59 protein-coding genes and 2 pseudogenes are annotated in these 57,671 nt (G+C 45.7%); 23 read left to right on the top strand and 38 right to left on the bottom strand.

Translation table 11 applies throughout. From position 1 onward, the window contains the following. Positions 1–19 precede the first annotated feature (19 nt). Positions 20–403, bottom strand: coding sequence for a nuclear transport factor 2 family protein (locus tag BMY78_RS03310; RefSeq protein WP_090894648.1), 384 nt, complete (start codon positions 401–403; stop codon positions 20–22). 123 nt (positions 404–526) lie between these two features. Continuing rightward, positions 527–1,082 (bottom strand): annotated as a pseudogene (locus BMY78_RS03305) (N-acetyltransferase family protein). A 646-nt stretch (positions 1,083–1,728) separates the two neighbouring features. Here BMY78_RS03305 and BMY78_RS03300 point away from each other — a divergent pair. Beyond that, positions 1,729–2,433, top strand: coding sequence for a CAP domain-containing protein (locus tag BMY78_RS03300; protein ID WP_090894645.1), 705 nt, complete (start codon positions 1,729–1,731; stop codon positions 2,431–2,433). A gap of 330 nt (positions 2,434–2,763) precedes the next feature. Here BMY78_RS03300 and BMY78_RS33150 read toward each other — a convergent pair whose 3' ends face one another. Continuing rightward, a complete protein-coding gene (locus tag BMY78_RS33150) occupies positions 2,764–2,979 on the bottom strand; it encodes a hypothetical protein (RefSeq protein ID WP_256221934.1) in 216 nt (71 codons plus the stop codon). Positions 2,980–3,245: 266 nt separating this feature from the next. Further along, a complete protein-coding gene (locus tag BMY78_RS03290) occupies positions 3,246–3,641 on the bottom strand; it encodes an RES family NAD+ phosphorylase (RefSeq protein WP_090894643.1) in 396 nt (131 codons plus the stop codon). Positions 3,642–3,878: 237 nt separating this feature from the next. Between BMY78_RS03290 and BMY78_RS03285 the strand changes: the two genes are divergently transcribed. Together BMY78_RS03285 and BMY78_RS03280 are read left to right on the top strand one after the other, a co-directional pair. Further along, entirely contained in the window at positions 3,879–4,139 is a 261-nt protein-coding gene (locus tag BMY78_RS03285) for a hypothetical protein (protein WP_090894641.1), read from the top strand. Further along, positions 4,136–4,522, top strand: a complete 387-nt coding sequence (locus tag BMY78_RS03280) for an aspartyl protease family protein (RefSeq protein ID WP_090894639.1) — start codon at positions 4,136–4,138, stop codon at positions 4,520–4,522. Before BMY78_RS03285 ends, BMY78_RS03280 begins: the two co-directional genes overlap by 4 nt. 157 nt (positions 4,523–4,679) lie before the next feature. Here BMY78_RS03280 and BMY78_RS03275 read toward each other — a convergent pair whose 3' ends face one another. The 16 genes from BMY78_RS03275 to BMY78_RS03205 form a co-directional block, all read right to left on the bottom strand. After that, a complete protein-coding gene (locus tag BMY78_RS03275) occupies positions 4,680–5,225 on the bottom strand; it encodes a 2'-5' RNA ligase family protein (RefSeq protein ID WP_177185638.1) in 546 nt (181 codons plus the stop codon). Between the two features lie 271 nt (positions 5,226–5,496). After that, complete coding sequence (locus tag BMY78_RS03270) at positions 5,497–5,961, bottom strand: hypothetical protein (protein WP_090894635.1); 465 nt, start codon at positions 5,959–5,961, stop codon at positions 5,497–5,499. A gap of 175 nt (positions 5,962–6,136) precedes the next feature. Continuing rightward, the gene (locus tag BMY78_RS03265) at positions 6,137–6,943 is read right to left on the bottom strand and encodes a restriction endonuclease (RefSeq protein ID WP_090894633.1); all 807 of its coding nucleotides are present in this window, start codon (positions 6,941–6,943) and stop codon (positions 6,137–6,139) included. Positions 6,944–7,254: 311 nt separating this feature from the next. Continuing rightward, positions 7,255–7,881, bottom strand: a complete 627-nt coding sequence (locus BMY78_RS03260; RefSeq protein ID WP_090894631.1) for a hypothetical protein — start codon at positions 7,879–7,881, stop codon at positions 7,255–7,257. A gap of 282 nt (positions 7,882–8,163) precedes the next feature. Continuing rightward, positions 8,164–9,129, bottom strand: coding sequence for an FRG domain-containing protein (locus BMY78_RS03255; protein ID WP_143067003.1), 966 nt, complete (start codon positions 9,127–9,129; stop codon positions 8,164–8,166). 151 nt (positions 9,130–9,280) lie between these two features. Further along, on the bottom strand, positions 9,281–9,784 hold the full coding sequence (locus tag BMY78_RS03250; RefSeq protein WP_090894626.1) for an NUDIX domain-containing protein: 504 nt from the start codon (positions 9,782–9,784) through the stop codon (positions 9,281–9,283). A gap of 255 nt (positions 9,785–10,039) precedes the next feature. Next, positions 10,040–10,825 (bottom strand): DUF5919 domain-containing protein, encoded by a 786-nt coding sequence (locus tag BMY78_RS03245; RefSeq protein WP_090894623.1) that lies wholly within the window; start codon positions 10,823–10,825, stop codon positions 10,040–10,042. 9 nt (positions 10,826–10,834) lie between these two features. Beyond that, complete coding sequence (locus tag BMY78_RS03240; protein ID WP_090894620.1) at positions 10,835–11,305, bottom strand: NUDIX domain-containing protein; 471 nt, start codon at positions 11,303–11,305, stop codon at positions 10,835–10,837. A gap of 285 nt (positions 11,306–11,590) precedes the next feature. Further along, a complete protein-coding gene (locus BMY78_RS03235) occupies positions 11,591–12,016 on the bottom strand; it encodes an NUDIX hydrolase (RefSeq protein WP_090894616.1) in 426 nt (141 codons plus the stop codon). Positions 12,017–12,216: 200 nt separating this feature from the next. After that, a complete protein-coding gene (locus tag BMY78_RS03230; RefSeq protein WP_256221933.1) occupies positions 12,217–13,032 on the bottom strand; it encodes a tyrosine-type recombinase/integrase in 816 nt (271 codons plus the stop codon). Between the two features lie 108 nt (positions 13,033–13,140). Continuing rightward, complete coding sequence (locus BMY78_RS03225) at positions 13,141–13,335, bottom strand: hypothetical protein (protein ID WP_090894611.1); 195 nt, start codon at positions 13,333–13,335, stop codon at positions 13,141–13,143. A gap of 66 nt (positions 13,336–13,401) precedes the next feature. After that, positions 13,402–13,566 (bottom strand): hypothetical protein, encoded by a 165-nt coding sequence (locus BMY78_RS32720; RefSeq protein WP_177185637.1) that lies wholly within the window; start codon positions 13,564–13,566, stop codon positions 13,402–13,404. An 86-nt stretch (positions 13,567–13,652) separates the two neighbouring features. Continuing rightward, complete coding sequence (locus tag BMY78_RS03220) at positions 13,653–15,689, bottom strand: B12-binding domain-containing radical SAM protein (protein WP_090894609.1); 2,037 nt, start codon at positions 15,687–15,689, stop codon at positions 13,653–13,655. A gap of 958 nt (positions 15,690–16,647) precedes the next feature. Continuing rightward, the gene (recQ, locus tag BMY78_RS03215) at positions 16,648–18,528 is read right to left on the bottom strand and encodes a DNA helicase RecQ (RefSeq protein ID WP_090894607.1); all 1,881 of its coding nucleotides are present in this window, start codon (positions 18,526–18,528) and stop codon (positions 16,648–16,650) included. A gap of 343 nt (positions 18,529–18,871) precedes the next feature. Beyond that, positions 18,872–19,141, bottom strand: coding sequence for an Rpn family recombination-promoting nuclease/putative transposase (locus BMY78_RS03210; RefSeq protein ID WP_090894605.1), 270 nt, complete (start codon positions 19,139–19,141; stop codon positions 18,872–18,874). 54 nt (positions 19,142–19,195) lie between these two features. Beyond that, on the bottom strand, positions 19,196–20,050 hold the full coding sequence (locus BMY78_RS03205; protein WP_090901965.1) for an Rpn family recombination-promoting nuclease/putative transposase: 855 nt from the start codon (positions 20,048–20,050) through the stop codon (positions 19,196–19,198). Positions 20,051–20,380: 330 nt separating this feature from the next. Between BMY78_RS03205 and BMY78_RS03200 the strand changes: the two genes are divergently transcribed. Continuing rightward, positions 20,381–20,905 (top strand): DUF5412 family protein, encoded by a 525-nt coding sequence (locus tag BMY78_RS03200; RefSeq protein ID WP_090894603.1) that lies wholly within the window; start codon positions 20,381–20,383, stop codon positions 20,903–20,905. Positions 20,906–21,003: 98 nt separating this feature from the next. Here BMY78_RS03200 and BMY78_RS03195 read toward each other — a convergent pair whose 3' ends face one another. The 5 genes from BMY78_RS03195 to BMY78_RS03175 are packed head-to-tail and all read right to left on the bottom strand — an operon-like array spanning position 21,004 to position 26,198. Next, positions 21,004–22,122 carry a glycosyltransferase family 2 protein gene (locus tag BMY78_RS03195; RefSeq protein WP_256221932.1) on the bottom strand — a complete coding sequence of 373 codons (1,119 nt, stop codon included), beginning with the start codon at positions 22,120–22,122 and terminating at the stop codon, positions 21,004–21,006. Between the two features lie 58 nt (positions 22,123–22,180). Continuing rightward, positions 22,181–22,927, bottom strand: a complete 747-nt coding sequence (locus BMY78_RS03190) for a class I SAM-dependent methyltransferase (RefSeq protein WP_090894598.1) — start codon at positions 22,925–22,927, stop codon at positions 22,181–22,183. Continuing rightward, positions 22,914–24,476, bottom strand: coding sequence for a nucleotide sugar dehydrogenase (locus BMY78_RS03185; protein ID WP_256222193.1), 1,563 nt, complete (start codon positions 24,474–24,476; stop codon positions 22,914–22,916). The genes BMY78_RS03190 and BMY78_RS03185 overlap by 14 nt, the downstream gene beginning before the upstream one ends. Positions 24,477–24,501: 25 nt before the next feature. Further along, complete coding sequence (locus BMY78_RS03180; RefSeq protein WP_090894596.1) at positions 24,502–25,491, bottom strand: polysaccharide biosynthesis protein; 990 nt, start codon at positions 25,489–25,491, stop codon at positions 24,502–24,504. A 17-nt stretch (positions 25,492–25,508) separates the two neighbouring features. Further along, on the bottom strand, positions 25,509–26,198 hold the full coding sequence (locus BMY78_RS03175; protein ID WP_090894594.1) for a glycosyltransferase: 690 nt from the start codon (positions 26,196–26,198) through the stop codon (positions 25,509–25,511). A 354-nt stretch (positions 26,199–26,552) separates the two neighbouring features. Here BMY78_RS03175 and BMY78_RS03170 point away from each other — a divergent pair, with 354 nt between their 5' ends. Then, the gene (locus BMY78_RS03170; protein ID WP_090894592.1) at positions 26,553–27,263 is read left to right on the top strand and encodes a GT-D fold domain-containing glycosyltransferase; all 711 of its coding nucleotides are present in this window, start codon (positions 26,553–26,555) and stop codon (positions 27,261–27,263) included. Between the two features lie 111 nt (positions 27,264–27,374). Here BMY78_RS03170 and BMY78_RS03165 read toward each other — a convergent pair whose 3' ends face one another. Continuing rightward, the gene (locus BMY78_RS03165) at positions 27,375–27,791 is read right to left on the bottom strand and encodes a hypothetical protein (protein ID WP_090894590.1); all 417 of its coding nucleotides are present in this window, start codon (positions 27,789–27,791) and stop codon (positions 27,375–27,377) included. Positions 27,792–27,980: 189 nt separating this feature from the next. Between BMY78_RS03165 and BMY78_RS03160 the strand changes: the two genes are divergently transcribed. From BMY78_RS03160 to BMY78_RS03110, 12 genes and pseudogenes are all read left to right on the top strand, one after another. Next, a complete protein-coding gene (locus BMY78_RS03160) occupies positions 27,981–29,114 on the top strand; it encodes an RluA family pseudouridine synthase (protein WP_090894588.1) in 1,134 nt (377 codons plus the stop codon). A 111-nt stretch (positions 29,115–29,225) separates the two neighbouring features. Beyond that, positions 29,226–29,807 (top strand): SLOG family protein, encoded by a 582-nt coding sequence (locus BMY78_RS03155; RefSeq protein ID WP_177185636.1) that lies wholly within the window; start codon positions 29,226–29,228, stop codon positions 29,805–29,807. A gap of 121 nt (positions 29,808–29,928) precedes the next feature. Beyond that, complete coding sequence (gene speD / locus BMY78_RS03150; RefSeq protein WP_090894585.1) at positions 29,929–30,744, top strand: adenosylmethionine decarboxylase; 816 nt, start codon at positions 29,929–29,931, stop codon at positions 30,742–30,744. A 180-nt stretch (positions 30,745–30,924) separates the two neighbouring features. Next, positions 30,925–31,335, top strand: a complete 411-nt coding sequence (gene flgB / locus BMY78_RS03145; RefSeq protein WP_090901961.1) for a flagellar basal body rod protein FlgB — start codon at positions 30,925–30,927, stop codon at positions 31,333–31,335. A gap of 229 nt (positions 31,336–31,564) precedes the next feature. Then, a pseudogene (locus BMY78_RS33145) lies at positions 31,565–32,056 on the top strand (GNAT family N-acetyltransferase); the annotation flags it as partial. A gap of 201 nt (positions 32,057–32,257) precedes the next feature. Continuing rightward, complete coding sequence (locus tag BMY78_RS03140) at positions 32,258–32,665, top strand: NUDIX domain-containing protein (protein ID WP_256222192.1); 408 nt, start codon at positions 32,258–32,260, stop codon at positions 32,663–32,665. Between the two features lie 233 nt (positions 32,666–32,898). Then, positions 32,899–33,414, top strand: a complete 516-nt coding sequence (locus BMY78_RS03135) for an RNA polymerase sigma factor (protein ID WP_090894583.1) — start codon at positions 32,899–32,901, stop codon at positions 33,412–33,414. Further along, positions 33,411–34,730 carry a DUF4179 domain-containing protein gene (locus tag BMY78_RS03130; RefSeq protein ID WP_090894581.1) on the top strand — a complete coding sequence of 440 codons (1,320 nt, stop codon included), beginning with the start codon at positions 33,411–33,413 and terminating at the stop codon, positions 34,728–34,730. The genes BMY78_RS03135 and BMY78_RS03130 overlap by 4 nt, the downstream gene beginning before the upstream one ends. 112 nt (positions 34,731–34,842) lie before the next feature. Continuing rightward, a complete protein-coding gene (locus BMY78_RS03125) occupies positions 34,843–35,886 on the top strand; it encodes a S66 family peptidase (protein ID WP_090894579.1) in 1,044 nt (347 codons plus the stop codon). A 64-nt stretch (positions 35,887–35,950) separates the two neighbouring features. Continuing rightward, a complete protein-coding gene (locus BMY78_RS03120) occupies positions 35,951–36,256 on the top strand; it encodes a hypothetical protein (protein ID WP_090894577.1) in 306 nt (101 codons plus the stop codon). Between the two features lie 366 nt (positions 36,257–36,622). After that, a complete protein-coding gene (locus BMY78_RS03115) occupies positions 36,623–37,318 on the top strand; it encodes a threonine/serine exporter family protein (RefSeq protein ID WP_231952780.1) in 696 nt (231 codons plus the stop codon). Between the two features lie 19 nt (positions 37,319–37,337). Then, positions 37,338–37,787 (top strand): threonine/serine exporter family protein, encoded by a 450-nt coding sequence (locus BMY78_RS03110; protein WP_090894573.1) that lies wholly within the window; start codon positions 37,338–37,340, stop codon positions 37,785–37,787. 210 nt (positions 37,788–37,997) lie between these two features. Here the strand turns inward: BMY78_RS03110 and BMY78_RS03105 are convergent, their stop codons facing one another. The 9 genes from BMY78_RS03105 to BMY78_RS03065 form a co-directional block, all read right to left on the bottom strand. Then, a complete protein-coding gene (locus BMY78_RS03105; RefSeq protein ID WP_090894571.1) occupies positions 37,998–39,860 on the bottom strand; it encodes a transglycosylase domain-containing protein in 1,863 nt (620 codons plus the stop codon). Further along, on the bottom strand, positions 39,854–40,648 hold the full coding sequence (locus tag BMY78_RS03100; protein ID WP_143067002.1) for a HAMP domain-containing protein: 795 nt from the start codon (positions 40,646–40,648) through the stop codon (positions 39,854–39,856). Before BMY78_RS03100 ends, BMY78_RS03105 begins: the two co-directional genes overlap by 7 nt. 170 nt (positions 40,649–40,818) lie before the next feature. After that, on the bottom strand, positions 40,819–41,955 hold the full coding sequence (locus BMY78_RS03095; protein ID WP_090894567.1) for a sensor histidine kinase: 1,137 nt from the start codon (positions 41,953–41,955) through the stop codon (positions 40,819–40,821). 54 nt (positions 41,956–42,009) lie between these two features. Continuing rightward, entirely contained in the window at positions 42,010–42,732 is a 723-nt protein-coding gene (locus BMY78_RS03090) for a response regulator transcription factor (protein WP_339850192.1), read from the bottom strand. A gap of 89 nt (positions 42,733–42,821) precedes the next feature. Continuing rightward, positions 42,822–43,643 carry a DUF2785 domain-containing protein gene (locus BMY78_RS03085; protein WP_090894565.1) on the bottom strand — a complete coding sequence of 274 codons (822 nt, stop codon included), beginning with the start codon at positions 43,641–43,643 and terminating at the stop codon, positions 42,822–42,824. Positions 43,644–43,885: 242 nt separating this feature from the next. Then, positions 43,886–44,353, bottom strand: coding sequence for a DinB family protein (locus tag BMY78_RS03080; RefSeq protein WP_256221930.1), 468 nt, complete (start codon positions 44,351–44,353; stop codon positions 43,886–43,888). A gap of 174 nt (positions 44,354–44,527) precedes the next feature. Next, complete coding sequence (locus BMY78_RS03075) at positions 44,528–45,472, bottom strand: DUF1963 domain-containing protein (protein ID WP_090894561.1); 945 nt, start codon at positions 45,470–45,472, stop codon at positions 44,528–44,530. 155 nt (positions 45,473–45,627) lie between these two features. Beyond that, positions 45,628–46,917 carry an ammonium transporter gene (locus tag BMY78_RS03070; RefSeq protein ID WP_090894559.1) on the bottom strand — a complete coding sequence of 430 codons (1,290 nt, stop codon included), beginning with the start codon at positions 46,915–46,917 and terminating at the stop codon, positions 45,628–45,630. 2 nt (positions 46,918–46,919) lie between these two features. Next, the gene (locus BMY78_RS03065) at positions 46,920–47,333 is read right to left on the bottom strand and encodes a hypothetical protein (protein ID WP_090894557.1); all 414 of its coding nucleotides are present in this window, start codon (positions 47,331–47,333) and stop codon (positions 46,920–46,922) included. 283 nt (positions 47,334–47,616) lie between these two features. On the opposite strand from BMY78_RS03065, the gene BMY78_RS03060 reads away from it, so the two are divergent. Then, complete coding sequence (locus tag BMY78_RS03060) at positions 47,617–48,117, top strand: DinB family protein (RefSeq protein WP_090894555.1); 501 nt, start codon at positions 47,617–47,619, stop codon at positions 48,115–48,117. Positions 48,118–48,205: 88 nt separating this feature from the next. Here the strand turns inward: BMY78_RS03060 and BMY78_RS03055 are convergent, their stop codons facing one another. Next, on the bottom strand, positions 48,206–48,709 hold the full coding sequence (locus tag BMY78_RS03055) for a GNAT family N-acetyltransferase (RefSeq protein WP_090894552.1): 504 nt from the start codon (positions 48,707–48,709) through the stop codon (positions 48,206–48,208). A 100-nt stretch (positions 48,710–48,809) separates the two neighbouring features. Then, entirely contained in the window at positions 48,810–49,970 is a 1,161-nt protein-coding gene (locus BMY78_RS03050; protein ID WP_256221928.1) for a M23 family metallopeptidase, read from the bottom strand. A gap of 218 nt (positions 49,971–50,188) precedes the next feature. On the opposite strand from BMY78_RS03050, the gene BMY78_RS03045 reads away from it, so the two are divergent. From BMY78_RS03045 to thrS, 3 genes are all read left to right on the top strand, one after another. Next, positions 50,189–50,956 (top strand): response regulator transcription factor, encoded by a 768-nt coding sequence (locus BMY78_RS03045; protein ID WP_090894550.1) that lies wholly within the window; start codon positions 50,189–50,191, stop codon positions 50,954–50,956. Continuing rightward, a complete protein-coding gene (locus tag BMY78_RS03040; RefSeq protein ID WP_090894547.1) occupies positions 50,953–52,713 on the top strand; it encodes a sensor histidine kinase in 1,761 nt (586 codons plus the stop codon). Before BMY78_RS03045 ends, BMY78_RS03040 begins: the two co-directional genes overlap by 4 nt. A gap of 479 nt (positions 52,714–53,192) precedes the next feature. After that, positions 53,193–55,169 carry a threonine--tRNA ligase gene (gene thrS, locus BMY78_RS03035; protein ID WP_256221927.1) on the top strand — a complete coding sequence of 659 codons (1,977 nt, stop codon included), beginning with the start codon at positions 53,193–53,195 and terminating at the stop codon, positions 55,167–55,169. A 117-nt stretch (positions 55,170–55,286) separates the two neighbouring features. On the opposite strand, the gene BMY78_RS03030 is transcribed toward thrS, so the two are convergent. Continuing rightward, a complete protein-coding gene (locus tag BMY78_RS03030; RefSeq protein WP_090894545.1) occupies positions 55,287–56,150 on the bottom strand; it encodes an SDR family oxidoreductase in 864 nt (287 codons plus the stop codon). A 128-nt stretch (positions 56,151–56,278) separates the two neighbouring features. Here BMY78_RS03030 and BMY78_RS03025 point away from each other — a divergent pair, with 128 nt between their 5' ends. Beyond that, positions 56,279–56,824 (top strand): hypothetical protein, encoded by a 546-nt coding sequence (locus BMY78_RS03025; protein ID WP_090894543.1) that lies wholly within the window; start codon positions 56,279–56,281, stop codon positions 56,822–56,824. Positions 56,825–56,902: 78 nt separating this feature from the next. Further along, positions 56,903–57,634 (top strand): MBL fold metallo-hydrolase, encoded by a 732-nt coding sequence (locus BMY78_RS03020; protein ID WP_090894541.1) that lies wholly within the window; start codon positions 56,903–56,905, stop codon positions 57,632–57,634. The last annotated feature ends 37 nt before the right edge of the window (positions 57,635–57,671 follow it).

Below are 57,671 nucleotides of genomic sequence, written 5' to 3'. Positions count from 1 at the left end.
GAATAACTTTCATAATGTTTCAACTATGATCTTCAATCAGTATTAACTTCTTATCTTTCATTTGAAATATTGATTTCCCTTGAAGTTTTAATGTTTCTCCTGCCTTCATTCCATTAGGGAGATCACTGGACAATATTCCCTCATAATCAATGTCAACCTCTGCTTTATCTCCTGCGAAAATAATGTTCTTTATTACTTGACGCCTTTGAGAAAATACCTGAATTGACTGCTCTGCTAATGTGCGAAATTCCTGAATCCCCTTTGTTTCCGAATTCACTTCACCTTTAGAAATGTTTCGAAAATGAATATTTTCTTTCAAAACTCCTATCATTCCATCAATGTTAAACGTGTTATATGCGCTCAGGTATTTTTCAATAAGATCTTTTAAATTTGAGTTCTCCAAGTCGAATCACACTCCTAGATTTTGATATTACTTATTTGTCCTGATTTTAGATAACGTTGCTGTATTCACGAATCCGAGAGGCTCAAAGGAACGTAGCGACTGGGTCCGTCAGGACCTAGCCTCTCAGTGGTTGTCGCCTGAGTCCGCTTCCGTTCTACTGAATTTCGCTAAAACCTCATCAATGTTATCCCATTCATAAATTAATTCATTTAGAACTTTTCCTCCGATTATTATTTGAATTGATTTACATAATTTAGCTCCATAATGTTCATAGAAATATCGTGTCTTATTATCTTCTAGAACTTCAACAAATATCTTTTGATAGCCTAAAAATTTAAATTGTAGAAACAGTTGTTTAAGTAATTCTTTCCCTAAACCTCTTCCATGATATTCCTTAAGTATGTATATAGATGTTAAATCACTAGAATTGGCTACTATATTTGTTTCTCTCTTCCAAGAATCTGCAAATCCAATAATTTCTCCTTCTGGGTTTTCTGCTATAACTACAAAATTATCTTCTCTTTCAATATTTTTAATCCATAATTCAGTTCTTTTTTTTATATGATAGATTATATAAGAATTCATCTGGAATAATACCTTTGTAAGTTGTTCTCCAACTATCCACATAAACTTTTGCAATGCCTTCTGCATCATTAATCGTTGCTTTTCTTATTTGCATAATAACCACCTCATAAGATTAGTTAAAACGAATATTTCAAGCACTTAGCCATAACTGTATATAATGCGTAGCATTATACAGTTCCTATCTTGTAATTTATTTACGATGATTTCTCATAACTTTCTTGTATTCACGAAACGCCCCGGCCTTAGATAGCTCTTATCTTAGGCTGGGGCGTTTGTTGACTGAGATTTCTTCCATGATTATACATCTTTCAATCAAGGGACGATAGCCCTACAGCTTGAATACTGTGTTAAACGCAGTTTCTGGCTTCATCGAATTATCAAATATTTGCTTTCAGTTTGTTTTATATGATGCAGCATATGGTTTATATTCTATAAAATTGTCTATTAGTTTGAAATAGATTCTCCCAATTATCCATCGAAATACTCCAATCATCAGGAATCCCATTGAAATAGATATCATTCATCCCGTGATGCATTTATGACCCGATATGGCTTTCTTTATCCATAACCATTCGCAACACGCTTTCCTCGAGACACAAAAAAAGACAAGGCTATCTAAACGGTATCGATCATAAAAAAGTACTGGATAAGGAGAGAAGCATATTAGGAATAAGTAAATGGCATACAGGAAAACATAAATCCGGGAACTTCATTAACTAACGGATCTAGGAGGTCGTCAAATGGCAAAGTTTTTCGTTTTAATAATATTATTATTGGTGGCAGGCTGTTCGTCCCATAACAATATGATGCAAAAACAAGTGACTCCTGAGCAAAAACAAATTTCAATTCATGATCATGCTGCACCAAACTCTGTCCTCACACAGGCATCATCAACAGCTACATCGTGGCAAGAGAGATCTATTACAACAAAAGAAGCCCAAAATGGAATTCCATTAGATTTGTTGGATCTGGTTCGAACACCGGATGGAAATCCAGTAAACCAGGCACCTGCAGGAAATCCTGAAAATAAGGAGCCAACAGGACAAGTACAGGAAGGTAAAAAAAATACTACGGATAAAACCGATTTTGAGCAGCAGGTTATGGATCTAGTCAATCAAGAAAGGGCCAAAACAGGATTAAGTTCCTTGAGTAGGAATGAAGAATTGTCAAATGTGGCTATGGTCAAGGCACAGGACATGTACAACAACAGTTACTTTGATCATAATTCGCCAACACATGGATCCCCCTTCGATATGATGAAGGAATTCGGGATCACATATAATACCGCTGGAGAAAACATCGCAAAAGGGCAAACCTCCCCTACCCAGGTTATGAAGGAGTGGATGAATAGCCCTGGCCACAAAGCAAATATACTGAATAATAGTTATACTCATATCGGTATTGCTTATTATAACAACACATGGGTCCAGGAATTTACTGGGTAGCGCCTTTCATCTCCCAACAATAAAGTATCAAAAGCCCGCAATTTATGTCGGGTTTTTGATACTTACAGATCCTGCATACGCCACCAGTTGTTTTGTTTCCTCGAACCGGATTAAATCGTAAATATTATCCATATTCATCTTATTTGCATTAATTTCACCTACCGTTTTTACGTGATAGATTGTCAAACCAAGTGCGACAGTTCCTCTGTGAAAGATTCGTGAGCTGTTTTCCAGCCCAGACATTTCCGAGGGCGATGGTTGATTAAATGAAGCGAACGATCCAATGCTGCATCTAATATTTGAGTAAAGTCTGTGCCCTTGGGAAAAAACTCACAAAGTAAGCCGTTTGCATCCTAATTTGAACCTCGTTGCCAGGAAGAGAAGGTCGGCAAAATAGATCTGTACGTCGTGCGTTTCCTCCAAGTTCGTGTAGCAGGCACATTCCTTCTCACGGTCTGTTGTAGCAGTTTGAAAAGCTACAGCAAGATACTGAGCAGCGGCTACACCAAAGGCAATCTCCATCGATAGAGCCGTACGAATAGGCATTTGAATCACGGTGTACAGGCGTGTTTTCCGTTCAATGAAGGTTGCTAAATTGTCGATGTAGGATTTCTAGCTTGCTGCGTTCGATTATGCTAAGATGTGAATAACTCATGAACTGATTCTCCTTGTGTGAATTCTGGTGTGGTAATTTTCATTCTACACGAATCAGGCTATGGGCCATTTTTTTATTTCCAGTAGGTGTCGCAAATCATATTACAATCCGTCATGTTTATAAACACGAGAGGCTTAATGAGCGTCTGCTTTTCTGCTTAACACTCTACTACCTTTAATGTTTCTAATGCAGTACATTCAGCTATTGTGACACTTGCATTTAGCCATGGTTGGACTTCTGCAATGACAGTTTCCTTAGCTTCTGCTACATAGAGATAAGAAATACCTTTTGGATTTACCCTACCATAAGAAGCTTTTCCGTCAGGCGGAGCTCCTAAATCCTTATCCTCATTAAACGGACTCAATCCATTAACCCTTGCTCTATAAAATTTTTGACCATTCATCACTTCATATGTTTTTGTTACAAGACTGGAAAGATAATCTTTGATAAAATCATGATCCTGATCGATCAAAAACCTATTATTTTTGAATAGTTCCGTAAATTGAGAATACTTGTTCAGAGCATCATCATTATTGGATATATATATTTCCATCTCTCATTTCTCCTTTTATTATGCTTGTAGTTCTGAGTATTTCCGATAACGTTCCTGTATTCACGACCCGACGCACGTCGAGTGTTCGGCGGATGCCGAATCCAGGGCGTATGCCCGCAGCGTGAATATTATGTTATACGAAGATTCAGACGCCTTTGACTACACTTTAACTTCTTTATTGCCCTTCTCCTCTATTCTACGTACAATTAAAAGCAAAGAATCAAAGGAGGAAAGGATATGAAATGGTCTGAGGCTAGAGTTCAGTTTCCTAATCGTTGGGTTCTTGTTGAAGCAATTACAGCCTACTCAGCTAATAACATGCGTAATATTGAAGAATTCTCTGTCATTAATGATTATGAAGATACTAAGCTTGCTTGGGATGCTTACAAAAAACATCATTCTTCTGAACCTTCACGTGAGTACTATATCTTTCATACTGCCAATGAGAACATCGAAGTTCAAGAACAAGAATTCATTGGAATTAGAGGTCTTCGATGAGAATAAGATTAGTTAATGGCCTTCCTATTATTGAAGTTTTATTCACTTATCAAAATCAATCTGTCTTGCTTCCCAATGTATTATTGGATACAGGATGTGCAACTACCATCTTTGATATTGATTTAATCGAGCCTACTGGCCTAACCATTGATCCTATACAAGGTCGTGCCGTTCGAATGTATGGAATTGGAGGTCAAAGTGAACTTTCATTTCAACAGCCCGTTCACTCGTTGACCTTAAACCACCATACATTAAATGATTTCGTCATTCAGCTTGGACAAACAAAAGAACCTTATGGTTTCGATGGAATCTTAGGTGTGGATTTTTTATCGACATTGCAATTGAATATCGATTTTAAAGATATGGTAGTTAGAAAACCCTAACTGCTTTTTTCTTTTCTGAATTTTCGTATAACATTCCTGTATTCACGACCCGACGCATGTCGGGTGTCCGGCTTATGCCGGACCAAGGGCGTATACCCGCAGCGTGAATAATATGTTAGATGATGTCATTGTCTTCACCGATTAACTTACAAAGATCTTATATAAGTGCCTTACTAATTACAGTTTCAATCACTCTTTTATTATTCTGGTATATAATTTTGATCAATGATATTTCTTGTACTTCAGTTTGCATACTCTCTAATCTTTTTGTAGTGAAATGTAATGCTTCTAAAAGTTTTTGATCATCTAAGTGGTTGGCAATCGTACAATGGGGTATCCATCTTTCAGGGTGATACATCAGATTGGAAAAAGCATTATATTTCTTGAAGTGGTTATGATAATTAGAGTGAAAGTTTATAAGTTCCTCGGTCGGATTTGGGGATAAGAATAAGGCTCCGCTGTTCATAAAGGTTCCTAATGTGTTGTAGCTAAGACGAATTTTTGGAGCCGAATTATAGTAACCATCAAACAATTCGCTATACTCCGATTCCTTTAGATCTGAATAATCTGCTAGTGTTAGATGAGGCTTTCTATTCTCAATCTCATAAGCATAGTTAGATATACCGCTATCGCTTAATTCCTTCCAAAGCGTTTTTATGATTCGTTCTGTTTCTAAATCAAAATGAAGGACTACTCCATACAAAATTAAATCCCTACTTTCTACTGTATGTATTCAATAAATACTAATAAGAGTTTTTACATTCTGCAATGATTTCGTTTAACGTTCCCGCATTCACGACGTCCCACCGACTTAAGCCCCGCCAGTGACGGCCGCGATGCGGTTAGTCGGTCGGATGATGTGTCCGCTGATCTCGCTTCCCTGCAGTTTGCTTCTCGCGGACCGAGGGCCGTCAGGCCCGAAGCGTGGATATAATGTTATACGCAGTACCTGACATCTTCGAATCTCATTCACATTAGCTCTTTTTGTATATCTTCTCTAGTGTTTTATAATCTTCATTAAGAAAAGTCATTTTTGGAACTTTGTCTAACCATTTAACTCCTGTTTCTAAGAATTCATTCCGATTAATCAGATCTTTAGGGTTATTTAGATCAATCCCAATCCGGTTCCATCTAACTTGATCAAGAGTAGTTTCAACTTCAGCTACAATTAAACTGCATGATAGATCACAGTCATCTGGGCACATTAAGATTGGTACTATCTTAACTTCGTCTGTTGCGTTAAATGTGTTCTCAACTATGTTGGACTCCTCATCAACACTCATCCAGTCAACTATCGTTGGAATTAACCCCAAAAACAAATCATCAGGATATAATTCATTCAAAATATGATCCAAAGGCTTTCCATCAACATAAATGATTGGATGAGCTTCTTTTACATATTTACTTTTCATGTTCTCGACTAAAATCTTATTTATCACTTAATTGCACTCCTTTGAACTACAAAAAAAACAAAATCCAGAAATTGCGTATAACGATCCCGTATTCACGACCCGACGTATGTCGGGTGTCTGGCGAATGCCGTACCAAGGACGAATGTCTGCAGCGTGAATATTATGTTATAGGATGTCGGTGCTTTAAAAGTTTATAATATATTCAGTTGATGCCCTTTATGCTTTTTTTAATCTCTTCATCAGTAATCAATTTATTAATACTTCCGTCTTGATTTCTAATTAATAATTTATGCTTTCCATAAGGATTAACTTCAATTGTTTCATCAGTCTTTAAAAATGGAACACAATATGATAATCCTAACAATTCAATCAAATGACCAGAAATCTCAAGAAATTGCCCTTTCAAGTAAAAAGAACCTTGTGCCATATCCTCAAAGCCTTTATGTATATTAGTGGATGCTAATTCACTTAACGAAGTAATAACATTTCTATTCTCATCATAAAAATTTTCTATAAGAACTTGAACTTTACCTTCTACTAATTTTCCTTCTTTTATCAATTGATCAATCTTCTCTTTTCCATTCTCCGAAAAAATTGGTGTATAGACAATCTCATTATCTTTGGGCGTAAAGATACTTATAGTTATAAGAATCTTCGTTATTCTTCCTTCTTCATCTAACTCTGTTGACGGCCTTAAATTATACAATTGTATATCCTTCCCAAACATCTTCGAACTTGCTTCTGCATATTCCATAGCTGGCTTTGTATAATCCGTTGCAGAAAAGAATGCTCCACCTGTTACTTCATTTAGGTCCACTAAAGCTCCACTTAACTTTTGAATATCTCCTCTACCCACTTTTGCTCCCTTTACAGTATAATCCTTTGCCTCGCTCATTCTTTTTTTGGATTTATCTTCTAGCATCACATCTATTTGATATAATGTGTTACTAAACTCTCCTCTAAGTTTTTCATCATGCGTTACCTTGCTCTCTTTGTATAGCAATTTCATAACAGCGGCTGAAATTTTCTCATATGCTTCTCCACTTTTTTAGGCTTGAATCCAAAAAGTTCTTCAAATAAAACATCAATTTTTGAAATCATTTTCTTCCCTCCAATAATCATTTAATATTCTTCTATATCTTTTAATTGATAGTTCTTACAGATTTCCTATAACGTTTCTGTATTCACGACTCAGAGTAGCTGAGTGTCTGGCGAATGCCGGACCCAGGGCGTATGCCCGCAGCGTGAATATTATGTTATGTGATTAGCCTGACATCCTCGGAAAATATATTCATTTCGTTTTCATCTCCTAAGAAAATATTACAACCCTAACTCATTCTTCATTTGTTCAAGTATATTCTGTCTTAATATATCAGCATCAATATATATACTATCTACTAAGTCCTGTATATTGATTGTTGCTTCTTTTTTGTTCAATCTTGCAAGATATGTATCAATATGTTCTTGAGGTCTTTTGTTAATTATGTTGTTTAGATAATCCAGTATTGCTTTATCTGTCTTATCTCCGAATGTAGCTTCTGCAATAAAAAAAGAACCGATTAATTTAGGTTTATTTTTATCATACTCAACTAAGCCTTCATATTCATATGGCAAATACTCTTCCAACTCATCTTCTATTCTTCTTTTTTCTTCCATAGAAGCAAATTGTTTTCCTTTTGTTCTTGAATGAAGTTCAAGATTAAATTTTAGTTTTGCACTTAGCAAAGTATGATGCATAGCAAGGTCATCTGTAAGTCTTGAAAATATCCCAAACTTCTTATCCCATTTTTCTTGTTCTTTAGTTTTATCAAACTGCCAGTTCCATAATGAAAAGGATAAAATTGTAGTAATTAGACTTGTTGTCAGGGCTGTTAGTATAGTGTTTCTCAATAGAACCTTCCAATTTTCACTTACTTTTTTCCCAGGGTTGTTATTTTTTCTTGACATATGTTTCTACCACATTTCTTAAAATAATTATTTAGTAGCTGTGAACACTATTTTTAAAGTTTATACAGATTTTCAAATGATTCGGTTTTTCACATAACGTTCACGTGTTCACGACGTCCCACCGACTTAAGGCCACAACGTGGCCGGGCGCGATGCGCTAAGTCGATGCGGATGTGTCTGGCTGCTCTCTTCTCCGAATTCCCTCTGCCAGATCGAGGGCGAATGCCCGATGCGTTAACACCGTGTTATGTAATTACTATGCCATCTAGAATTACTACAAGGTTAAGATCGATAATTTATATCAAATTCACCATATAATGATTTTGTAAAGCCATCAATTCCTGGATAAATAGTTTCACTAGATATATTCATTAACTTTAATTCTCTTCTAATTTCATTATGAAAATCTTTTGGAATATTCACTTTAAGCAATGCACATTCCTGATTCAATAACTCTATTAAATCTTCATCATGATTATCAATTATCTTACTTATTGGTAATTCCTTTCTAAATCTATTTACAGTTAAGGACAGATTGTATTCAAATGCTTGATGTCCTTCAAATGGAATAGCGAATAGACCTTGCTGACTGGAGAGTCGCTCATGTATATTAAAGGGCTCAATTAACATTACAAGTGGGCTTGAAGTTTGTTCAATTAATTTTTCATTACAATATTTTCTTGTCCCAAAATACTTCTCATCCTCTAAACCTCTCCATTTTTCTGTTTCAAGACCCTTCGCATTGATTAACTTTTTATTTAGGCAGAAGACAGTAGATTCTTGCAATGCCTGATCAATTGAAAAAAACAAAGCCACAAAGTATGAATAGGAAAAGTCTAATAATCTCGTTGGTCCTCCATGATGTTGTATTAAAGATAACCACTCTAAAACATTCTCTACTTCTGGAGGCTTTTCCAAGTAATGAAAAGCTCTACGTTGAAATTTTTCAATAATTTTTCTTTCAATCATTGGAATATCTCTAATATTAGAGTTATTGATTTTAGCTCCTCTTTCTAATGTAGTTTGTAATGACCATTGACTATTTGATTGTCCCCTAAATACCCACTTTTCAATGCTTCTAAATAACTTTCTGCAGTCTTCCCATGAATTAATCGTATACTCACAGAAAATATTGTCACTGTGCTTACTCATAAAAACACCTCTTAAGTTATTTTTTTTTGTTAGAATCAGATTATATATAATTGTAAATTGCTTTTGCATAGGTTTCACATAACGTTGTGTATTCACGAACCCTCACTGGCTTAAGCGCGTAAGCGCGGGTCGACGGACTTAGCCAGTGCAGGGTTGTCGCCTGATTCAGCTCCCCCGAAATCCCTCCCTAGCGACCGAGGGCGAATGCCCGATGCGTGAATATGTTGTTATGAGATGATGATGTTTTCTATGGATTACTTTCAAATATTACGCTAGAATATGGTTTTATTACTTGATCCGAAAAATATTCTTTAAAGAATTCATTAGTTGTTCTAGGAAATTTACAATGTTCTAAAGATTCTTCTAGCCTATACACTGTCCTCTTAATTTCATTAATGGGTAACCATTCAATCCCAACCTGTCCAACATCAGCTTGTAGGCTTCTTAATTCATTATTTAGGAAATGAGTGCTGCACTCATAAATAAAATCAATAGAATGAACCTCCTTCATTATGAAAGAGTATTCATGATTGCGCGATATGTATTCTCTTACACAAACTAACCTACTACTCGATATTTCGATACCCAGTTCTTCCATACACTCGCGACTTAAAGCCTGTTCCAATGTTTCATTCTCTTCTTGAGCTCCTCCAGGTAGTACATAATAAACACCTATATTTGCTCTCTTTTTCTTTATTAATAAAAGATTGTCTTTCTGAATAATCAATGCTCTTACTGTATTTCGAATCATTTAGAATAATCCCCCTCTACATCACTATCTCATAACGTCCCTGTATTCACGACCCAGCGTGTGCTGGGTGTCCGGCGAATGCCGGATCAAGGACGTAGGTCCGCAGCATGAATATTATGTTATATGCTGTTCCTGGGTTCAATAAGTTATAAATTGAATGGTTTATTTATCATGAAGTATATTTCATTGACATAAGGACTCAGCCTAGAGTTTATTCTACTCTTCGCTAAGTCCTTATTTCAAAATCAATATCTCTTAATCTTGTTTTGATAGCGAATAATCTTCCGAAATAGACCATATATCTTCAAAATGCTTATTGTATATTTCAAAAATCCCTTTATCAATCTCCTTTAAATTCATTAAGGGAGCAGCAGCTCCTCTCAATCCATAAAGATGAGGAGTCACTAACATTTCTGAATCGAATTTATAAATTGAATTGTAGAGTGGTGCATCATGTAGTCTAATTTCTATAAATCCTTGTTCTAGTAAAGGACTTAATCTGGCCAACGTTGTTTTAATTCGGTCAGAAATAGATCCTTCGTTCTTCTCTTCTTCGTTTCTTGCTTTTATGTAGTAGCCATCAGGCTTACCTAATAAAATTCTTATACGACATCCTTCTTTGTTTTTAGTTTCAATCAGCTCATTGAACTCATAATGCTCTGGAAGGAAATGAACAGCATATCCTAAAATATCTATAGTCGACTTAGATTCTTTAATTTTCTTTATCCATATCTCGTTATCTATTGACATCCTTCTGCTCCATATCCCTATCAAACCTACTTTGGATGTTTGATTTAAGAGTTCCACCGACTCTTTCAAACTCAAATCCAACTTTTGCAAACTCGAAACTATAGGAAGAATAGGACTACCTACGAAATGATTCAACAAAAAATATATGATAGCCGAGGCAAGTATAGATGTTCCAATACTAGTGAAAATACCATTGATAGTGTTTCCTAAGAATTGGCCACTTACAATAGCAATAACCCCTAAAAGTAAAACAACAATATATACGAGCAATTCATTTTTATTTTTTTCCAATTCCAATCCCTACCTAATCATTGATTTTGAAGAGTTCGAGAAGAAATCCTCTAACCTAATTTTTTGTGCTGGATGCATATTCACTTTAAACACTTCTTCTTTTTCAAAAAATCTAACTTCGTAAGACTCATTGCTAACACTAATTTCACCTGATTCTAAAATGCAATGAAAACAAATTGAAAATTGTTGTCTGATCTCTCCATTTGAATACTCGATTATATGATTGGGATCTGAATATATGCCAATAAGTTTTTCTACTCGAACTTCTAAACCAGACTCCTCTTTCACTTCTCTTATCACAGTTCTCTCAATATTTTCTCCATACTCCATTGCTCCTCCAAGTAGAGACCAAGAATTATTGTCTCTTCTTCTATGAAGTAATATTTGATTTTCACTATTAGTCACAATGGCCGAAGCTGCTGCAATAATAGAATTTGGCTTAGGAGCGTTATTGTCATAATAATAATCTTTTCTACTCAAAAATTAGCACCCTTTCTAGTTAGCTATCTAGCTAAATTTATTTTAACACGGCTATTGTGTTAACTTGTACATATTTCTCAGGAATTGCATATAACGTTCAAAGGTTCACGACGGGCTTCATCCTTATATAGCTCTTATCTTAGGATGAAGTCTGTGTTGGTGATTTACTTCTATTGTATTGACATCTTCCAACCAAGGACGATTGTCCACTGCGTGAAACTTGTGTTATAGGATGTCAGCGCCTTCTTCGATTCACATGCAAAAGGTCTTTTATTCCTTGTTAACTTATAGAGTAATTTCTTTAAGAATCTTATCCTTACTCATCTTAACTTGTTCAATCATATGCCCAATATTACCCTCACCTGCAAACAATGACATATCGAAAAAATCCTTATTTAAATCGGACCAGTATAATTCATTTTCATCCCCGTAGACGTCTACATGATAATTTAACTCGCCAAAATAAACTTCCACGTAACATTCTTGAATATAGTATTTGAAGTCCATTAAATGATGTAGAATAATATCTTTATTAGATATGCCAGTCTCTTCAAATAATTCTCTATATGCCGCCATAATGCCGGATTCTCCGTGTTCAATTTTACCGCCAACAAGATTACTTAAACCCTTATATGGATTCCTTGATCGCTTGCACATAAGTAATTTATCCATATCTTTGCTGTAAATCATGAGCACATTATACCCTTGCACTATTGATCCCCCTTTTAGAGACATTTAATATTGTCTGCTAGTTGATTTTTAACATATTGCGCTGATTTCCTATAACATCTAATTTATGTACTTCGTAAATACCACACACCCTGCATGATATGTGAACTACGTATATGATAACCTATGGTGCAGTATTTGCGAAGAAAAATTTGGTGAAAAAGGTAGATTTATAGCAACACTCAATCTCCCAGATCCAAACGATCCAGCGGGCTCTGAATACGCTGAATATTCTTCGTACTAACATGCGTATATCGCTGTGTTGTTCGTGCACTCGTGTGACCAAGCAGCTCTTGGATATAGCGCAGGTCTGTTCCGTTTTCCAGTAAATGCGTGGCGAAAGAGTGTCTTAAGACATGAATACTAACCTTCTTCACAATGCCTGCACGTTGTCTGGCTTCTTCAAGAACCTTCTGCACACTCCGCTCCGTAAGATGCCGATCAGAAGATTGCCCTGGAAAGAGCCATCGAGTTGGTCTATATTCAGTGACGTATTTCTGCACCATACCCCACGCTAGACTCGATAGGATCGTTCTCCGATCCTTTTGCCCCTCCCCCTGTCTCAAGATGAGTGTTTGCCTTTCAATATCAAGATCGCTGCACCGCAAACGCACAACTTCACTTACACGAAGTCCAGAAGAATAGGTTAGAAACAATATGGCCTTATGTTTAGGATTGGTTACGGATTTGAGCAATTGAGCGACTTCCTTTTCCGACAATACTTGTGGAAGCTTGGTCTGCTTTTTGGGACGAATATACTGGATATCCGTAGGGTGATGAAGTACATGTTTACAATAGAAACGTAGCGCGCTAATTGTCTGATTCACGCTTAAATGGGATATCCCTCGCTCAAGCAAGTCTAGACAATACGTCTGTAAATTAGATGTCGTGACATCCGTTTTTTCAAAAGGAGTATGTTTCAGAAAACGTTCGACCTGATTACAATACGCTTTAATTGTTTTGCGGCTGTATCCTCGTAACTTTAGTGCCTTCTGCAATGGTTCTTTGCTCCATGAGTTATTGTTTCCTCTACTCGCTTTCCAGCGCTGTAGATCTTCGCTCTCAATCCATAACTCCGGGGTAATATGAACGTCATTTGGATCGAACTAGCTTATGAACTCCTGTACAGCATCAATAGTGTAAGGGATGATCCACACTTTCAGTTGGGGCTCCCAACGTCTGGCCGTAATCTGGCGAATGCACTGAATATATGCGAGGTTGTATGGGATGCGAATGTGCAGTGAATCAGTGGAACCTACTGTTATAGTTATCGTTTCCTTGGTTGTAGCCTTATTAGTCATCTGAAGCTCTCCTTTGCTTGAAGTTGTTATACCTGAAAAACAAAAAGGAAGGCCCTTCTTCATCCACTAGGGAATCAGACGACCTTCCGATGCTTTCGGAACATATATGTTTAGATAAAAGGTGAAGCGGAGCGCGGCTTGTGCAGTGGCAAGCCGCGTAAGGGTGAGGTGCTGCTCCCAATGGGGCAGCACCTCACGGGATTGGACCGCATCCATAACCGCGGTGCTCACTGTTGTTGCACCAGAACGGCAAAGCCATGGTGCTTCCCCCACTGCATGCAGCCATCGGCCATGCAGCTCCCCAATGCCGCTGCAACCTACATGGCAGCGGCTTCTTCTCCCAGCGGCAGCGTGTAATACTGCGCCTGCTGCCCTTCATGCTGCTGGTACACAACGACCAGCAGCGTACGGCCTTTCGCGGCAAGCGGGCTGGCGCCAGCTAGCACACGCTCAAGCCGGAACGGAAGCACATCCAATACGGTGTGCTTCTGCAGTTCCTTTTCGCCGAGACCGAGGTCGGCGAAAGCACGGGCACCCATGACCGTCTGTGCGGTCATGGCCGAGGTCATCGGCAACGCACGCGAAGCGTTGCCGTCCACCATGTCCGCCGCTCCATCCGCGGCGGACCCTGTTGCGTCGCCCGAAGCGAGCGACGCTGCACCATCGCTGCCGATCACACCCGCCGCATCTACGGCAGAGTCTTCCCCGGCAGCAGCCGCATTTCCCACAGCGGCAATCGCACTCGTGCCGCTGCTTTCCAGCCATGCCGAGCCAGCGGCACCGGCAACACGCGGCAGGCGAACGTCTTCCGGACGTTCAGCCAGCGTTTTCATATAACCCGCCCACTGGTCCTTCTGGAGCGGATCTTCCCACCAGATTTTGCGTGGTTTGTACTTGTGGCCGAGGAAATAGTCCAGCTTCATCAGGCCAAGCACAACATCCATATGCGGCGTATTCCGCGACTCCAGGAAGCTGTGCAAACGAGTAAACAGATCCTCCAGCTGATGACCAATCTTCTGCCAACCCTGACCCTCCCAATAATCCCCGAATGCCTGGAAGAAGTCAAATGGCGAATCGAACTCCTGCTCCATCAGATACTTCAGCGTATGGTCCATTCGGTGTGCGTTCCAGTATTTCTCAAGTACATCTTCCAGCCGCTTCAAGCGCACGATGTCGCTGAACGGCAGCACGTCACTGCCCAGAATCTCATACGGCGCGTGATCCATATACGTGTAGTTATACTTCTCCGCATCCAGACGAAGCCCCGTACCACGCAGCATTTTGAGAAATCCGAGCTGAAGCTCTTCAGGCCCCAGGGCAAATACATCGTTAAACGTTTTGCGGAACGTATTGTAATCTTCCTCCGGCAGTCCGGCGATGAGATCCAAATGCTGGTCGATTTTGCCGCTGGCTTTGACCTTGTTCACCGTACGACTCAGCTTCGTAAAGTTCTGGCGGCGTTTCACCAGTTCATTCGTCGGATCATTCGTGGACTGTACCCCAATTTCGAAGCGGAATGTACCCGGCGGCGCATTCTCTGCCAGATAGTCGAGTACCTCGGGACGCATGATATCCGCCGTAATTTCAAACTGGAACACCGTCCCCTGATGATTCTCGATCAGGAATTTGAACATTTCGAGCGCATAATCCCGCTTGATGTTAAACGTCCGGTCCACAAACTTGATCAGCTTCGCACCCTTCTCAATCAGGTACAGAATGTCCGACTTCGTCCGCTCAATATCGTAATACCGCACGCCGACCTCAATACTGGACAGACAGAACTGACAACTGAACGGACATCCACGGCTGGTCTCAAAATAAACAACCCGTTTCCCAAGCTCCGGGATATCCTCTTCAAATCGATGCGGTGACGGCAGATCGTTCAGATCTGCCTTTGGCCGTCCTGGCATGAGAATGACTTCTTCCCCCTTGCGATACGCCAGTCCATAGACAAAGTGGAACTTCTTGCTTCCTTCCAGCTCCGTCAAAAGCTGATGCAGCGTCTCTTCCCCTTCACCCATTACGATGAAATCAACATTGGGAATCCGGTTCATCCAATATTCCGTGTCGTAGGACACTTCCGGCCCGCCCAGCAAAATTTTCACGTCAGGCATAACCTTCTTCAGATTATCAATGACCTTGATCGTCTCTTCAATGTTCCAAATGTAACACGAGAAACCAATCACGTCCGCGCCGCGCTGGTACAGATCAGACACAATATTCATCACCGGGTCCTTGATCGTATACTCCGCCAGGTCAATATCAAAATCCTTCTCACTGTACGCCTTCAGACAACGCAAGGCCAAAGAGGTATGGATGTACTTTGCATTTAATGTAGAAAGAATAACCTTCATGGTTCACAACCTTTGCCTGGACACCCAGACCATATTTTTTTGGTAAAAGTAAAGCTCTACAGCCATCCTGACCCGGATGCTGTTCATGCAAACCTCTATGGATTGCCATTCCACGTCTCATGGACATATCTAACTTTTGTCTTTCAAAGAGTGGACACTCTTTTCAAAAAGACATATACACCCCGCCAAACCCAAAGCACAACATACAGTATAAAAATCCATTTAATCAAACTACATGCTGTATACGATGCTGTCGGCCATTTCTAACGCACTGTCCATCCTTTGAAAGACAATCCGCCGTTTTTTGTCCACAATGCAGAGACACCATAATCAACTTCAAACTCAACTTCAACCTGTAAAAGACCTCATTCGCATTCCATCCACAATTCGTTATCCCATATTACTGCCTTGAGACTTAAGGCTTTAGCCTCGAACCTGTGCCAGACACTCCCCCGTATCATGGACGAACCTTCGAGCTCTTACTAGGGTGTGTTTTCAAACTCAGCCAAGAGATACGTTAAAAGAATACCAGGGTCCAAGCCACCTTGAAGTCCAGTCTGGATAATCTGGAGAATTGTCCAGACCATTTTCTAAGGAACCGTGGACGACTTATTTGGCCGTTCGGGTCCTCCTTTTATTTTGTAAGGAATATCAGACACGTTATTGACCAAAATCACCTGACAAATACGCTGTAAAGGGCTGTTTATACCAATATAGCGTGTGTCAGATTCCTTAGATTACTGTGGGTACTTCAAATCCCTTAATAAGACGTCACAGATTCGTTAGCTTTTCCGCTCCATGTTCCGCTCCTGACACTCAATTGTACTCCGGCTTTCGGCAGGTACTAAGATCCCCTCTAAATACATATCTATCATCTTTTCGAACATTTAGCTTTGCGCACATGAACTTCAAATATTGGAAAGCGCGAATTCATCAATTCACAATGCAAAATCCACACTCAATCATACTCGTAAAACGCATCGTCATCCGTATCCACGTCTTCGCCCGTTTGCTTCTGGAAAAACTCGAGGAAAGGCAATCCATACTTGCGGTACTTAACCTCACCGACCCCTTTAATATCCAGCATGTCACGTTCTGTCTGTGGACATACCACACTCATCTCGCGCAAGGTCGCGTCATTGAAAATAATGTACGACGGCACATGTTCTTTCGCCGCCAGATCACGACGGATCAGACGAAGCTGCTCAAATACCGTCTCGTTAACCGCAGATGGCATTGCATCGCGTCCACGACGTCCGCCATAGTTCGTACCCGAAGCCGTCGCCGCCGTCTTGCGGACCACCCGCTGCATCACTTCACGCTGACCTTTGAGCACTTCCACCGCCAGTGGCTGCAAACGAACAACTGGATACTGCCCCTCGGACAGCATCAGATACCCTTCCGATACCATGACGTTGATGATCTCCGCGATCTCACGTTCCGTACGATTACCCATCACGCCATAGGTTGGCAGGGAGTTGAAGCCGTAATCGAGCACTTTTTTGGCACGGGAGCCTTTGAGCACCGAAGCGACCAGCGATACACCATACCGTTCACGCATGCGGTGAATGCAGCTGAATATTTTCTGCGCATCAATCGTCATATCCACGAGCTCACGGTCGTCCGTACATGAACTACAAATACCGCACGGCTTGTCCTCATGCACCTCACCGAAATAATCCAGCTGCGCACTGCGCAGACAACGCGTCGTGTAACAATAGTCCACCATCTGCTGCAGCTTCCGATAATCGTTCTGCTTGCGGTCACCCTCCATCGGGTTCTGCTCGATCAGGAACTTCTGGGTGATAATGTCCTGTGCCCCGAATAACAAAATGCACTGGCTCGGCTCTCCGTCCCGTCCCGCACGACCGGCTTCCTGCACATACGCTTCCATGTTCTTCGGCATGCTGTAATGCAAGACATAACGCACGTTGGATTTATCAATCCCCATCCCGAACGCATTGGTCGCCACCATCACCCGGATATCATCGTACAAAAAAGCTTCCTGGCTCTGAGCCCGTTCATCGTCCGTCATCCCGGCATGGTAGCGTCCCGCGGGCAATCCCGCCTGCAGCAAACGCTGATGCAAATCGTCCACGTCCTTACGGGTCGCGGCGTATACAATCCCCGGCTCGCTGGCGTGCTCGCGCGCGTAATTCAGGACAAAGTCCTTCTTGCTCTCGCCGCGCAGCACGCTGAACGCCAGATTATCCCGCCCAAGTCCGGTCACATACGTCTGCGGGTCCTGCAAACGCAGCAGCCGCAAAATATCGCCCATGACCTCGGGCGTCGCTGTTGCCGTAAAGGCCGCAACCACCGGCCGCTCCGGCAAACTGTCCACAAACGGCGCTACCGCCAGGTAGCTTGTCCGAAAATCATGCCCCCACTGTGACACACAGTGGGCCTCATCCACGGCAACGCAAGAGATTGGCAAATAGCCCATCTCCTCGCGGAACCAGTCCAGCTCCAGTCGCTCAGGCGCGACATAGAGCAACTTCAGCTCACCGCGCTGCGCCGCGCGGATGCGATCATTCACTTCTTTGCCGCTAAGTGTACTATTAATATACGCGGCAGCAATTCCGGCGGTCGTCAGTGCATCGACCTGGTCCTTCATTAATGAGATCAGCGGGGAGACGACAAGCGTCAGACCCGAATATAACAAAGCGGGGATCTGATAACAGATCGATTTCCCGCCTCCGGTTGGCATAATGCCCAGTGTATCTTCGCGTTCGAGCAGGCTGGCTACGATTTTTTTCTGTCCCTCACGAAAGTCGGGGTAGCCATAATATTTTTGCAGGAGACCCTGCGCTTCTTCTAATGTAGGTGTTTGCACACTCATGTAAAGACTCCTTACTTATCACCGGTGTTCTTCCACCAGCTTGGTCCGATCCGATTCTGACATCCGAAAGCGGCTTATACCGCATCCTTGACAACAAAATGGCGTTCTCATGACTTGTCCGTCAAGCAAACGCCGCTCCCTTTAGTTTAACGGCCCAGACCCGAATGAGCAACCGCGTTTTCATGTAAAACGATCTTCGGCAACTGTGTAACAGCGGTATAACCTAAGTGATCAGAAAGATTACAAATAGAATCTGGTGTGATTGAACATTCTAGGTCAAATAAAAAAACAACCGCCTGCCCTTTTGGGAGCAATACGATTGTTTGGATTTAAAGTGCATTTGCTAATCTTTTAGCGCCTCAACTTCAGACTCGGTTAGACCACTTGTTTTGGCGATGACAGATACTTCGATGCCGAATGAAAGCATATTTTTAGCTATTTCAATCGCCTTTCTTTTTTCACCTTCCGCTAATCCCTTTTCCGTAGCCCACTCAATCATCGAGGCTTCATCATGCAAATACTTTTGCCGCTCTTCATCCAAGCGACGTGCTTCACGATCCTGACTCAGAAACTCAAGCGTATCCATCGCTTTCTTCAATGTAGGTTCATTCATTTGCAGCACCTCTCATTGTTTGTGGGAGCGAGTTTTTTTCTGTAGGTTGCGTTGCTAATCTTTCAATGCCTCAACCTCAGACTCGGTTAGACCACTTGTTTTGGCAATGACCGAAACTTCGATGCCGAATGAAAGCATATTTTTTGCAATTTCGATCGCCTTCTTTTGTTCGCCTTCCACTATACCTTTAGCAATGCCCTTCTCCGTAGCCCACTCAATCATCGAGGCTTCATCGTGCAAATACTTCTGCCGCTCTTCATACAAACGACGTGCTTCACGATCCTGACTCAGAAACTCAAGCGTATCCATCGCTTTCTTCAATGTAGGTTCATTCATTTGCAACACCTCCCAATTGGATTTGTCAGCACCTTTCAGGAACAAAAGCCAGTTAATCAGACCACCTTCCATCGGAACGGATTGATCATCCAGCTTGGACAGCTCCATAAAATGAACTTCGAGATCATCACTCAATTCAAGTCCAGTATGGTCTTCCCTCAGATGAAATACATTATGATAACGCTCATTTTCGATAAACGAGTAATTTAAAATATTAATTGTCACACACTTTTTCAGTTCCTTGTACGTTTGGCCTTCCTGCAACTGACTGGAATAACGCTTGCTCCAATAGTATAGGGTCCGTTTTTCAATATCGTATTTATTAAATAACTGCATCTCAATGTTGATCAATTTACCTTCAGCTGTTTTCGCCCAAATATCAAATATGGACTGTTTATCCAGCGGAGCATCTTTATCGGTATACGGATTAAGGAGTACAATCTCCGTCAGCGGCTGTTCCCCCGATTCTGCAAACGTTCGGTTCAAGAAAACCAGCAGTACATCTTTATTTTCTTCACTGCCAAAAATACGCTTGAAAACAAAATCGTTTCGAGGATCGAGCAAATCAGACATCTGACCATCAACTCCGTTTCTTTCTATTATACCATGCTTGGCATACTTAATTGCAGCATCAACCACCATTATCCAAGTTAAACATTCCTCATCAAACTACTACCTCCAACTGCTTCTTCAAGTCCTGAATTTGCTAACAAGACACTCTTTCTCCAATTAATTAAGCTCTTGCTTGGTTAAGGATTATTTTAACTTATTTGTTATTAATTATATCTACAATATGTTACCATCAATTAATGATTAGCTTACAGAAAAGACATTTGTATACCTACATATCCATTACCGTATATCGTTTGATCCCACTGCCATTAAAGGAGGGCCGTTTTATTGATGTCGAAACAACATGCACATGCTAGTGACTCTTCAAACATCTCATCACCAAAATCGTGGATACACCGACATCCGATATTCACCGCATTTTCGATACTGATTCTGGCTCTGTTCGCCGCCGTATTGCTGTATTTCTGGCTTCGCCCGTACTTCTCCACGTTTGATCGTTCCCAACAAGGAGATCTGAGCTACTCCATGCCTTCACGGAACGTAGAATATACCGCCGAGATTTACGGCGTGCCTTATGGTGGTGCGGCAGGTGGAGTCACCATCTGGGTGGATGTGAAGAAAACAAATGATCCGAATGAATCCACCGTAAAAACCATTTATCGCGCCGAGTATCATGGACATAACCATCTGGAATGGGAAGATGAACACACGCTCCGGATCGAAAACGGGAATGAATATGTAGATGAAACCATTACGCTAAACATCGATGAAGAAATCTATGACGGTTGGGGCTGGGCATGCCAAAGCCTGCGTATGAAGGACCAGTACGTTCGCTGCCTGGCACCCGAAAAATAAAAACACAAATAAGCAGCCCCGCTCGCCGAATCTCAAGGCAAGCGGGGCTGCTCTTATTCCACCTCTAGAGCGGAGCAACACCACTCTTACTCTTACTCTTACCCTTTCTCTCTTTCTTCCGTGCCCTTGTTCCCCTTACTCATCACCGCTTCAAGCTTCTGCCGATTGGCAATCAGGCCGGGGTCATTCGGCAGATACTCCCTTGCTTTGCTGTTATGCAGAAGCGCGTGCTCCCAGTTCCCCATGTGAGCGTAACAAAGGGAGAGTCGGGCGTGGGGCAGCCAAGTGCGGCATGCCGCTGGCACCGGACGCAGACCCGGATCGCGGCTGCTGACATCGAGCGCCTGCATATACCAGTAGATGGCGGACACAATCTCCTGCCGCTCCTGGAAGCAGGCAGCGATAGCGCAGCAGAAGTCGGCATGCGGCAGGTCGAATTGAAATGACTGTAACAATGCCCCCAGCTTCCGGCCCGGATCGCCAAGCCGTTCGTAACATTCCGCCAGCCGCGCGCAGGCGATGAGCCGATCCTCGCGATAACCGCTCGGCTCCAGCACCAGCTTCGCGTACGCCCGAACCGCCGCCGCATAACGCCTGCGGTCGTAACATTCGCCTGCATAATAGAACAGCAGGCGTCCCTGGGCTGCGCCCTCTTCGGCGATCCATTTGCGCAGTATGCGCACGTTTCGCGCCGAATGATGGCCCGCTTCGCGGCGGTGCGTGACGGCAATGTCTGCCGTAATGACACCGCTCTGCGGGAAGCCTAACTGCTCGTGCAGCCGGCCATGCCAGCGGCAGCCCGCTTCCCGCTTGACGAGGCGCAACCGTCGGTCCGTCACGAGCGGACTTCCCTCCGGCCCCTCGGCCAGCGTATAGCTAAAGATCACAGCCGCCGTCTCTCCCCCGGACGGCAGCTGCTGCTTCAACCTTTCCAGCTTCGCCCGTTCCGCAGGCAGCAGCACATCATCCGCATCCAGCCACAGGATATATTCCTGTGTGGCCCGATCGAATGAATAATTCCGCGCTGCGGCGAAATCATCTTTCCACGCATACGTATAGACCCGGTCGGTATATTGCGCAGCGATCTCCATCGTACGATCGGATGAACCGGTATCTACAATAATGATCTCGTCCGCGATGCCGGCGACCGAGTCGAGACAGCGCGCAAGTGTGCGTTGTTCGTTCTTCACAATCATACACAGACTGATAGTGATCACGGTTTAAGCCCCTTCCTGTCTTACGCGTATTGCGTTTTTTTCTTCTCAGCCTCATCTGCTACACTTCCCCAGTCTCCTGACGGCGCAGACGTTTAACCTGCTCCACCGCATTGTCCAACGCTTTCTTGCGCTGATTCATCAGGCGAAGGTGATTCTTCTCCACAGCGGCAAACTGTACGTGATCCAGCTCCATCCATTCCGTCAGTTGGTTCAGGGTTGGTGACATATACAGCTGCGTTTTCCGTCTTTTGCGTGCCACACAACATAGATATTTATGATGAACTTCCAGCTTCAATACTTCAAAATACGGCAGCAAGCACATTGCCAGATTCCCGGCATAGAACGTCTGCTTGTGATCGTAAAAGGGATGATAACCATACGGCACGGTCACAACAAGAGTTCCCTCCTCCTGCAGCAGTCGGTGAATTTGCAGCAATAACGTCTCCGGATGGGCAAAATGCTCCAGCACTTCACCAAGCAATACGGTATCAAAGGTGGTTCTTGTTTTCCATTGCGTAATGTCCAGCAGGCGAAAATCCACATTGTTCCGCACGGGTCTGGATTCCTTCGCCAGTTCCTCGCGGGCGTACTGTATACTCTCTTCTTCCAGATCAATTCCGGTCACCCGAAAGCCTTCCCGCCCCAGCAAAATGGAGGTAACTCCCTGGCTGCATCCAATATCCAGAATTCGTTTGCCTGTCGCTTCCCGGCACATCCAGTGAATGCGGGTACGTGTGGCTTCATGTGATTCCTCCGAATTGATCTCGCCATAATAACGCTCGTTGACCCGGTCATGATTCGCCATGGCTGCCTCCGCAATTTTCGTGCGAGTGTTTGAGGTGTGGTTCACTGTGTGCTTGTCGGTCTGCACCGATAGGATTGGTATGTCCCTGCCTATCCCCATCCACCTTCTGAGACACTCGCATGTTTTCGTGAATTTGCAACTCATGTATTCCCTTCATACCCTGCAGCACGTTCACTTCCGGTCGAATCGGCTGTCCAAGCACCACGATATTTCCACCGACACATCCGGCTGTAGCATTACGTGTGTCGAAGATGAGCTTGGCATGATCCGCCATCTCCTGATAATCGAAGCCCGTATGATCCGTCGTAATCATGACCAGATCAGCCCCTGCCCACAATGCTGGTGATGCTGGTTGAGCATGAGCAACCGTGCCATCATCCCTGCGGAATACAGGCACCATCGGATCGGTAAAAACCACATCTGCCCCCGCTTCACAAAGCAGTCTATAGACATCCAGCGCTGGCGATTCACGCAGATCGTCGATATCTTTTTTGTACGCCATACCCGCCAGCACAATTCGGGCTCGCTGCAACGATGAACCGTTCTGTTCGAGCAGCTCGGCGGCACGCTTGACCACTCTTTCCGGCATTTCCCGATTGGTTGCATCCGCAAGCGAAATGAATTTCAGTTCCGACCCCTGACGGCCTGCGGCCCAGGACAGATAGATCGGGTCAATTGGAATGCAGTGTCCACCAATGCCCGGACCTGGATAGAACGGCATATAACCGAACGGCTTGGTTGCCGCAGCGTCCAGCACCTCCCAGATGTTTACGCCCATTTGCTCACAAGCGGGTGTCAGTTCGTTCACAAGCGCGATGTTCACGCTGCGAAACGTATTTTCGAACAATTTTGCCGTCTCTGCCACTGTCGTTGAACTAACGGGAACGATTTCGTTCAGGAACGAACCATAGAATGCTTTTCCATAAGATAGACAGGACGGGGTGGAGCCGCCAATGATCTTGGGTGTATTTTTCACCCCATAATGCACACTTCCGGGATCTACCCGCTCTGGAGAATAACAGACATGAAACTGCTGCCCTACTTTCCACCCTTTCGCGGCTTCGATCGGCTGCTTTACACGCTCCTCGGTGGTGCCGGGATACGTGGTACTCTCCAATATGACCAGGCAGCCCTCCTGAAGATAAGGCGTTATGCCATCCACCACTGCAGCGATAAATGAAATGTCCGGCTGGTGCTCCGCAGTTAAAGGCGTAGGCACACAGATAACAATGACATCGGCCTGCGCCACTGCTGCGAAATCCGTGCCTGCGATGAACAACCCGGCCTGAGCAAGGGATTGCACCACCTTATCTTCAATGCCGATCACATACGATTTCCCGGCACGCAGCTTGGCCACCTTCGCTCCATCGATGTCAATTCCTTGCACCTGATACCCAGCCTGCGCCATCTCCACCGCCATAGGTAAACCGACATACCCGAGACCAATGACGGCGCCTTTCAGGGAGCGGTTGTTTATGTTTTGAAGCGTGGTACGTTCCTGTGTTTTGTTATTTCCTTCGTACTTGCTGCCCTCTACCATTCCTTCCACCTCCAAACGGTCCGCCTCCCTTCTATTAATCGATAAAGCCACCTGCACGCAAAAATTGGGCAACCGCTGACCGGTTCATCATCGCGCTGTCCGAACGATACTCGGAAAAGGTCACACCAGGCAGACCACTATACCGATCTGTCAGGCTTTTCTCCGGTTCTTGTGGCAAAATCACATAATATTGCTCGTCATATTTGTAGGTACGTGGTGCCTCGAATGGAGAAATGAGTACTTCATGCAATTTTTCGCCCGGTCGAATCCCGGTTACTGTATAGTCGTGAGCAGGACGACCTGCCTGTTCCAGCATGACCGAAGCCAGATCTGTCATCTTGCAGGCCTTCATTTTCATTACAAAAGTCTCACCGCCCACCGCTGCCTCAGCTGCCTTCAGCAACAAATGAATGGCCTCCGTCCGCGTCAGGAAAAAGCGGGTCATGCCTTTGTCCGTAATGGTCAGGCTCTTGCCTTCATCAATCTGACGACGGAACAATGGAACAACACTGCCGCTGGTCCCGAGCACATTGCCCCCGCGAATACATACAAAACGGGTGGACTCGCTCAGCCCATTAGCACGAATCATCATCTTTTCACCCAAAGCCTTGGTCATGCCGTAAACGTTAATTGGATCTACCGCCTTGTCGGTGGAGACGTCAATGACTTTGGCAACCTGCATGTGAATCGCAGCGCGAATAATGTTCTGCGTGCCGATGACGTTGGTCTTGAACGCTTCATCCGGCTGATCCTCGCATACCGGAACATGCTTCAGTGCTGCCAGATGAAAAAGAACATCCACCCCGCGACAGGCTTCCTCCACTGCCCGATAGTCGCGAATATCCCCGATGACAAAACGCAAACGTGCATCATGACCGAAATCCCGCTGCATCGTTATCTGGGCGTACTCATTACGCGAGAGAATCCGAATTTCGGCTGGATTCTGCTCCAGCAGTACCTCGGTCAGCTTTTGCCCCCAGGAGCCCGTGCCTCCGGTGATCAGAATCGTTCGTCCTTTAATCATGGTGAATCCCTCCTTGTTCAAATCATGAATTCGCGTAATACCGCAGCCATCTCTTCCCGGCTCAACCGATCTTTGGGCGGTACTTTTTTGATGGATGTATTGCTGGAATGCACGATATTCACGTAATTGCGCGGAGCCAGCAGTTCATGCGGTAGCTCAATGACATTGCCATGTGTTCCCCGGCCCGGCAGCTTCACCCGATATCCCGCAGCATACTCTGCGGTTTTATATAGGTAGACATAGAACTGCGGGGAACGATGAAAAGCTGGCGCCATCTCATGATTCACGCTGTCCCACAGATATCCATTCTGGTTGATGAGTGCCATCGTTCCTGGCTGTGGCTGCACATCATAGAGCTGTTGAACAAACGTCTTGTGATACAGATCATCTGAATCCAGTCGGGCTATATAGATATCCTCTGCTCCCTCGGCAAAAGCCAGAATAGCCCGCACACTCTCGATATGCGTGCCAAACCGGATGTTGGCAGGTAGCGGCTCCTGTTCCGAGAGAATCTCCTTTATGAGTTCCCCCGATTCCTTGGACAACTTCAATACAGCCAGGAAATCCTGATTCGTCTGGGCTTTAAGGCAATTCAGGGTGAATCTACGAAAAATGTCCATCCGCCGCTCCAACCATTCTCTCGTCAAGCGTTGCGGGTCCATTCCATAATTGTTGAAGTTAATCTCAATAACCACTCTTCTGGACATACCCTTCCTCCTCATCAAGTCTGTGATTTTCTTTCACTTAATTCAGAATGTTTTCATAGCGTTTACAGTCATTCCCACACAAAAAAATCCCTGTCTGCCTGAAGCTCTATACAGAAGCTCTCGCCAATCCAGCCGACTCTATACCGTATGAAAAAATACTAGAATCGGTCCGGACACCTGCACGGGTTCTCCTATAAATGAGCATTTTACATAAGCCCATTAAGCCCCTCACATGCTTCAAGAAGTAGTTTGATATGCACCAGAAAGGCGCCCTGCGGGTCGAACACACAAAACGTTGCCGAAGCCGCAACATAGAATAGAGCAATTGAATTTCAAAGGAGGCTTTATACCAGAATGAATGCAATCTATCTTGAAATGGATGGTGTGTTGGATCAACTTGAAGCCGCCGTGAGAGAGCAACGTCCTTTCTCTCTGGTCCGTGTAGGCGATGGGGAGAATATCGTCATGTCCCAGGAAACGGTCTGGAGCACGGAACAGGTTTTGCAGGAGCGATGGGCCATCAAGGCTAATCTGGGGCAAAAAGGACTGCGTCTGCCCAACCTGCAGCTCCGGGATGAGGTTGCGGCTTCCTTACAGCGGGCGAATATCGTAGGTGTTCTTCCTCACGGGGACAGTACCATCAAAGCCCCGGAGCATCTCAAAAGACAGCTGACCGATACGGTGTTCGCACATTTCGGTATCTCTCCGGCGCTGACTTGCCATGCCTGTGTCAATCGGGAACTCGCGCAGGTGCCCCGCTTCTGGAATATGCTTGCCGGCAAGCGGATACTGCTCGTTACCCGTGAGATTGAACAGCTGCGAGCCACACTCGTTCAGGAGCCGTATCACCTGAATATTACAGCTGCGCTGCCCTTCGACAGCTGGGATCAGATGCAGGAAACACTGGAGTGGATTCAAACGAATCAGGATACCTTCGATGTAGCTCTCTTCTCCTGTGGCGTGAACGCGGTTGTCCTTGCGGAGCGTACAGCGGCACTTGCAGGCAAAGTCGCCATCGACTTCGGCAAAGCCAACAACATTATTTTGAAAGGCCGCGCCAACTAGCCTTTAAAAGTAGATACTACAACCAAAATCCCGGACTCCTTGGAGCCGGGATTTTGTTCTGCTAATCATAAGATGCCGTAACGTAAACACTCTTTCTGTTGAACCTTTTGTTCATAGGAACCAATTGGTGGCTGCAATACCATAGAACACCTCAGGTCCGGTCCGTACAGATGTGGACACCCCGGAAATGAACGAGGTATACACACTTTCCAGTGCAGGCGGTGCGGACAGATCCTGTGCAGTGAACGAATGAAATTCAGCGCCACCGTTCTGACCTATGGTACCTTCGGCGCGATAGATTACAAAGAACGGATCGTAAACACTACCCCGTACAAGCTCAACAACGAACGTATCTCCCACTTCTCCGGTAACGCCAACCGTGCCATTCAAGGTGATAATAGGGTTTGGGACACCAAGGGTCTGCAGACCAATGGAGCCGAACGCTTCTGGTGATGGGCCCAGAGACAAACCGGGCTGTCCAACAGTTCCCGAGTTCATCGAAGTTCTCATATCGAGAAACACACCCATGAGTAACACCTCCAATGCTATAGGATACGTTATTCTATGAATCTCGACTCTCTTTGGATTGGATGGGTAACAGTTTCTGTCCACCTATTTTTATTTGCCCCCGGTTAATGGTATATTGGACTGCATAACGAAATGAACGGATCGTATGCACACAAGCGGTACAGGCTGTTCAGAAGGAGATTACTATTTATGAATAAACGTAAACGCCCAACAGGCAATACATCCGCCAAAGGGAAAACATCCGCAGGTTCGTCCACAGCGCGGTCGGGTCGGTCCACTTTTACTTCCGCCAAATCATCAGGACCATCCACATCGCGTAATACAGGAGCGGCGAAAAAGCCAGTAGCATCCAAATCCTCCGCGGTTCCCAAGAAAGCCGGAGCACCCAAACCCAAAGCAGCCAAACGCTCGGGCAATTCCTATTATCGCAAGCAAGAACCACCACGTCCGTACAAGGTTACTGAACCTGATGAGCTGCTCAGCTTCCTGCTGAAACATTTGAAGTCCGGCCGTAATGCGGTCAAATCCATTCTGGGTCGCGGACAGGTATCCGTTGATCAGAAAGTGGTGACCAAGTTTAATCTGGAGCTTACGCCGGGGCAGATCGTAACGATTAGCAAAGAAGGCGCTGTTGCCGCTCCTTCCCTGACGGGCATTAACATTTTGCATGAAGACGATGATATCATTGTCATTCGCAAGGAAGCTGGGCTGTTATCCATTGCCGCTGACAAGAGTGATGATCTTACCGCTTATCGCCAGCTGACCGAGCATGTTCGCCGTACCGACGCGCTGAACCGGATATTTATTGTCCATCGTCTGGACCGCGACACTTCGGGTGTCATGATGTTCGCGAAGAGTGAAGAAGTGCAGCAGAAGCTGCAGGACAACTGGAAAGAAAATGTACAGGATCGTGTGTATGTTGCCCTTGTGGAAGGCGCCGTTGCAAAAGAAGAGGGCACCATTTCCTCATGGTTGAAAGAAACCAAGACGCTCAAAATGTATTCCAGTTCTCGCCCGAATGATGGACAACATGCCATTACACACTACAAACGTCTACAATCGAACCGTGAATTCTCCCTGCTGGAAGTCCGTCTGGAAACGGGACGCAAAAACCAGATTCGTGTGCATATGGAAGATCTGGGCCATCCCATCGCAGGCGACAAAAAATATGGTGCTCATACCAAAACACTGGGTCGCCTCGGACTGCATGCACGGGTACTCTCGTTCATCCATCCAACGTCGGGTGAGCTGATGAGATTTGAGACCGATATTCCAAAACAGTTCCTCTATCCATTCCGTACGGATGCTCCATCAGCGAACTAACGGGATGATTCAAAGAACAGGCGTCACTGACTCAGTGATTTCAGCCGATACTGGACAAGCCGCGGTGCCGGAACTGGCCGATGGCCTGACCACGTCTGAAAGGAGGAAGCGATGTTGAAAAACTTGCTGATTACCGGTTATCGTGCACATGAACTACAGATTTTTGGACAGAAACATGAGGGAATTCCTTTCATCAAAAAGGCGATCTCCTCCCGTCTTACACCACTGGTCGAAGACGGGCTGGAATGGGTGCTGACACCAGGCCAATACGGTGTAGACCTGTGGGCCTGTGAAGTGGTGCTTGAGCTGAAGAAGACGTTTCCGGATCTGAAGCTGTCGATCATTACCGCTTTTCAGAATCCTGAGGAACAATGGAAGGAAGACAAACAGGAGTATTATCGCTCCATTCTGCAAGGTGTGGACTATTATGGTGCGATTAGTCATCAGCCGTATATCGGGCCGTGGCAGTTCACTGCGCGGGATGATTTGCTGCTGCGTAAAAGCGACGGTCTTCTGCTCGTGTATGATGAAGATGCCGGGGATGGCAGTCCCCGTTTTATAAAGGAAAAAGCGGTCAAAAAACAGCAGAATGAAGATTACACCATCATCAGCATTACCTCGGAGGATATTCAATCGGTCGCCGAAGATGAACGGATGAACGATGTCGGGGATTACGAAGATCCTTCATTCTAATCTGTACACGACTGGAGCAGCAAAGAATGACGTACATATGTTTTTTTTGGCGGCAGGTTGGGTATAAGTAGTAGTAAAACTGCGATTACCATGTCGTATGGGACAAAGGGGAACTGCAACCATGACATTAACGCCAGAGCAGCGCATTCAACTGCATGGATTCAACAACCTGACCAAGTCGCTGAGTTTCAATATGTACGATATCTGTTATACGAAAACCAAAGATGAACGCGAAGCTTACATTGAATATATTGATGAACAATATAATGCTGCCCGGCTGAGCAAAATCCTGAACAACGTGTCTGACATTATCGGTGCCCATGTGCTGAATGTCGCCCAACAGGACTATGTCCCCCAGGGTGCAAGTGTGACGATGCTTGTGTCGGAAGGCCCCATTGTGGAGATCCCTGAGGAATCCTTCGATGAATCTCCCGGCCCCCTGCCCGATAATGTCGTCATGCAGCTCGACAAAAGCCATATTACCGTTCATACGTACCCCGAATTCCACCCGAGCGAAGGCATCAGTACGTTCCGGGCAGATATTGACGTCTCTACCTGTGGTGAAATCTCGCCGCTAAAGGCACTGAACTATCTGATCCACTCGTTCGATACGGATATCATGACGATGGACTACCGGGTACGTGGTTTTACACGGGATACGAGTGGACGCAAGCTGTTCATTGATCATGAGATCGGTTCGATCCAGAATTACATTCCGGATGAGATCAAGAGCAGCTTCGACATGATTGACGTGAACGTCTATCAGGAGAACATTTTCCACACCAAGTGCAAACTGAAAGAATTCGATCTCGATAACTATCTGTTTGGTTATACCAAAGATAAACTGAGCAAGGTCGAGCAACAGGAAATTACGGAGTGGTTGAAGCTGGAGATGGATGAGATTTATTATGGCAAAAACATCAATCGTCCTTCTTAATAGCTGATTCGTGAGGACTGATTCATACGGGCTGGGACAAGGATAAGATGTCATGAAGCAGGATTTCCTAATGGAAACCTCCGGCATGCGCTTATCCTTTTCTTTTGCCTGACTTGACAGGCAGCAGCTCATTTTTTTATGATGAAAGCAATTGCATTTCCATTGAAGGAGACTGAGCCGTTGATTGAAACGAACACTTCCAGACGCAATGAATCCCTGTTACAAGCGCTGAACGCGCAGCACAAGGTCACCACTGAAAATATTGCCAATGCAGACACACCCAATTACAAAAAGAAATCGGTGGAGTTTGAGGAAGAGCTCAGACGTATCATTGAGAATGGCAAAACAGATCAGCTCGCCATGAAGCGGACGCATGAGAAACACTTTCCGGTCAGTAATCCCAATGACTCCATCGTAAACTACCGGATTGTCGAGAACAACGAAACTTCCATGAATAATAACAACAATAACGTTGATATTGACAAGGAAATGGCGAACCTTTCGGAGAATCAGCTTATGTATAACTACATGGTTGATCGGGTCAGTGGGCACTACAAGAAAATGAAAAACCTGTTGCAGAATATGAAATAATGAATGGTAGAGCAGCCCTTTGGCTGCTTTTTGTTTTGGCTACATTCGGAAATATCCAGAGGATCTATATTGAATTATATTGATCTATATTAACCACATCTAGCGTCGCTTTTCTTTTCCTAATCAGGAGGGTATGCTCCCCTACTTGTGCCCTTTTTCGGTATCCTCTCTGTTTCGTAGTATAATGAGATAAAATGTATGATTTCATATCCAATAAAAGAGGTGCAACATGGCTCCACGTCATTTAAATGCTTTTCAAGGCTCCAAAGTCCGGCTAGCCGCTCCTTGCCCAGAAGACTGCATGCGGCTCTCCCGCTTCACTGACAGTTATGATTACTTGCGTAATCTGGATACCGATATTGCTGTTCCGCTAACGCCGGATGAGACGGGGTCATCCGCAGTTCGCAGAGACAACGGTTTTGAATTTGCGCTGCGTACTCTCGAGGATAATCGGTTCATCGGATTCACGGCTCTCTACCGAATTGAATGGAATAACCGCTCTGCACGCCTGGCCATTGGTATTGGTGATGATAAAGATCGGGGTAAAGGATACGGCAGTGATGCTCTCGCCCTGATTATTCGTTATGGATTCCATGAATTGAATCTGAATCGGATTGCGCTGGAAGTAATTGAATACAATGAGACTGCCCGACGCGCCTATCTGAAAGCCGGATTTCGGGAGGAAGGCCGCCAGCGTTCTGCCGTTCTACGGGATGGCACGCATTATGATCTGATCTCGATGAGTATTCTTGCAGAAGAATGGTCAACGCAGACCAAACTTCCGCTCGCGTTTCAGTCCACTCATGCCCAAGGAGCTAAACAGAACGAAGATCACTCAGACTCACGATTGGTCGCTGCCGAAGGATCTGCGTTGTCCTTACTTAACACCAAAGGTACAGAGAACTCTCCTGTCCAACCTCGGATTGGTGTGGGAGCAGTCATCCTCAACGAACGTAATGAAGTCCTTTTGGTTTGGCGGAATCGTCAGCCTGAACAGTACACCTGGAGTATCCCTGGGGGCAAAGTTGACCCATACGAATCCGTTGAAACGACGGTCATTCGAGAGATCAAGGAAGAAGTCGATCTGGATATTGCCATCGACAAGCTGCTCTGCACCGCAGAGACGATCCGACCTGAACAACAGGAGCATTGGATTTCCGTCCTCTACTCAACTCGAGTTATTGGCGGTATTGCTCGTAACCTCGAAGAAGGCGGAGCGATTGGTGAGATCGGTTGGTTCCCGTTGGATGATCTGCCATCGCCGCTCGCTAGTTTCGCGGTGCCTGGTCTGGAAGCTGCGAAGAAACTCCATCTTTATTCTGAAGATTGAAATCGGGAGAAACGAATCTCATTACGGTCAGACAAGTCATATGATGAATAACAGCCGCCGAACTCCTCTCTCTAACATAAGGGGGAGCTTGGCGGTTGTTTTCAGTTTCTGCGCAATTTCCTTCTTGGTGGTAGTCTCAGTACGTGAATACATAACTTTTTTTCCAAAATCAAGAACCGTTTGGCCCTTTCCACGGTCTAATACGCAACAACATCCATGAAAGGAGGAGCCATGTGACCCCTGCTCAACTGACCATCGCCGCACAGAAAGGGGATGCCGAGGCTTTTGCAGCCTTAATGGAGATGCATCAGAGCCGACTGTACCGGATCGCCTATGCCTATCTGCACAACGAGGAGGATGCGCTGGAAGCGATACAGGAATGCACCTACAGAGCTTATCGAAAGCTCAAGAAATTAAAAGAACCCTCCTATTTCGCCACTTGGCTGATCCGCATTCTGCTGAACTACTGTGTGGACGAACGCAAACGCAAGAGCCGGTTCAGCCACGTTACCGAAATTCATGAACCTAGCAGCTGGGACCAGACCGCAGACCCTGATCTGGCCGCAGCTGTCTCTGCGCTGGATCCGGATTGCAAACTAATTATTATTCTAAGCTATTTCGAAGGTTTCTCCTTAACAGAAGTCGCTGATATTCTCAAAATCCCGACCGGAACCGTAAAATCCCGATTGCACCGGGCACTTAGGCAGCTCCGGGACCAACTTGAAACGAAAGGAGATATAACATCATGAACGATGAAATAAAGCCATTTGAAGCCCTTGAGCAGCGTCTGAATGATCGTAAAAGGGAATACGACGCCATATCTGTACCGGATGCCGAAGCATATCAGGCTGTACAGGCCGGAATCCGTCAGGCTGCGCGCAAGCGCAAGTCACGGCTGCGCTGGGTTATGAGCTCCATATCTGCAGCCGCGATCATCCTCGTGTTTACGGGATGTATCCGCGTCTCCCCCGCCTTTGCGTCCTTTGTGGAGCAATTGCCCGGCATGGAAGGCATTGTGAGCATGATTCGCCAGGACAAAGGATTAATGATGGCCATCGATCAGTCCCTCTTGCAGAAGGTTGGTGTGACCGATGAGCATGATGGTGCTTCCTTGACCGTTGAAGGCATTATCACAGACGAGTCACGTATGGTCATTTTTTACACGATGAAAGGCATGAAAGATCTAGAGAAAGGTCGATATGATATCGATTTGCTTGATAGGGATGGAAAAAAGCTGCCTGTTGCGTTTAGCTACTTCTCTCCTACGCCGGCTTCAGAAAGTGGCATTTATGAGGATAAAATCGATGTCTCATTCGCAGAGTCTTTACCACCACAAGAGCTGACCGTTGTATTTAAGGAACAAGGTAAAGAACCGAATAATAAGTGGAAGGTCACCTTCCCAGTGGATCGCAGCTTAACGAAAGGCATGAAAAAAATCATTCCCGTAAACCAAACAATGACCGTGGACGGGCAGCGTATTCAAGTAAAACAGGCCGTTCTGTATCCCACTCGCCTTGTTCTTGATATCGAATATGATCGGAACAATACCAAAAAAATCTTCGGAATTCGTGATCTGCAGTTGGTAGATGAGCAAGGCCGAGCATGGCGAACGGATTCCTCCTCCATCTCAGGCTCTGGAAGTTCTGTCTTTTTCGAAAGCATGTACTTCTCCGCTCCGAAAAAGCTGACACTGCAAGGGTCTGGTCTTTCAGCAGTGGATAAGGATGAACTGGTTATCAGCATCGATCCATCTTCAGGTGAAATACAAGGTGGTCCATCGAGTTTGAAATTCCTGAAAAGCACGGCCCAGGGCAAAAATCTCATCCTCGAGTTTTCAATCGCAAACGCTCAAAATGCTACTTCAGGGCTATCATTTACCAATATCAAGGACAATAAAGGGAACCCTTTCGAAATTAATGAAGTAGGCTGGAGCCCTTCCGTTTTTGAAGCAAGGGTTGTCATTAAAAATGGAGCCGCAGCTAAAGGAAATCTGACAATGGAAATAGACTCTTACCCTGATCAAATTCGTGCACCGTTCTCCATTGAAATTCCTGTGACTCCCTAAAGGAAATGTCAGTAGCCATAATCACAAGCCACATGAAGTAGTCATGTACTATAATGAAAATATCAAACATCTTCGTTAAATCGATATGTTCACAAGAAAGGGTGTTTCCACAATGAATAAGCGTTCGATCCGTTACCCACAACCCCTCGCTCCGGGAAATACCATTGGTGTGGCTGCGCCATCCAGCGGTGTAAGTGAATCCTTGCATCATTACCTTGAAGAGAGCAGGCACAACATGGAGCGACTTGGTTTTGGTATTCAGGAAAGCCCATTTCTACGGCATAACGCCAAATGTGTAAGTTCATCCAAGGAAGATCGCGCTGCCGAGATGAATGCATTTTTCCGTGACCCTGAGATTCAGGCTATTATCCCTCCGTGGGGTGGAGAGTTCCTTATGGATATTCTGCCCCTGCTCGATTGGGAAACTTTGAAAACCTTGCCGCCCAAATGGGTTATGGGATATTCGGATATCAGCACCTTTTTATTCGCATACACCCTGATCACCGGAACAGCTTCGGCACACGGTACGAACTACGTGGACCTTAGATCCAATGAACTCGATCCGGTGACCGCCCGCTGGATTGATGTATTACAGACTGGCCAGGGAGGGCAGGTTACCCAATCTTCCTCCACTCACTATCAATCGGAATGGAAACCGGAGTTGTCGAGGTTCAATCTGGATACTCCTTCTCACTGGAAACAGCTGGGGCAGCCCGAAGGAGCAGACTCGCAGGTTACATTCTCAGGTCGGTTGATCGGCGGCTGCATGGATACAATCACCTGTCTGATTGGCACGCCTTACGCACCAGTTGAAGCGTATCTTGATCAGTATTGTGCAGAAGAAGGAACGATCTGGTATCTGGAAAGCTGTGAGATGAATGCGGGTGATATCTACCGTCATCTGTGGCAGATGAGACAGGCTGGCTGGTTTGCTGGCGTTAAAGGCTTCATGTTTGGCCGACCTGCTGGTTATTCCGATACAGGAGATTTCAATTTCACCGATGCCCTGTCTTCGGCTCTCGGAGATATGGATGTTCCTGTATTGTATGACGTGGATCTTGGTCACATCCCGCCACAATTAACTTTTGTGAATGGCGCGCTGGGCAAAGTGGCTTATGAGAATGGGCATGGAAGACTTGAGATGGCATTTGTGTGATCACCTTTTGTAGGCAGATGCATACCTTGAAGTAAGAAATGATTTTGAGGAAGGGTTGTGCATCATGTCTGAATCCACATCCACACCATCCGCACGGGTCGTATACCAAGCCAATCAACCAATGCTCCAATCCGTGCAAAGTGTGCGGAATATGCTTCATCATACAGCCCGGCAGCATATCGGCAAGAAGGTGCAAGTTCAGAATATCGATGGTCAGGTCTGGGAAGGTGTCATTATCAGCGCAGATCGGGGAATATTGTATCTCCAGGTTACGCCGATGCATGGATATCCTGAGCCGCGTGCCTTGTTTGGACCAACCATTCTGCCACTCGTGCTGTATGAGTTGTTGGTCATTACGCTGTTGATGTAGTTGTTTTTTGTCTCGATTGAGCCTAATCCAAGAAGCTTCTCCCCCTTTGGCCATCAGGCCCCGGGAGCGAAGCCTTTTTTGGGTTTTGAGAGTGATCGGGTTATCATTCTGGTGTGAATGTATGCATTAATCTCTGCAGCCTGCATGACTTCCTGTCGTTCGTGCGGTATGTTTCCTTGCTAACGTGTGAAATATGATACAATGGTGTCGGCACCAAGCCTTATCTCATATGAACGGAGCTTGATCCGGTTGGAATATATTCCTCATGATCCTCCACCCGCGCCTCAGTCTGAGACGGAGCTGGTTGGGACAAATCATACTGAACAATCCCGCGTGATTGCAATCTGTCTATTGGCAGGCAAAATCATGCTGCAAAGCGGCGGTGAGACCTATCGTGTGGAAGATACGATGAAACGCATGGCTGCCGCGCTGGGCCTTCCCCATTCGCACAGTTATGTTGTGCCCACAGGTATCTTCTTCTCGGTTGATGCAACCGAGCCTGCCAAGCTGATACGGATCTCTGAACGAACCACAGATTTGCACAAGGTATCCGAAGTGAATGCCGTTTCCCGGCGTATTGGGCAAGGTGAATTGTCCGTTGAGGATGCCTATGCATTGTTACAACAAATTGAGGGACAGCCCTCCTCCTATTCTGCGGTTGTGCGGCTTACAGCGGCGGCATTATCCAGTGGGTGCTTTACCATTATGTTTGGTGGAGGCTGGGTCGACTTTCTCCCTGCTGTACTCTGCGGTGGTATTGGCTATGCAGCGGTCATTGCCTTCCATCGACTGGTACTCGTAAAGTTTTTTGCCGAGCTGACAGCTTCATTTGTGATTGGTCTGCTCGCCTTTTTGCTTGTCTATATGGGCGCGGGTCATGAACGGGACAAAATCATTATTGGCTCAGTCATGCCCCTGGTACCGGGACTGCTGATTACTAATGCTGTGCGTGACCTGATGGCCGGGCATCTCGTGTCCGGGTTATCCAAGGGAGCCGAGGCGTTTCTGACGGCTTTTGCGATTGGTACAGGCATTGCTGTTGTTTTTTCACTTTTTACGTAAGACGGAGGAGTTGCAGGTTATGCTTCATTTTATTGAACAAGCCCTGACCAGCTTTGTCGCCTCGGCCGCTTTTGGCATTATTTTTAACGCTCCTCGGCGCATGCTGCTTCACGGTGGATTTGTCGGCATGATCGGCTGGATCATCTATATTGTGCTCGAATATGCCGCGGATGCTGTTCCTGCTACCTTGGCAGCGACCATCGCGGTTGGTGTCATAAGCCAGCTGTTCTCCCGCATGTTTCGCGCACCCGTCATTATCTTCAGCGTGGCAGGTATCATTCCGCTCGTCCCCGGTGGACTGGCCTATAATGCGATGCGTAATTTTGTGCAAAATGACTACGGTGCTGCCATGGAGATGGCTGCCAAAGCGCTCATGTTATCCGGTGCCATCGCGATCGGACTTGTATTGTCCGAGGTGTTGAACCAGATGATTCGTCGTATACCTGAATCTTTGCGAGCAAAACCCTAACAGCAGATGAATATCATTACAACGATAAAGACCCGTTAGAGACAGGGTAAAATACTGTCCTTCACGGGTCTTCCATATTTCCAGACAATATTGATCCGTGATCATCTAATATGAGGTGTTTTGTTTTCATCATTGTATCCATTTGTTCGATAACTGTGCGATCCATGTTGAAAAATCCCTGAGTAATGGATTACGGTAAACCATTCTCTTCTATGGCAATGCACGCTTCATCACCGACGCAAATAAATCCGCCGCGGCACCACTTCCGGATCTCATATAATGCTCTGCATCCGTACGATCAAATCCCATCCAGACTGCAGCCGTCCACTTGCTGGTATATCCTACAAACCACAGATCCCTGTTCGCCTCCTTGCTTACACCAGGTATTGCAGCTTGCGTTGTTCCTGTCTTCCCCGCTACCTTATGCTGACTCAGTTGTGCCCTACTTCCGGTACCTTGACTGACCACATCTTGGAGCATGCCGGTCATGGTCGTCGCCGTACTGTTGGAGATCACCTGTTTGTTCTCTGGCTTAAAAGCATAGATTGTCCGGCCGCGTGAATCCGTAATTTCACGAATCAGATGTGCCGTATTGAACTTGCCGTTATTGGCAAACACGGAATATGCCTGAGACATTTTCAGTGGAGACACCCCTTCATGCAAACCACCCAAAGCGATCGACAGATTGAGATCCTCCCTGCCCAGTTCAATGCCCAATCGACCTGCAAATTGATGTGCCCGTCCCAGCCCTGTCTCATGCAGCAGCCATACGGCTGGAGCATTGATGGAATGTTCAATCGCTTGCGACATCGTAACTGTACCTCTGTAACGCCCGCCCAAATTGCTTGGTTGATAACTCCCATATTTCATGCGTTGATCAGGTAGTATACTCTCTGGCTTAAACCGACCAGATTCCAATGCAGGTCCATATACAATAATGGGCTTAAATGCAGAACCGGGTTGTCTTGCATCCGTGGTTGCCCGGTTAATGCCTCCTTTTACAGGGTCTCGCCCGCCCATCATCGCTTTGACTTCACCGTTATGCTGATCCAGTATGACCATGCTCGCCTGCACTTGCTCATCCTCACGATCATCGGTGAATCGAGAAGATTCACGGAATGCTTGCTCCATCGCCAGCTGCGCCTGATCATCCAATCCCGTACGAATGGTCCAGCCTGCGGATTGAATCTCTGCTCCACTCTTGCCTGTCAGACGGGAAGCCTCCTCGATTACCGCATCCAAGGCAGACACGTAGGCAGGCACTGTTGAGGCTGGAGTCGATTCAGATGTTAAATTAGGCGGTGTATAGTCCACACTTCGCGCCTCATTCATCTGTTTCTTGGTGATGATTCCTTGCTCATGCATGAGGCCAAGAATCACAGAACGCCTCTCTTTGGACAGGTCTTCCCGATCCACCGGATTGTATATGGAAGGTCCCTTCGGAATTCCGGCCAGCGTAGCCATTTGCCAGATCTCCAGTTGATGTAAATCCTTGATCCCGAAGTATCGCCATGCCGCGGCTTTAACCCCATATTGCTGGCGTCCCATATAAATATGATTCAAATACAGCTCCAATAGCTCATCCTTGCTAAATCTCTTTTCCATCGCCATGGCAATCGACATTTCATTCACCTTGCGGACCAGCGTTTTATCCCCGTTCAAGTAGAGATTTCTGGCTAGTTGCTGTGTAATCGAGCTGCCTCCCTGACTCAGGTTCATATGTAAAACATCCTGCACAACCGCCCTGCCAATTCCGATAAAATCCAGTCCATCGTGGTTATAGAAACGTCGATCTTCCGTAGCCAGAAACGCCTGCTTTAATAGATCCGGTATATCCTTCAAATCGGCATACTCCATATATCCCTTGGTTTGCACTTGTAATCTCGAAATTTCTGTTCCAGCTGCATTGGTAATGATGGTGGAAGAGACCACTGAAATAGCCTCAGGATGATTGCGAAGCACACCTTCGCCGTAAGTAACTAGATAGATATAGCCAACCGCTAGCAAAATAACGATTACTACAGAGGCATCAAATATGTGATAAATTCCGCGCCTTATGCTGAATCTCAACATTCAGGTTTCCTAAATGCATGTGGATTGGAGCCTGAATGTTCCTGCGGCTTCATTTCCATAGAATCCAGGGCAAGCTCCAGACTTAACGTCTGTTTATACGCCAGTTTGACCCAGTGCAGAATCTCCGATTCATCCCGGCAGCGTCCTTCCATGATCGTGTCAAGTGAAGAACGAACACCGTAGAGAGTCAGTTTAATCGGCAAATCGGCATTTATACGACCAGATTGTGATCCAACCCACTCTTCTTGATTACGTTGCTTATGGTTTCTCTCACTTTCTAACACCATTTGTTCCCGGCTACTTTCATCGCCATACATATACTCACTAGGACTGGACCAGTTTTCCCCACTCGGTTCTCTATTTACCCACTCCCGGTCTGAACTGTTTATGTGCTCCGCTTGTATACGTACCGCAACGTCATTCAGATCGGCTGCAATCTGACGCAGCTCTCCTCCGTTCAACACTTCTATCTGTGCTGGAATTCGGCCATTGGCCAGTTCATGAGTTCCACGACCAATCACCTTGAGGTCATCTGCAATCTTCTGGGATCGAATCCAGAAAAACAAAGCAAATAGACCACCCCCGATGAATATAACCAAGGGCGTTGTACCGATATGGTTTATCACCCAGTACATAACTCGAGTTAAACCAGTTGTCTCTGACAGGATATGATGGTGGGCAAAACGTAACATGTGATAAACGACAAATAGGAGCGCTGCGCTAAGTAACGCGCTTGCTCCACAGATATATATGTATCTTAGTCTGACTGTACGTAATAATAATCTCATATTCGGTATCCTCCTCAATTTTTGCAATTCATGTGTACGATTGAGGTTAAGAATACCGAATATTTCTTAATGAGGAAGTGGGTAACTTCTTATCATTTTCTTAATTAAGCATTATGCCTACATGTTGAATCAAGCAAGCTTTCTTACAAGTAGAAGAGCATTCTGCCCGATTACTGTTCTTCCGCATCTCTGTTCATCGGAGGAGCAGTCACCGGAAAACGGGTAACAAAATCGGTTCGGCCCTGCTCGCTATATGCAGCGATACTCCCGTGATGTAATTCAATCATGGATTTGGCAATAGCCAGCCCCAGTCCGGTGCCGCCCGTATCACGCGAGCGGGACTTGTCCACCCGGTAAAATCGATCGAATAAATGCGGCAAATCCTGCGCCGGAATCGGTTCACCATAATTGCTGATGCGCACCACAGCTTCTTCACCTTCAAGTGACAACGCGATCTCCATCACTTTCCCCTGTGCTCCATAACGGATCGCGTTACTGAACAGGTTCTCATACGCACGAACAAGCTCGCCAGGAGCAGCCTGAATCCATAAAGGCTCATGTCCACCAATGATCTTATATGTCATGCCCGCTTCTTCCAGCATCGGAGCGAATTCTTCCGCAAGCTGCATCAGAAACGGATTCAGGTTCAAGGAAGTCAATGACAAAGGCAGGCTCCCACCACTGACACGGGTATATTCGAACAAATCGTCGATCAGCTTCCTTAATGTCAATGATTTCTCGTATGCTATGCTCACGTAATAGCGCATCTCAATTTCATCCTGGTACCGATCCTTCTCTATGTACTCCAAAAATCCGAGAATGGAGGTTAGCGGAGTCCTCAAATCATGAGAAATACCCGTGATCAAGTCATTTTTGGCAGCAACTGCACTACGCTCCTCCTGCAATGACAGTTGCAATTGTTCAGCCATCTGATTAATACTGGCAGCCACAACGCCAAACTCATCCGATGTCTTCACCTCGATTCGATGAGACAGCTCTCCTTTGGCAACTTCCTGAATTCCCGCCGTAATCTCGTCCAGAACCAGCATCACCCTACGCGTGAACAGGAAAAAGAACAGCACAAAGCCAAGTATGGCAACCATAATCATTAATGGCACCGACCCAATATTGTTCACCAGCCACCTGATGCCCCTTGCAGGGATCGAATAATCAGGATAGGTCTGAGCCGCCAGAATGGAGTGTGCAGCTTTGCTGCCCCCATACAAGATAGCCGCCGTCAAAATGCCACTCAGCAGAAATGCGTAGATAAATTTCCACCGGACTGTGTTAATTAATTTTGAATTCATCTCGGAACTCCCTGCTTACGCCCTTTATCCAAAAAACCTTATAGACGCACGTGCTTATTGTGGTTTGATCATCTTATAGCCAACACCCCATACCGTCTGTATGAACTTGGGATGTTTGCTGTCGAGTTCGATTTTCTCACGAATCTTGCGGATATGCACCATGACGGTGTTGTTGGACTCCATAAACTCTTCTTTCCAGACCTGCCTGTAAATCTGCTCCATACTCAGCACAGAGCCTTGATGGCGCGCCAGCAGCTCCAGAACGGCAAATTCACGAGGAGTCAAGCGAACAGGCTGCTCATCCAGCCAGACCTCATGCGTATCGGTGTTAATGACCAGATCGTCAATCACCCACTCATGTTCCTTGTTCTCCCGGCCTTCATTGAAGGTATGGTACCTGCGAAGCTGCGACTTTGCCCGTGCCACAAGTTCAAGCGGGTTAAACGGCTTGGTCACATAATCATCAGCACCAATGCTCAGCCCTGTGATTTTATCCATATCCATGCTTTTGGCGGACAGCATAATGATCGGCATTTTCTGCTCTTCCCGAATTTTCATACATGCTTCAATTCCGTCCATATTCGGCATCATGACATCCAGAATGATCAGATCAATTGGCTCTTTCTTCAATTGCTCAAGCGCCTCGATCCCATCACTGGCTGTCAGAACCCGGTATCCTTCATTGCCAAAATAAATCTCCATCAGTTTAATAATATCCTGCTCATCATCCACAAGCAGAATGGTTGCTGGCTGTGCCACGGCATTATTCCTTTCCATTCCATGAATCATTTGTTGATCAAAGTATACCATTAGGAGATGAATCTGCGAAAAATCATCGCCTTTGAAAGAAGAGAAAACGTTGTTTTTCAGGAATAATATACTTTTTCTATTTTATATAAAGTATGCTCGATTGTTGGGCAGAGATCAGCATCCACTTTGTGAAATTTGATTCGAAAGTATAAACTTTTCAAAAAGTTCTTTTTATTATTTTTTTGCCTAAAGGCAGGAAGGAATTCTGGATTTTTCTCCACATCACCAAAACGTTGAATCCATTGCTCTACATAATTCTGACTAAGTATTTTTCTATTTAAAACACTAATTATGGATTTTACCATTCTTTCATCTTCCCCATCGGAGTAAACTCGATCAGTGATGGTCATCTTTTCGTAAACCAAATCGAGGATGGTTAAGAGGTCATTTTTATCCAGCTCGGAACATTGGGCCAATTCGTCTAAAGCATCTGCTGCATGCGCTATGGCATGCGCCCAACCTTTTTCTTCGTCATACCCGCGATAATCTCGCTCTTTATGTACATTGTAAAAAACGTTCTCTTTTATCTGATGAATATGCTCTCTTGAGAGATATGGTGATTCTCTATGCCTCATGAGGAGGAGCGGGATAACCAGCATAGAGAACGATCGAGTAAAGACTGCGTCTGTATTGGTTTCACCAATCCTAAAAAGCAAATGCTTATTATCCAAAACAACGGTTAGAAGTTGTTCTAGTTCGTTTACTGTTAAAGTATTATCAGGAATCCAATTTGATAAGGTTGTATAAATTAGGTCATCACGTAGTTGGGCATCCAAAGAACCGATGTTAACCATCATTTCTTGTATCAACTGGAATGTATCGGGAGACGCTTGGTAGCCATTCTCTTTTATTAATATCAACTTTTCTTTTAAACTCATTTTACACGTCCCTACTAGAAGATTTTCCGAACTTACTATTTTAGTTTCTACTGACAATGTTGCATTTGGAGACGTTGGTTTTCTTTACTTGTAGCTGATCCGGCAATCCCTATTATTAACGTATAGGATCGTCGATCTAATCCTTGCTTAACCGCTGCTTATTGCCGATAACATGCTCTATGTATTCTATTAAATCCAGCTCTATATTCAGGCAGAACCTCGCATTATGGACCTGGGTCTATCTATTCAAATAACGCTACTTTGGGCTCAATACCAGTCAGTGTCAGCATCGTATGCAGTTGACCCCTGTGGTGATACACATGTCCCATGATCTCAAGCAACCATTCCAGACGACTGTACGACGCGCCCCAATAGGAGTCAGTCACCTGTAATAATTCCTCCGTATTAAACTGTCTGTACCGATGGTAGAGGTACATCTGATTCGCAATCAACGCTTCCCTAATCTCACTCAGTGAATTCGGCTGATTTTCCTCGTAAAACAAAGCCATTTCTTCTTCGGAAGCTCCCTCCGAAATATGTACATCTGCACGACAAATGACGGATAGATGAGAAAGCAATTCTCCAACCGGCCGTTTGCCTTCAATCGGAGTCAAAGCCAAGTCCTGCTCCGACAGTTGGTCACATAAATGGATTAATGATGTCACTGCCACATCAATATGTTTAAATGCAGACTGAATCAACTGTAACACTCCCTTTTTATCCCATTATATAGAACATATGATCGCTAATCAACTATAAATTCCCCCTTTATATATAAACCAGCTTTGCTCGAAAACCAACAATGACGAACAAAAAAAGTCCCTCCTCCCTCATATAGACGGAATTTGGGACATTTTGTTGCTCTAATGATAACAAACACGAACTCAACTTGAATATAACGAACAATACGTTTGATCGAACCGTCCCGCGAGCAAGTCAGCCTTGCGAATGAAAAATTGCAGTTCCCCACAATCCCACCATTGAAAACCGATAGCGTCATGCGTATCAATTTTTAATAGAAGCAAGGTATCCGCAAGCTCTTGTTGTGTCCGTTTCTCATCCCCGCCATAATGTTCAGTCAGCTTCCTCTCACACGCCTGCTCGTCATAAGCATACTCTTCACCAAGTACGATCTGTAACAGCGCCTGGTGTTCTGCATCCGGATGCTGACCGTCAGGATATCCAAACATGCCACCCCAGTTCTGCGTACTCGGATGATTCCAGCTGGACTCAAATTCCAGGTATCGGTCATATAGACCTTCCTCCCCTTCGACAGCTACCGTTCCACCAGATAGCGGGGCGGCGATTGTATTCAGAGCCAGAGAATCAATGTATGCATATGTAGGAAACTCGAGATTAGGCAGCACTGTTACCGAATGTGCTACAAAATCATCCTTACCCAGCGCGGTTTCGCCATCAGGCTCTCGCCTTATCAGGTTATGAGCGTCCGGCTCATAAATCACACGATGCTCAATATGATAAGCAGGTTCATCCACACCAATGAAGAAGTATAACATGCCCCGTTCGGGCAAACTCCCGCGCCCATCATTAGGCGTATATGGCGTCAAATCCACGAGATTCAACTGGGCAAGGAACGTCATGGGCACCCCGTCCTGTGTCAAAGGCCATTTCATGTTGCTCGGCAGATCCGGATTTCCACCTACACGTGAATTTCCTGTTCTGCGATACTCATCGATTGTCGATACATCAAGGCGAATTCCCCAACGACTTGAAGATAACAGCAGATCGGCAGCATTACCCAATCCATACTCCTCAAGAGTTTTCCGGGCTTTTCTGGTCAGTCTTTCACATTGTTCAGGTTTAATCATACAGATCCTCCCCTTCTGACACTACATCTATGGTGAGACATATTCAGGTTCACACCTGTATATTCTTCCGCTGACTCTTCTTTCCCTGCTTCTTGCAAAAAAAGAGACTGACATCCGGTGTCAGTCTGCTTCCTTATTATCCATTTGGCTCATTCTTAACGATTCCGATTCGGTGAATCATCCTGGAAAGCACGAATATGCTCCTCGCCATCCAGAAATTCATGTGACTGGTGTGCAGCCATTACACCATGATAACTAATATCCAGACCCAAATCTTCCTCTTCTTCCGTGGAACGGACAGGAACCATTTTACCAATCAATTTCAAACCCATCCAGGTCATGACAAACCCCCAGACAACCAAAGCCGTGAGGCCGAGCGCCTGAACACCCAGCAGCCTCCAGCCACCTCCCATGAACAAGCCACCATCGGTTGCAAACAAACCCACGGCAATGGTACCCCACATCCCGGATACAGCATGAACTGGGAACGCCCCCACCGGATCATCAATCTGCCTGCGGTCCAGCCAATTCGTTGCAGCCATCATGAGCAATCCGGATACCGCCCCGATGAATATCGCAGCTACATCACCGACATAAGCACACCCCGCCGTAATACCAACCAGACCGGCAAGCGAGCCATTAATGACCGATGGTGCGTCTGAACGATTAAACCGGAACAAGGTGTAGAGCAGTGTAACCGCACCGCCCGAAGCAGCAGATAACATCGTAACGATGGCAATGTGACCGATCCTTACATCAGTTGCACTGAGCGTACTTCCTGCATTGAAGCCAAACCAGCCGAACCACAGCAGAAATGCGCCTACAGATGCCAGCGGCAGATTGCTCGGAAGCGCAATGGCACTCACGCCAAGCGGCGTGTATTTGCCTTTACGCGGCCCAATAATAATCGCTGCGGCCAGTGCGGAGAACCCGCCCAACGCGTGAATGACTGCGGAACCGGCAAAATCCTGCATCCCCAGCTTGCTGAGCCAACCGCCGCCCCATGCCCAGTGTCCGCCAATCGGATAAATAATGGCCGTCATCAATATGATGTACAGCAGATAGGCACGAAAGTTAATCCGCTCTGCCACAGCGCCTGATACGATGGAAATGACGGCAATGGTAAACGCGGCCTGGAACAGCCAGAATGTTTCCAATGATACGGGTACGTCCAGGTGAGACAAATCCCCATGGAGGAAAAATCCGGTTATGCCTACAAAACCTCCAGCATCAGAGCCATACATCAAGCCAAACCCGATGGCATAGAAAAGCAACGTTCCAATGGTAATATCAGCGAAAACCTTCATAATAATATTTACACTATTTTTATAACGTACAAAGCCAGCCTCCAGCAGGGCGAATCCGCCCTCCATCAACAAAATCATGGCTGCACTCAGTACGACCCAGACCGTATCCATTCCGGAGCTTAACGTCTCCAATGTCATGCTTATACATCCTCCGTTTCCCTAAGCTGTCTAATCTCACGGATCGTTTCGGGCGCAAGCTCGATCTCGTCCCGTTCGATGCTATCCGGATGCTTGATTCGTTCAGCAATGCGGTCCAGTTCACGTATCCGCCGCCGGATTTGTTCCATTTTGCGAAAACGTTCCTTCACCTGAACCATATATTCCACCGCCTGGTGATGGGAGGCGGGGCGGCCTGCGAACCATTTGCGTACAGTCGACAAGGATTGATAAGCCACTTCTTCCGCACGTTTTTTTTGTTCGAATTGTTCAATTTTATGTTTGAGCGTTTCGATCTCATTTTCTTTTTTGACCTTGAGCTGTTGGATAAGGTACAATAAATCGGACGATGATATTTGCAATGCTGTATGGTGATACACCTCGTCAATTACTAACATACCATGTCAGGACTCCTTACATATCAAGTTACTTGTTATCGATTATAGAGTGCAGCACTACTTAGCGTCAATCCTTTTTTGGCGATGACATAATTTGATATGACCCGTTTATAAAAAAACAGCGTCAATCTCATATACATAACTTCAACTAACAAAGTATTTAAAACATATCTTCGCATTCACCTTTCAGATCCTCTATGATGTATATCAAGCATCCACATTTTAGGCACTGTGCTTACACAAGCTGACATCATAGAACTCATATAAAGGAGAGGATCGCGCGATGTTCACTCGTAATGACGACATTCGGAGCCAAATCTGGGAAGCCGTCTCTGGACTCAATGAAGAACAATTGAACCTCCACCCAAAACCTGACCACTGGAGTATTATGCAAGTTCTCCGTCACCTGAATTTGATGGAAAGCATCATTGTGAAGCAAGCCCGCACCGCGCTAGAGAAGGAACAGACCGTTGCTGTGGACAAAAAGCCATATGAGCTTACACTGGATCGCAGCCACTCTGTTAGTGCTCCATCTCACCTCCAGCCTCCTGCGGAACCAGAGACGATGGCGAATGTACGCCACGACCTGGAAGACTCGCACCAGGCATTGATGCACGTTGCACAAGATCATGAGTCTGAACTGCTGCGGAGCAAATCCTTTCTTCACCCGGTTTTCGGTGAGATGGATCTGGCTCAATGGGTCGATTTTGCAAGCTATCATGAAGAGCGTCATCTGGCACAGATTCAGGATATTAAACAAAGGCTTGGCGTGTCGCACACCTAAGTCATCCCCTATTTACTCTATGTAAGCAAAAATAACCTCCAATCCACGCATTGTGGATCTGGAGGTTTTCATTTATTTTGAAACATGCTTATATTTTTTTGCCCAAAATCGCCAAATCCCGGTTGACGCCATCCAGTACAGCCACTTCAGGGTAATATCCCCACTGTTCAAAGCCATGTTTGCGCAATAACCCCAGACTCGGTTCATTATGTCCAAACACAAAACCCAGAATCGTCTTGATTCCAAGCGCAGGACAAGCATCAAAAATCGTATGCAGCAAACGTCCGCCAGCCCCAATTCCTCGGCACTGCTGATCCACATACACACTGACTTCCACCGTCCCATTGTACGCAGGGCGTCCATAAAACGAACTCAGGCTGGCCCAGGCAACAACCTGTCCCTCATGTCTCATAACCCAAAGTGGGCGGTGATCGGATGAGTGCTCCTCAAACCACGGAATACGTTGCTCCACGGTCACCGGCTCCAAATCCGCCGTCACCATTCGGCTTTCAATCGTAGAATTATAGATCTCCACAATCCTTGGCAAGTCCTCACGACGCGCATACTCAATCTGCACACTATCCAGCTTCATGTCTACTCCTCCATCATCCAGATCGATTCTATCTTATGACGGTATTATAACGGAGGAAGGAAGTCGACGTCATCCCCCAACATTCGGGTCAACTCCACACTTACTCAGGCAATCCTTGAATTGTATTACCCCGAGTCATCTGCTGGCTCTGATCTGCCCAACGAATGTTAACAGAACGGGAAGTGAATAGATCCGAGCCGTCCGATACCTGAAAATGCAAATGAGCTTCACTGGAATTACCTGAGTTACCCAGCTCTCCAATGAGGTCTCCCTGCTTGACTTTATCCCCTTTTTTGACCGCTACACTGCCTTCCTTGATATGCGCGGTGATGCTGTATTCTCCGTTTCCATGGTCAATGACCACATTGTTACCCGCAGGTTGTTCCGGGTTCATAACACCTGGTATGTTGTCTGGAATATCATTCTTGATATCAACTACAGTTCCGTCCGCAGCTGCATAGAGCGGCTCACCAAAAGCGTAGTAGTTTTCGTTCACCTTCGGATCTCCGTTGTAACTGAAAGCATCTTTGGTCCGAATGATATCTAGCGCATAACGCTGTGTTTCATGCTCGTAATGATAGTTCGACATCACATCATTGCCTCCCCAGAACACATACCATTCACCCTTCATAGGGAACTGAAATTCGGTTTTGGTGAGCTTTTGGTCCGTATCCTCATGTGACTCCAGTGGTTGGATTAACAGCCCTTCAATCTGATTGGCTTCGGTAAAATAGGCTTGAATGCCTTTGGTTCCCGTTTGATCCTTCCAGGCGAACTCGGTTATATCGTTCACTTTGGCATCCACCACTAAATCAAAGGAAGTTACACCCTCAAGGAATTGATCCGCAGACGTTTTAAACTGTTCAAGCGTTAGTGCGTCCTTCAACTCGGGACTCATCTGACTGTAAATGGCATCCTTGGAACCGTTCATTAACGTATCGATGAAATTGTCGGGTGTAATGATGGCGCTCACCTCTGTACCTGAATTCTCTTCCTGATGGGTATTCTCACTCGCTTCGTTGGTATTTGTCGTCTGTCCCTTGGACTGCTGCCCCGCCTGCTCGGATGTAATCGAGTTACTGTTACCGCATGCAGACAACATCACGCAGGCGCCAAGGGTAATGGCAATCAGCCTCCAGCTCTTTCTACGCTGTAATTTCTCAGGTGCCGCATACTCGGATTCCAGCGTATTTTCCCCGCAATTCGAACGCTGCTCCTCTATTTCGCTTCTCTCATGCTGCCTGTTCATTCTCCATCTCATGCTCAACATCCTTTCTGGTGTTCGTTATACTTTCCAGTTAAGTGTACAGACTGAATCTTATCCTTCGTCTAACCCTTCCTTACATGTAGTTAAACTGTGGCGTCTGCAAAGTCTTCATAATTAAGATTCCGTTAAGATAGCTCACACACTACATTACCCTTTCGGATGGTATGATTAGCAATAAACAAATAGGAAGCCCTAGGAGGTCATTACACATCATGGATCACGTCTCCATACTGCTAGTTGATGATGAACAAGCCATTTTACATATGCTCAAAACCGTCCTGCTCAAAGAACAATTTGTAGACATCGACACCGTTACCACTGGAGAAGAGGCGATTACCGCCTGCGAAAATAAAACCTATCACTGTATCGTGCTGGACATCATGCTGCCAGGCAAAAGCGGACTGGAAATCTGTCCCTTTCTGCGGCAGGTGACCGATGCACCAATTCTTTTTTTGACCGCCAAAACAACGGATTATGACAAGTTAACCGGATTCGCCGTTGGCGGCGATGATTATGTCGTTAAACCATTTAATCCACTGGAAGTGGTCGCCCGGATCAAATCACTGCTGAAACGTTATTTACCCACCAAAATAGCGATAACTACATCGGCGACTCTGCCCTCTTCTGACGCAACTTCGTCATCTCCTGCTGTGCAGGGAGGGGTATATGATTTTGGCCGTTTTCAAGTGTTTGAACAAGCCGGTGAGCTTCAGGTTGAGGGGCAGCCCGTAACCTGTCCGGCCCTTGTCTATCAGCTGCTGCTCTTTTTCTGCAAGCATCCCAATCGTATTTTCACCAAATCGGAATTGTATGAGCGTGTATGGGGTTCGGAAGCGATCAGCGATGACAACACCGTTATGGTTCATATTCACCGGATTCGTGAGCGAATTGAAGCTGATCCCTCTAACCCTGCATTTCTCGTCAACGTCCGGGGATTGGGGTACAAACTCATTCAGCCTAACCAAGTGTCACGCGCATGAGTATTCGTCGCAGGTTAATGACCCGGTTTATCGGTATGCTTGCTGGCGCAGTAGTCCTTATCATCCTGTTGGGTTCTGCAGCCACCTATTGGGTCGTTCAAAAGGTTAATGAAGTAAGCTTGGTGGATGACTTCGCTACAAGTGGGCTTGACCAACTGATTAATACCGCAGAAATCATGCCCGATGGTACGGTCCGTTATGATCCCAGGCTGCTGAAACAGGTCGAGAAAAATCAGGGATGGCTTCAGGTTGTGGACGAAAAAGGCTATGTTATTGATGATTTTGATACACCGGATGACGTCCCGAAGCAATACAAGCCTGGAGAATTGATCGCATACTGGGAGGCGAAAAAGCCGTTCCCGTACCAGATTGTCATGCTGATTCGGGAGAAAAACGGCGAGATGTTCACCTTGCTATACGGCGAACGCAATCAGGCCAAATCCTTACTCGATCAAGCCCGTGTGGACAGTCATTACACCAATGGAGAGCTGATGCTGCAGCCCAAACAAGAGGATGCCATTCGTTCCAAAGGTGCCTATCTGCAAATTTTGGACGCTTATGGTCAAGAGCTGGCTTCCTATAATAAACCTGCTATGGACGTCCCTAGCAGTTACAACATACAGGAACTGGCTTTGCGTATTCGTTACCCCAATCGATATGGAATATCGATCGCAACCTTTTACGATGATCAGAATGGCACGACTTGGATGCTCAGTATACCTGTCGATCCAACTGCTACAGGGGATAAAAATCCTTATAACTTTATTTTGACCCCAGTGGTCATCGTGCTGCTCCTCTCCGTTGTCATTTTGCTTATCCTGCTGGCCCTATGGTACGCCAATCGTTTCGGTTCTCCCATGCTGCATATGCTCCAATGGCTCCAGCGTCTGGAACAGGGACATTATGAAGAGCCCACAGGCATTGGCGGCGTACCTCGCAGCCAGCGACGAAATGGCAAATGGAAGCGGAAGTACCACGTTTATGCCGAGGTGCTTCGCTCCATGCAGGCATTATCCGCTACACTGAAACAAGACGAAGAGCTCCGTAAACAGACCGAATCTCTGCGCGAGGATTGGATTGCCGGAATAACGCATGATCTCAAGACACCGCTGTCCTCCATCCAGGGATACGCCCATATGCTTGAAGCACAGAAATATAGCTGGTCCCCGGAAGAAGTGAGGGAATTTGCGAGCATTATGCTGGACAAATCCATGTATATGGACCGACTTGTGAATGACCTTGCTATGACGTACCGATTGCGCAGCGGCGGATACCAGCCACAAGTGGAAGAAACTGACGTAAATACGCTGCTGCATGATCTCGTCCAGCGTGCAGAACGAAACCCGATATATGGAGAGGGGCGTATTGTATTCCGCCCTGCGAAAGTTCCGGTTTACGGCCATGTGCATATTCCTTCGTTTGAACGTATTGTAGATAATCTGACCGCTAATGCCCTTCTGCATAATCCAGCGGAGTCGACATTGACCGTTAGTGTGCATCCAGGTAAGCAGGCGGGTGAGTTCAGTGTTCATTTTGCCGATGATGGACAAGGAATGGACCCGGAACTGGTCTGGAGGCTGTTTGAACGATATTACCGAGGGACGGATACAGGCACATCCGATGTCGGCTCAGGCCTTGGTATGGCCGTAACAAAAGGCTTAATTGAAGCGATGAAGGGTCGTATTGAAGTACAATCGACTTCTGGTGAGGGTACTGTCATTCGATTAATATGGGATGGACAATCAGAACAGGGGTAAAAAACATTCCGCTTGACCTTTTCATTTTCAATCTATATAATCGACACTCAATAACACCTGTTCCAACATTTTGATATGGACTTGAACGATATTAAGATCAATTTAATGGATATCGATTTTGCATATTTGGCGATGACCAGAGACAAGATTCCGTTTGCGTGCTGCCCAGAGAGAGAAGGGATTGGTGAAACCTTCTTCAGCGAACGGACCGGAATTACCCCTCTGCAGCCGTGACCTCGAACATCAGCTTTTCGGTCTTCTTCCCGGATTCCGGACAAAGCTGTCAGTAGAGTTCACCGCCTGATCCCCGATAACGGATTCCAATGAGGGTTATGATGTTTCTTTTTTTGCGGCGGCTGGTCGTGTTCAGGAGCATTCATAACCAAATTAGGGTGGAACCACGAGCTGAGCGCACTCGTCCCTTTTCCGGGACGGGTGTTTTTTGCGCTTCAAATTTTGAATATTGGAGAGTGGTTCACATGAATAATCCGAATAATAACAGTCAATCCAGCAACCAATCGAATGACCAACAGCAAACTCTACATCCGATTGAAATTCGCCTGCAAGGCGGAGCTGTACGTTCTTACGACGCAGGCATCACTGTAGGAGCGGTCGCCTCATCCATCAGCACAAGTCTGGGTAAACAAGCCATCGGCGGAATCGTAAATGGTAAGAATGTCGATCTCGACTGGGGACTTGAGCAAGATTGTGAACTCGTCATCGTTACTTTGGACAGCGCGGAAGGTCTGTATCGTTACCGACACAGCACAGCTCATGTACTCGCGCAGGCTCTCAAACGCATCTACGGTGCAGAACAAGTGAAGCTGGGCATCGGGCCAGTCATTGAAGATGGATTCTATTACGATGTTGATCTGGAGCATGCTCTATCGATCAGTGATTTGGCTGCCATTGAGCAAGAAATGAACAACATCATAAAAGAAAATGAAAAGATTAGCCGCCGGGTAGTTAGCCGGGAGGAAGCACTTCGCATCTTTGGAGAGATTCAGGACCCATATAAGCTTGAACTCATTCAGGATTTACCGGAGGACGCTGAGCTTTCGATTTATGACCAAGGAGAGTTCTTCGATCTATGTCGCGGCCCACATCTTCCTTCCACTGGTCGGATCAAAGCATTCAAACTGCTGAATGTGGCTGGTGCATACTGGCGCGGCAACTCGGACAATAAAATGCTGCAGCGCATCTACGGCACTGCTTTCCCAAGCAAAGCCCAATTGGATGAACATCTGCACATGCTGGAAGAAGCGAAGAAACGGGATCACCGCAAACTGGGCAAGGAGCTTGAACTGTTCATGTTCTCCGAAGAAGCACCCGGTATGCCGTTCTATCTGCCCAAAGGCATGACTGTCCGTACAGAACTGGAGCAATTCTCCCGTGAACTGCAGCTACAGGAAGGCTATCAGGAAGTTCGCACTCCCCTCATGATGAACAACCGGCTGTGGGAGCAATCGGGTCACTGGGAGCATTACAAGGACAATATGTATTTCTCGGAAGTGGACGATGCGACTTTTGCCCTGAAACCTATGAACTGCCCGGGTCACATGCTGATTTTCAAAAATACACTCCATTCCTATCGTGAGCTGCCGATTCGTATGATGGAATTCGGTCAGGTGCACCGCCATGAATTCTCAGGCGCTCTGAACGGCATGATGCGGGTGCGGACATTCTGTCAGGATGATGCCCATCTCTATGTGATGCCAGAGCAGATCGAGGAAGAGATTAATCAGGCGATTTCATTGATCGGACGTATGTACGACATCTTTGGATTTGAGTACAATATTGAGTTGTCCACTCGTCCGGAAGATTCCATGGGATCGCAAGAGCTGTGGGATCAAGCAGAAAGCGCATTGCAGAATGTACTTGATCGGCGCGGTGTGAAATACCGTATTAACGAGGGTGATGGTGCCTTTTACGGTCCGAAAATTGACTTCCACATTCTCGATGCACTGAAGCGCAGCTGGCAGTGCGGAACAATTCAGCTTGATTTCCAAATGCCCGAGAAGTTCGATCTCACTTATATTGGCGAGGATAGCCTGAAACACCGTCCTGTCGTGATCCACCGTGCCATCTATGGTTCAATTGATCGGTTCATCGGCATCCTGACTGAACATTATGCAGGTGCGTTCCCGCTCTGGCTCGCGCCCGTGCAAGTGAAGCTGCTGCCAGTGTCAGATCATTACGCAGATTATGCGCTTCAGGTTCAGAGCCAGCTGCGGGCTGCCGGTATTCGGGTAGAAACAGACTTGCGCAGTGAGAAGCTCGGCTACAAAATCCGTGAAGCTCAGATGGAAAAAGTGCCTTACTCGCTCGTACTCGGGGAAAATGAGAAAAATGCCTCATCCGCCTCTGTCCGTGCATACGGTCAGGGCGATCAAGGCATTCAGCGCATTGAAGCATTTATGGAGCTGATTCAGCAAGCTGTGAAGGCCAAAGCCTGAGCGCTTAATCAGGAATCGGCTGAAACTTAACGTTAGAGGCAGCCCGTTAATATGGAAAACGGTCGCCTCTAATTCTGTCGCAAGGATGCAGGCTCTTCTGCTTCGAACAGTCAGTAATTACAATTTCTCTTCGGGTCTAAGTCCAACTTGCTCTTCGCTCCATGTCCAGAAACGCTCAGCGGCTGCAACATCCAGCGCATGGGCTTTCAACTCCTGGTCCTTTTGTTGATAGTAGTAACGCCCGGTTACCCCGGCGACTTCAGGGCTTGTGGCGAGATAGATGGCCGTTTGTGCCCCTTCTTTAGGTGAAAGGAAAAACGGCAGCTTGCCCACCAAAGCCATAATACGAGTGCCAAAACCGGTATTACGGTCTACGCCAATACTTGTGCCCACCGCACCGGGATGAAGACAATTCACGGTGATTCGGGTATCCGCTAATTTACGGGCCAGTACACGGGTGAACAACACGTTAGCCAGCTTGGATTGGGCGTAACTTTTGATTGGATTGTAGCCTTTGTGCAGATGGGGATCTTCGAAATGGATTTTGCCGGCTTTGTAAGCACCAGACGAAACATTTACAATACGCCCCTGCTTCGCAGACTTCAAAGGTTCGATCAGGAGTAAGGTCAGCAGAAAATGTCCAAGATGGTTAATACCGATGGCTTGTTCGAAACCGTCGGAGGTTTCCTGGCGTTTCAACATAACGACACCCGCATTATTAACGAGAACGTCAAGTGTGTCGTAACGCTCACGGAAGAATTGGGCAAAATGGCGGATGCTCTCCAGTGACCCCAGGTCACACAGCATCAGTTCAATCGCAGTTGAGCCGGACTGACGCAGCGCCTCCTCCAGTGCCTGCTGTCCGCGCTTCTCGCTGCGGCACGCCATAATCACGTGATACCCTTGCCTTGCAAGTTCAATGGTGGTTGCCAGACCCATGCCTGAGTTGGCTCCCGTAACAATGGCTGTTGGAATGGACATCAGGTACTTCCCTTCTGAACCAGAGGTTCTTCATATTTTGGAACACTCGTCTTCTTGTTTCTTAGCACTACTGACGTCAATATGAGATAATCAAAAGATCACATATTGGTCTTATAGGGAGGATACGTATGCTAACCAAAGAAGACTTCAAGAAACTGAAAAAAGAAGCGAAACTTGAAATTGCACTCATCGAACAGGAAGTTCAAAATCTCCAGCAAAAGACAGACTCATCCCTGTATGAAAAAGATAAACTGTGGAACGATGAAGAGATTGGTGAGCTTACCCAAAAACGGAAAGAGCGAAAATATAGTTCATGGACAATTGAATTATGCACGATTATTGAAGACCTGCTAAATCAACTATACCAGCAAACGTATCAAAAAAATTTTAATTCGATCCAGCTGATGAAAACTCCTGCATACCGTTCATTATCCAATATCGAGATCCTTCAAGCTGAATTGAAAATCCAGCATCTTTCCCTGAAATCGGGTGAAGAGAAATTGGAAGAAGAAATAGCCAAAGTGTTTCAACTAAGAAATAAACTTATTCACTCCAACTTTTCTTATGCTTCCATCTTGAGAGAACATCATGATGCAAATCAAGAGTTTGAATCCACCCTGGATACGGTGAAGAAGTATAGAAAATACTTGAAATATAATCAGCCAGAGAACTAACGAATGCATGATAACCACAACATGTAAAATGGTCCTACACAATAAAGGAGGTGCTCCGGGTTCGATCCGGAAATAAATATGAACAAACCATCCATGGATATTACGGTTCTAAATCTTCATATTGTTACACCTGCGGGTAAAAACCCGATCTATCCTGTCATGTTGCGCGATGAAGATGGTATTACGCTTGTGGATACTGGCATGATTGGCCAATTCGCCGAACTTCAGTCCGCACTGGAGCATGAAGGCGTTCAGCTATCTGATATCAAGCGCATTATTTTAACACATTCTGATATAGACCACATGGGAAACCTTAGTGCCCTGGTGAATGCTGTTCCGGAAGTAGAAATCTGGGCACATAGCGATGAAATTCCGTATATCACGGGCAAAGAGCCCATGATCAAGTTCACACCAGAACGCAAAGCGTTGCTGCCTAAACCTATAGCGGAGCTGGCGGAACAATTGATCTCACAGCGGACTGAGTTCAAAATATCCAAAGTGTTAGAGGACGGTGACATGCTGCCCCTACAAGGCGGCATCCAGGTCATTCATACACCAGGGCACACCCCAGGACATATCTGCCTGTACTTCCGGGAGCAACAATTCCTGCTCGCTGCGGATGAATTGCGTGTGGTCGACGATGAATTGGAAGGTCCTTCTCCACCTGCAACACCGGACATGCCTGAAGCACTGCGCAGCTTGAAAAGATTGCTTGGCCTGAAGCTGGAGAAGGTGCTTTGTTACCATGGTGGTGAGTTTACCGATGAGCCCAGTAAGCGCATTGCTGAACTCGCGGAAAGCGCGGACTAATTGGTATCTGCAACCTAAGCTATATTTACGTAAATAT

This window comes from Paenibacillus sp. OK076 (genome assembly GCF_900110055.1).
GTDB lineage: Bacteria > Bacillota > Bacilli > Paenibacillales > Paenibacillaceae > Paenibacillus.
This window is presented reverse-complemented; position numbering and strand designations above follow the sequence as displayed.

What these genes read in the sequence shown, in the direction of transcription:
- BMY78_RS03300 (WP_090894645.1), top strand. Translation starts at nt 1,729, where the DNA reads ATGGCAAAGTTTTTCGTTTTAATAATATTATTATTGGTGGCAGGCTGT.
- BMY78_RS33150 (WP_256221934.1), bottom strand. Translation starts at nt 2,979, where the DNA reads ATGCCTATTCGTACGGCTCTATCGATGGAGATTGCCTTTGGTGTAGCC.
- BMY78_RS03290 (WP_090894643.1), bottom strand. Translation starts at nt 3,641, where the DNA reads ATGGAAATATATATATCCAATAATGATGATGCTCTGAACAAGTATTCT.
- BMY78_RS03285 (WP_090894641.1), top strand. Translation starts at nt 3,879, where the DNA reads ATGAAATGGTCTGAGGCTAGAGTTCAGTTTCCTAATCGTTGGGTTCTT.
- BMY78_RS03280 (WP_090894639.1), top strand. Translation starts at nt 4,136, where the DNA reads ATGAGAATAAGATTAGTTAATGGCCTTCCTATTATTGAAGTTTTATTC.
- BMY78_RS03265 (WP_090894633.1), bottom strand. Translation starts at nt 6,943, where the DNA reads ATGAAATTGCTATACAAAGAGAGCAAGGTAACGCATGATGAAAAACTT.
- BMY78_RS03260 (WP_090894631.1), bottom strand. Translation starts at nt 7,881, where the DNA reads ATGTCAAGAAAAAATAACAACCCTGGGAAAAAAGTAAGTGAAAATTGG.
- BMY78_RS03250 (WP_090894626.1), bottom strand. Translation starts at nt 9,784, where the DNA reads ATGATTCGAAATACAGTAAGAGCATTGATTATTCAGAAAGACAATCTT.
- BMY78_RS03225 (WP_090894611.1), bottom strand. Translation starts at nt 13,335, where the DNA reads ATGACTAATAAGGCTACAACCAAGGAAACGATAACTATAACAGTAGGT.
- BMY78_RS03220 (WP_090894609.1), bottom strand. Translation starts at nt 15,689, where the DNA reads ATGAAGGTTATTCTTTCTACATTAAATGCAAAGTACATCCATACCTCT.
- recQ (WP_090894607.1), bottom strand. Translation starts at nt 18,528, where the DNA reads ATGAGTGTGCAAACACCTACATTAGAAGAAGCGCAGGGTCTCCTGCAA.
- BMY78_RS03210 (WP_090894605.1), bottom strand. Translation starts at nt 19,141, where the DNA reads ATGAATGAACCTACATTGAAGAAAGCGATGGATACGCTTGAGTTTCTG.
- BMY78_RS03205 (WP_090901965.1), bottom strand. Translation starts at nt 20,050, where the DNA reads ATGTCTGATTTGCTCGATCCTCGAAACGATTTTGTTTTCAAGCGTATT.
- BMY78_RS03200 (WP_090894603.1), top strand. Translation starts at nt 20,381, where the DNA reads ATGTCGAAACAACATGCACATGCTAGTGACTCTTCAAACATCTCATCA.
- BMY78_RS03190 (WP_090894598.1), bottom strand. Translation starts at nt 22,927, where the DNA reads ATGGCGAATCATGACCGGGTCAACGAGCGTTATTATGGCGAGATCAAT.
- BMY78_RS03180 (WP_090894596.1), bottom strand. Translation starts at nt 25,491, where the DNA reads ATGATTAAAGGACGAACGATTCTGATCACCGGAGGCACGGGCTCCTGG.
- BMY78_RS03175 (WP_090894594.1), bottom strand. Translation starts at nt 26,198, where the DNA reads ATGTCCAGAAGAGTGGTTATTGAGATTAACTTCAACAATTATGGAATG.
- BMY78_RS03170 (WP_090894592.1), top strand. Translation starts at nt 26,553, where the DNA reads ATGAATGCAATCTATCTTGAAATGGATGGTGTGTTGGATCAACTTGAA.
- BMY78_RS03165 (WP_090894590.1), bottom strand. Translation starts at nt 27,791, where the DNA reads ATGGGTGTGTTTCTCGATATGAGAACTTCGATGAACTCGGGAACTGTT.
- BMY78_RS03160 (WP_090894588.1), top strand. Translation starts at nt 27,981, where the DNA reads ATGAATAAACGTAAACGCCCAACAGGCAATACATCCGCCAAAGGGAAA.
- BMY78_RS03155 (WP_177185636.1), top strand. Translation starts at nt 29,226, where the DNA reads ATGTTGAAAAACTTGCTGATTACCGGTTATCGTGCACATGAACTACAG.
- speD (WP_090894585.1), top strand. Translation starts at nt 29,929, where the DNA reads ATGACATTAACGCCAGAGCAGCGCATTCAACTGCATGGATTCAACAAC.
- BMY78_RS03130 (WP_090894581.1), top strand. Translation starts at nt 33,411, where the DNA reads ATGAACGATGAAATAAAGCCATTTGAAGCCCTTGAGCAGCGTCTGAAT.
- BMY78_RS03125 (WP_090894579.1), top strand. Translation starts at nt 34,843, where the DNA reads ATGAATAAGCGTTCGATCCGTTACCCACAACCCCTCGCTCCGGGAAAT.
- BMY78_RS03120 (WP_090894577.1), top strand. Translation starts at nt 35,951, where the DNA reads ATGTCTGAATCCACATCCACACCATCCGCACGGGTCGTATACCAAGCC.
- BMY78_RS03115 (WP_231952780.1), top strand. Translation starts at nt 36,623, where the DNA reads ATGCTGCAAAGCGGCGGTGAGACCTATCGTGTGGAAGATACGATGAAA.
- BMY78_RS03110 (WP_090894573.1), top strand. Translation starts at nt 37,338, where the DNA reads ATGCTTCATTTTATTGAACAAGCCCTGACCAGCTTTGTCGCCTCGGCC.
- BMY78_RS03105 (WP_090894571.1), bottom strand. Translation starts at nt 39,860, where the DNA reads ATGTTGAGATTCAGCATAAGGCGCGGAATTTATCACATATTTGATGCC.
- BMY78_RS03100 (WP_143067002.1), bottom strand. Translation starts at nt 40,648, where the DNA reads ATGAGATTATTATTACGTACAGTCAGACTAAGATACATATATATCTGT.
- BMY78_RS03095 (WP_090894567.1), bottom strand. Translation starts at nt 41,955, where the DNA reads ATGAATTCAAAATTAATTAACACAGTCCGGTGGAAATTTATCTACGCA.
- BMY78_RS03090 (WP_339850192.1), bottom strand. Translation starts at nt 42,732, where the DNA reads ATGGAAAGGAATAATGCCGTGGCACAGCCAGCAACCATTCTGCTTGTG.
- BMY78_RS03085 (WP_090894565.1), bottom strand. Translation starts at nt 43,643, where the DNA reads ATGAGTTTAAAAGAAAAGTTGATATTAATAAAAGAGAATGGCTACCAA.
- BMY78_RS03075 (WP_090894561.1), bottom strand. Translation starts at nt 45,472, where the DNA reads ATGATTAAACCTGAACAATGTGAAAGACTGACCAGAAAAGCCCGGAAA.
- BMY78_RS03070 (WP_090894559.1), bottom strand. Translation starts at nt 46,917, where the DNA reads ATGACATTGGAGACGTTAAGCTCCGGAATGGATACGGTCTGGGTCGTA.
- BMY78_RS03065 (WP_090894557.1), bottom strand. Translation starts at nt 47,333, where the DNA reads ATGTTAGTAATTGACGAGGTGTATCACCATACAGCATTGCAAATATCA.
- BMY78_RS03060 (WP_090894555.1), top strand. Translation starts at nt 47,617, where the DNA reads ATGTTCACTCGTAATGACGACATTCGGAGCCAAATCTGGGAAGCCGTC.
- BMY78_RS03055 (WP_090894552.1), bottom strand. Translation starts at nt 48,709, where the DNA reads ATGAAGCTGGATAGTGTGCAGATTGAGTATGCGCGTCGTGAGGACTTG.
- BMY78_RS03050 (WP_256221928.1), bottom strand. Translation starts at nt 49,970, where the DNA reads ATGAGATGGAGAATGAACAGGCAGCATGAGAGAAGCGAAATAGAGGAG.
- BMY78_RS03045 (WP_090894550.1), top strand. Translation starts at nt 50,189, where the DNA reads ATGGATCACGTCTCCATACTGCTAGTTGATGATGAACAAGCCATTTTA.
- BMY78_RS03040 (WP_090894547.1), top strand. Translation starts at nt 50,953, where the DNA reads ATGAGTATTCGTCGCAGGTTAATGACCCGGTTTATCGGTATGCTTGCT.
- thrS (WP_256221927.1), top strand. Translation starts at nt 53,193, where the DNA reads ATGAATAATCCGAATAATAACAGTCAATCCAGCAACCAATCGAATGAC.
- BMY78_RS03030 (WP_090894545.1), bottom strand. Translation starts at nt 56,150, where the DNA reads ATGTCCATTCCAACAGCCATTGTTACGGGAGCCAACTCAGGCATGGGT.
- BMY78_RS03025 (WP_090894543.1), top strand. Translation starts at nt 56,279, where the DNA reads ATGCTAACCAAAGAAGACTTCAAGAAACTGAAAAAAGAAGCGAAACTT.
- BMY78_RS03020 (WP_090894541.1), top strand. Translation starts at nt 56,903, where the DNA reads ATGAACAAACCATCCATGGATATTACGGTTCTAAATCTTCATATTGTT.